The organism is Paenibacillus sp. MABNR03 (assembly GCF_050455445.1).
Classification (GTDB): Bacteria; Bacillota; Bacilli; order Paenibacillales; family Paenibacillaceae; genus Paenibacillus; species Paenibacillus xylanilyticus.
In genome coordinates this window covers 57,672-115,342 of record NZ_JBCIYR010000001.1, presented here as the reverse complement: position 1 = coordinate 115,342, position 57,671 = coordinate 57,672, and the positions used below count along the sequence as shown (strand labels likewise).

44 protein-coding genes (2 of these 44 cut by a window edge) are annotated in these 57,671 nt (G+C 47.9%); 10 read left to right on the top strand and 34 right to left on the bottom strand.

The window, feature by feature from the left end; genetic code table 11:
• Positions 1-353 carry the end of a GerAB/ArcD/ProY family transporter gene (locus AAIH57_RS00415; RefSeq protein ID WP_430020229.1) on the top strand. It extends 766 nt beyond the left edge of the window, so the window shows 353 of its 1,119 coding nt (coding positions 767-1,119); the start codon falls outside the window, past its left edge; the stop codon is at positions 351-353.
• A 9-nt stretch (positions 354-362) separates the two neighbouring features.
• Here AAIH57_RS00415 and fucU read toward each other — a convergent pair whose 3' ends face one another.
• Positions 363-836: an L-fucose mutarotase gene (gene fucU / locus AAIH57_RS00410; RefSeq protein ID WP_430020228.1), complete on the bottom strand. Its 474-nt coding sequence runs from the start codon at positions 834-836 to the stop codon at positions 363-365.
• A gap of 255 nt (positions 837-1,091) precedes the next feature.
• Here fucU and AAIH57_RS00405 point away from each other — a divergent pair, with 255 nt between their 5' ends.
• Together AAIH57_RS00405 and AAIH57_RS00400 are read left to right on the top strand one after the other, a co-directional pair.
• A complete protein-coding gene (locus AAIH57_RS00405) occupies positions 1,092-1,514 on the top strand; it encodes a MarR family winged helix-turn-helix transcriptional regulator (protein ID WP_175396144.1) in 423 nt (140 codons plus the stop codon).
• Between the two features lie 32 nt (positions 1,515-1,546).
• Entirely contained in the window at positions 1,547-2,848 is a 1,302-nt protein-coding gene (locus AAIH57_RS00400) for an MFS transporter (RefSeq protein WP_430021297.1), read from the top strand.
• 97 nt (positions 2,849-2,945) lie between these two features.
• Here the strand turns inward: AAIH57_RS00400 and AAIH57_RS00395 are convergent, their stop codons facing one another.
• The 4 genes from AAIH57_RS00395 to yicI form a co-directional block, all read right to left on the bottom strand.
• Entirely contained in the window at positions 2,946-4,244 is a 1,299-nt protein-coding gene (locus AAIH57_RS00395; RefSeq protein ID WP_430020227.1) for an MFS transporter, read from the bottom strand.
• Positions 4,245-4,433: 189 nt separating this feature from the next.
• Entirely contained in the window at positions 4,434-7,364 is a 2,931-nt protein-coding gene (locus tag AAIH57_RS00390) for a glycoside hydrolase family 3 C-terminal domain-containing protein (RefSeq protein WP_430020226.1), read from the bottom strand.
• 15 nt (positions 7,365-7,379) lie between these two features.
• Entirely contained in the window at positions 7,380-8,396 is a 1,017-nt protein-coding gene (locus tag AAIH57_RS00385) for a phosphotransferase family protein (RefSeq protein ID WP_430020225.1), read from the bottom strand.
• Positions 8,397-8,533: 137 nt separating this feature from the next.
• Positions 8,534-10,852 (bottom strand): alpha-xylosidase, encoded by a 2,319-nt coding sequence (gene yicI / locus AAIH57_RS00380; protein WP_430020224.1) that lies wholly within the window; start codon positions 10,850-10,852, stop codon positions 8,534-8,536.
• Positions 10,853-11,024: 172 nt separating this feature from the next.
• Here yicI and AAIH57_RS00375 point away from each other — a divergent pair, with 172 nt between their 5' ends.
• On the top strand, positions 11,025-11,939 hold the full coding sequence (locus AAIH57_RS00375) for an AraC family transcriptional regulator (RefSeq protein ID WP_430020223.1): 915 nt from the start codon (positions 11,025-11,027) through the stop codon (positions 11,937-11,939).
• Between the two features lie 80 nt (positions 11,940-12,019).
• Here AAIH57_RS00375 and AAIH57_RS00370 read toward each other — a convergent pair whose 3' ends face one another.
• The 20 genes from AAIH57_RS00370 to AAIH57_RS00275 form a co-directional block, all read right to left on the bottom strand.
• Entirely contained in the window at positions 12,020-12,937 is a 918-nt protein-coding gene (locus AAIH57_RS00370) for a hypothetical protein (RefSeq protein WP_430020222.1), read from the bottom strand.
• A gap of 446 nt (positions 12,938-13,383) precedes the next feature.
• Complete coding sequence (ade, locus tag AAIH57_RS00365; protein WP_430020221.1) at positions 13,384-15,225, bottom strand: adenine deaminase; 1,842 nt, start codon at positions 15,223-15,225, stop codon at positions 13,384-13,386.
• A gap of 273 nt (positions 15,226-15,498) precedes the next feature.
• Positions 15,499-17,874 carry an RNA polymerase recycling motor HelD gene (gene helD / locus AAIH57_RS00360; RefSeq protein ID WP_430020220.1) on the bottom strand — a complete coding sequence of 792 codons (2,376 nt, stop codon included), beginning with the start codon at positions 17,872-17,874 and terminating at the stop codon, positions 15,499-15,501.
• 277 nt (positions 17,875-18,151) lie between these two features.
• Positions 18,152-18,613: a pyridoxamine 5'-phosphate oxidase family protein gene (locus tag AAIH57_RS00355; RefSeq protein WP_430020219.1), complete on the bottom strand. Its 462-nt coding sequence runs from the start codon at positions 18,611-18,613 to the stop codon at positions 18,152-18,154.
• A gap of 128 nt (positions 18,614-18,741) precedes the next feature.
• Positions 18,742-19,806: an FUSC family protein gene (locus AAIH57_RS00350; RefSeq protein ID WP_175399825.1), complete on the bottom strand. Its 1,065-nt coding sequence runs from the start codon at positions 19,804-19,806 to the stop codon at positions 18,742-18,744.
• 358 nt (positions 19,807-20,164) lie between these two features.
• Positions 20,165-20,827, bottom strand: a complete 663-nt coding sequence (locus tag AAIH57_RS00345) for an HD domain-containing protein (RefSeq protein WP_376769009.1) — start codon at positions 20,825-20,827, stop codon at positions 20,165-20,167.
• 53 nt (positions 20,828-20,880) lie between these two features.
• Complete coding sequence (locus tag AAIH57_RS00340; protein ID WP_175399824.1) at positions 20,881-22,320, bottom strand: NAD-dependent malic enzyme; 1,440 nt, start codon at positions 22,318-22,320, stop codon at positions 20,881-20,883.
• Between the two features lie 177 nt (positions 22,321-22,497).
• On the bottom strand, positions 22,498-24,570 hold the full coding sequence (locus tag AAIH57_RS00335) for a beta-galactosidase (protein WP_430020218.1): 2,073 nt from the start codon (positions 24,568-24,570) through the stop codon (positions 22,498-22,500).
• Between the two features lie 37 nt (positions 24,571-24,607).
• Entirely contained in the window at positions 24,608-25,717 is a 1,110-nt protein-coding gene (locus AAIH57_RS00330; RefSeq protein ID WP_312884393.1) for a glycoside hydrolase family 53 protein, read from the bottom strand.
• A gap of 38 nt (positions 25,718-25,755) precedes the next feature.
• Positions 25,756-26,634, bottom strand: a complete 879-nt coding sequence (locus AAIH57_RS00325) for a carbohydrate ABC transporter permease (protein ID WP_095287918.1) — start codon at positions 26,632-26,634, stop codon at positions 25,756-25,758.
• Positions 26,635-26,664: 30 nt separating this feature from the next.
• Complete coding sequence (locus AAIH57_RS00320) at positions 26,665-27,555, bottom strand: ABC transporter permease (RefSeq protein WP_175399822.1); 891 nt, start codon at positions 27,553-27,555, stop codon at positions 26,665-26,667.
• Between the two features lie 247 nt (positions 27,556-27,802).
• A complete protein-coding gene (locus tag AAIH57_RS00315; protein ID WP_175399821.1) occupies positions 27,803-29,485 on the bottom strand; it encodes an extracellular solute-binding protein in 1,683 nt (560 codons plus the stop codon).
• A 129-nt stretch (positions 29,486-29,614) separates the two neighbouring features.
• The gene (locus AAIH57_RS00310; protein ID WP_175399820.1) at positions 29,615-31,237 is read right to left on the bottom strand and encodes a response regulator; all 1,623 of its coding nucleotides are present in this window, start codon (positions 31,235-31,237) and stop codon (positions 29,615-29,617) included.
• Between the two features lie 69 nt (positions 31,238-31,306).
• Positions 31,307-33,061 carry a sensor histidine kinase gene (locus tag AAIH57_RS00305; protein WP_175399819.1) on the bottom strand — a complete coding sequence of 585 codons (1,755 nt, stop codon included), beginning with the start codon at positions 33,059-33,061 and terminating at the stop codon, positions 31,307-31,309.
• A 293-nt stretch (positions 33,062-33,354) separates the two neighbouring features.
• The gene (locus tag AAIH57_RS00300) at positions 33,355-34,068 is read right to left on the bottom strand and encodes a hypothetical protein (protein ID WP_175399818.1); all 714 of its coding nucleotides are present in this window, start codon (positions 34,066-34,068) and stop codon (positions 33,355-33,357) included.
• A 131-nt stretch (positions 34,069-34,199) separates the two neighbouring features.
• Positions 34,200-35,723: an ABC transporter substrate-binding protein gene (locus AAIH57_RS00295; protein WP_430020217.1), complete on the bottom strand. Its 1,524-nt coding sequence runs from the start codon at positions 35,721-35,723 to the stop codon at positions 34,200-34,202.
• A 149-nt stretch (positions 35,724-35,872) separates the two neighbouring features.
• Positions 35,873-36,781, bottom strand: coding sequence for a carbohydrate ABC transporter permease (locus tag AAIH57_RS00290; RefSeq protein ID WP_175399816.1), 909 nt, complete (start codon positions 36,779-36,781; stop codon positions 35,873-35,875).
• A 17-nt stretch (positions 36,782-36,798) separates the two neighbouring features.
• Positions 36,799-37,785, bottom strand: a complete 987-nt coding sequence (locus tag AAIH57_RS00285; protein WP_175399815.1) for an ABC transporter permease — start codon at positions 37,783-37,785, stop codon at positions 36,799-36,801.
• A 196-nt stretch (positions 37,786-37,981) separates the two neighbouring features.
• Positions 37,982-39,595 carry a response regulator transcription factor gene (locus AAIH57_RS00280; protein ID WP_430020216.1) on the bottom strand — a complete coding sequence of 538 codons (1,614 nt, stop codon included), beginning with the start codon at positions 39,593-39,595 and terminating at the stop codon, positions 37,982-37,984.
• Positions 39,570-41,393, bottom strand: coding sequence for a histidine kinase (locus AAIH57_RS00275; protein ID WP_430020215.1), 1,824 nt, complete (start codon positions 41,391-41,393; stop codon positions 39,570-39,572). The genes AAIH57_RS00280 and AAIH57_RS00275 overlap by 26 nt, the downstream gene beginning before the upstream one ends.
• Before the next feature lie 398 nt (positions 41,394-41,791).
• On the opposite strand from AAIH57_RS00275, the gene AAIH57_RS00270 reads away from it, so the two are divergent.
• A complete protein-coding gene (locus AAIH57_RS00270) occupies positions 41,792-43,231 on the top strand; it encodes a hypothetical protein (RefSeq protein ID WP_430020214.1) in 1,440 nt (479 codons plus the stop codon).
• Between the two features lie 13 nt (positions 43,232-43,244).
• On the opposite strand, the gene AAIH57_RS00265 is transcribed toward AAIH57_RS00270, so the two are convergent.
• The 3 genes from AAIH57_RS00265 to AAIH57_RS00255 form a co-directional block, all read right to left on the bottom strand.
• The gene (locus tag AAIH57_RS00265) at positions 43,245-43,838 is read right to left on the bottom strand and encodes a DUF4269 domain-containing protein (protein ID WP_430020213.1); all 594 of its coding nucleotides are present in this window, start codon (positions 43,836-43,838) and stop codon (positions 43,245-43,247) included.
• Between the two features lie 21 nt (positions 43,839-43,859).
• A complete protein-coding gene (locus AAIH57_RS00260) occupies positions 43,860-44,066 on the bottom strand; it encodes a YwbE family protein (RefSeq protein WP_175399810.1) in 207 nt (68 codons plus the stop codon).
• Positions 44,067-44,192: 126 nt separating this feature from the next.
• Complete coding sequence (locus tag AAIH57_RS00255; protein ID WP_430020212.1) at positions 44,193-44,657, bottom strand: hypothetical protein; 465 nt, start codon at positions 44,655-44,657, stop codon at positions 44,193-44,195.
• Between the two features lie 160 nt (positions 44,658-44,817).
• Between AAIH57_RS00255 and AAIH57_RS00250 the strand changes: the two genes are divergently transcribed.
• Both AAIH57_RS00250 and AAIH57_RS00245 read left to right on the top strand, forming a co-directional pair.
• Positions 44,818-45,453: an efflux RND transporter periplasmic adaptor subunit gene (locus AAIH57_RS00250; RefSeq protein WP_175399808.1), complete on the top strand. Its 636-nt coding sequence runs from the start codon at positions 44,818-44,820 to the stop codon at positions 45,451-45,453.
• Between the two features lie 9 nt (positions 45,454-45,462).
• Entirely contained in the window at positions 45,463-47,004 is a 1,542-nt protein-coding gene (locus AAIH57_RS00245) for a DHA2 family efflux MFS transporter permease subunit (RefSeq protein WP_430020211.1), read from the top strand.
• 70 nt (positions 47,005-47,074) lie between these two features.
• On the opposite strand, the gene AAIH57_RS00240 is transcribed toward AAIH57_RS00245, so the two are convergent.
• The 3 genes from AAIH57_RS00240 to AAIH57_RS00230 all read right to left on the bottom strand — a co-directional run bounded on the left by AAIH57_RS00240 (position 47,075) and on the right by AAIH57_RS00230 (position 51,001).
• Positions 47,075-47,851 carry a polysaccharide deacetylase family protein gene (locus AAIH57_RS00240; protein ID WP_430020210.1) on the bottom strand — a complete coding sequence of 259 codons (777 nt, stop codon included), beginning with the start codon at positions 47,849-47,851 and terminating at the stop codon, positions 47,075-47,077.
• Positions 47,852-47,918: 67 nt separating this feature from the next.
• Positions 47,919-48,857 (bottom strand): aldo/keto reductase, encoded by a 939-nt coding sequence (locus AAIH57_RS00235; protein WP_430020209.1) that lies wholly within the window; start codon positions 48,855-48,857, stop codon positions 47,919-47,921.
• A gap of 119 nt (positions 48,858-48,976) precedes the next feature.
• The gene (locus AAIH57_RS00230) at positions 48,977-51,001 is read right to left on the bottom strand and encodes a Na+/H+ antiporter (RefSeq protein WP_430020208.1); all 2,025 of its coding nucleotides are present in this window, start codon (positions 50,999-51,001) and stop codon (positions 48,977-48,979) included.
• Positions 51,002-51,214: 213 nt separating this feature from the next.
• Between AAIH57_RS00230 and AAIH57_RS00225 the strand changes: the two genes are divergently transcribed.
• Entirely contained in the window at positions 51,215-51,514 is a 300-nt protein-coding gene (locus tag AAIH57_RS00225; RefSeq protein ID WP_175399803.1) for a hypothetical protein, read from the top strand.
• A gap of 92 nt (positions 51,515-51,606) precedes the next feature.
• Here AAIH57_RS00225 and AAIH57_RS00220 read toward each other — a convergent pair whose 3' ends face one another.
• Positions 51,607-52,089: a MarR family winged helix-turn-helix transcriptional regulator gene (locus AAIH57_RS00220; RefSeq protein WP_175399802.1), complete on the bottom strand. Its 483-nt coding sequence runs from the start codon at positions 52,087-52,089 to the stop codon at positions 51,607-51,609.
• 187 nt (positions 52,090-52,276) lie between these two features.
• Between AAIH57_RS00220 and AAIH57_RS00215 the strand changes: the two genes are divergently transcribed.
• Positions 52,277-52,801 (top strand): NAD(P)H-dependent oxidoreductase, encoded by a 525-nt coding sequence (locus AAIH57_RS00215; protein WP_175399801.1) that lies wholly within the window; start codon positions 52,277-52,279, stop codon positions 52,799-52,801.
• A 240-nt stretch (positions 52,802-53,041) separates the two neighbouring features.
• The gene (locus AAIH57_RS00210; RefSeq protein WP_175399800.1) at positions 53,042-54,154 is read left to right on the top strand and encodes an FAD-dependent monooxygenase; all 1,113 of its coding nucleotides are present in this window, start codon (positions 53,042-53,044) and stop codon (positions 54,152-54,154) included.
• Between the two features lie 174 nt (positions 54,155-54,328).
• Here AAIH57_RS00210 and AAIH57_RS00205 read toward each other — a convergent pair whose 3' ends face one another.
• Together AAIH57_RS00205 and AAIH57_RS00200 are read right to left on the bottom strand one after the other, a co-directional pair.
• The gene (locus AAIH57_RS00205; RefSeq protein WP_430021295.1) at positions 54,329-56,905 is read right to left on the bottom strand and encodes a beta-mannosidase; all 2,577 of its coding nucleotides are present in this window, start codon (positions 56,903-56,905) and stop codon (positions 54,329-54,331) included.
• Positions 56,906-56,985: 80 nt separating this feature from the next.
• Positions 56,986-57,671, bottom strand: partial view of a helix-turn-helix domain-containing protein gene (locus tag AAIH57_RS00200; protein ID WP_175399799.1) — the end only. The gene runs 901 nt beyond the window's last position; only the last 686 of its 1,587 coding nucleotides appear in the window; the start codon falls outside the window, past its right edge; its stop codon occupies positions 56,986-56,988.

Genomic DNA, 57,671 nt, shown 5'->3' with positions numbered 1-57,671 from the left:
CCAGATATGGCGACTTTCTGGATAACCTCGACCCTGTATTGATTGCCATCTGGTCTACGACCATGTTCACCAGAAGCTCATTTCTCTTATATGTAGCTTCCGTGTCTCTTTCCAAACTCAGCGGGATTAAACAGCAGAAATCCGTCGTTTATCTGCTTGGCGGAACAGCGGCAGCCATCGTGCTTCAATATGCAAAAGACGCTGCTTCCTATGAGCTGGCTATCCGTTCCTATGCGGTACCTGTGTATACCTTAGTTATTGAATCCATGCCGATCGTTTATGTGGTGATCCATTGGCTGCGTTTTCGAAAAAGCAAAAAGGCGAACAGAGCATCAGCTGCTCCGTCGCCATGACTTTGAATTTCACTTTAGTTCAACTTGTTGATTTTGCGGATAAGGATCAGTGTCCGGGAAAATGACCCCTTTTTTCAGAATCAGATTGGCATACTGCGCACGCTCACCGGTAGCAACGATCGCATAAGCGCGGGAGGCCCTCTCATAGAACGAGAATCGCTCTATCTGGTCAAACGCGTCCGTGATGCCTTCATGCTCAAGAATCAACCTGCGGTAATCTTCCCAGATGATCGGTACAACCTGATCTCCCTCAACAACCTGCATCACGGCTGCTGGCCGCTCTGCATAAGTATCCAGCGGGTACAAACTCAAAATGGCCTCCAGTAACTCTACAGTTCCCAGAGCGTCACAACGAATGAGATGCCGAGCATGGCTGGCTGCGGGGAAATTGCCGTCAGCCAGGACCAATTCGTCCCCATGGCCCATTTCGGACATAATTTTAAGCAGTTCTGGAGAAATTATTGCAGGAATGTTTTTCAGCATACGCAGCTCTCCTCGTTAGCTCCACATCGACTGGAGCAGAATGGTCTTCGGCATTCCCTCTAACGATATCCTTTACTTTCCAACTAATCTAGTTCATTTCCATTCTATCAGCATTTTCTAACTTTCGCACAAATCGTTATGGAAGAGCCCGATATCCAAATCTCTTTGACAAAATTGCTTGCATCACATATAGTTGTTATAACAACTAATTAAATTGAAGATGATTCATACAGGAAAGTGAGGACTTACGTTCGTATGGAATACTCGCTGGAGCAATCTGTCGGATTTATGCTGGGCTTTACACATCGCAAAGCCGCTGCTTTACTTGCGACCCGTTTTAAACCCTACGATATTACAACAGAGCAATTCTCCGTTCTATTCAATATCGGTAAGGGAGAAGGCGTGAATCAGAAAGAAGTTGCCAATCGCGTTCTCAAGGATCAACCTACAACCGCACGCATCATTGATCTGCTCGAGAAAAAGGGATGGGTTGAACGCCGGACCAGTGAACAGGATCGAAGAGCCTACCTCCTCTATCTGACGACTGAAGGTAAAGCTTTGATCGAGAAACTGGTTCCCATTGAAAGAGAAATGAATAAAGAACTTGCTGAAGGTATACCCGAAGACCAGATGGAAGCATTTAAACATACTCTTTCCCTCATCAATCGCAACTTGTAAATAAATGAACATCTCAGGGGGAATGAATGAATATGAAAGACCAATCTACACAGGTTAAACTTTGGACCACTGATTTTATTTTGCTTATGCTTTGTAACTTCCTGCTTTTCCTGCAGCTGCATATGATTGTTTCTCCACTTCCTTCCTACGTACAGGAACGTTTCCACGCCAATGCGTTTGAAGTCAGCCTATTCACTTGTCTGTTTGCACTTAGTGCAATTGCAGCACGGTTGTACTCAGCCAAGGCGCTTGAGAAGGGGCTTCGCAATGCCATGATATACATTGGCCTGTCTGTAGCCCTACTGGCTACACTCGGGTATTATTTTGCTGCTGGCATAGCTGTCCTCTTGTTGCTGCGCATGATGTTTGGTGTCGGTTTCGGGATGAGCAGCACGGCTTTCCCAACGATGGCTTCCGACATTATTCCGGTTAAGCGAATGGGAGAAGGGATGGGCTATTTCGGGTTGTCCACCAGCCTTGCCATGTCCATGGGACCCATTATCGGGGTCACGTTGCTGCAGGGTTCAGGATTCATAACACTCATGCTGTGTACAGCTGGCGTGATCGTCGTCATTTATCCACTCAGTTATTCGTTAACACGTAAGAAAACAGCACGTTCACATAATGGTTCCGTACAAACTTCAACTGGGCCCGTAGCGAATGTTTCCGGGACTCGGGAGAAAATCCCTTTTAATCGCAAATTGATCCTGCCCAGTCTGCTGAATTGTTTGTTATCCATTACCTATGGCGGCCTTGTCGGATTCATTGTGTTATATGGCAAAGAGGCCAACCTGGCCAACCCTGCTTTATTTTTCCTGTTTAATGCCCTAGCTGTACTGCTTGTAAGGCCGTTTGCCGGTAGATTGTACGACAGCAAGGGACCCAAGGCCCTGCTTATTCCTGGAGCCATTTTCGTTGCTATCGGGCTGTTTATCCTCTCTTTTGCAACGTCCATGCCGATTTTATTTGTAGCAGCATTTCTGTACGGCATTGGATATGGTTCCATGCAATCTTCACTGCAGACCTGGATGATTCAGATTGTCGCTCCAACCCAGCGCGGGATGGCGAACGGTATGTTCTTGAATACACTGGATTTGGGAATTGCTATGGGAGCTTTGCTGCTTGGTGCTATCGCCTCCATGACGAGCTACACGGATATGTACCGGTATTCTGTCATATTTATGATAGTATTCTTGCTGATCTATCTTATTCAAGGTAAACGAAGTGGAACTTTCGCAGTTTCCGTTCATCCGCTGCTTGCCCATACGCATATATCTGCTAAAGATACCGAATCAATGGAACAAACTTCAGACAATTCAGTTGAGAAGAAATAAAGCAACCGATTCATCACAATACAAAAAAACGCGTTTGCCTGTTGAGAATTTTTGTCTCATAAGCAAGCGCGTTTTTCATTATATTGTTCGCTGTCAATTAGAATGGACTCTTCTTCCTTCTGATCGGTACCCGTCTAAGTTCTCGATTGCCATCAGCATTTTTCTCCTTTTTGCCGTGAGTATTTCCTGAGGTTGGCTGATCCTCTTTACCGGGCTTAACTGCCAGCAACGTAAGCAGACCACCTACCGCTCCAGAAGCTGCAAGCACAACAAAAAGAATAAAATGCGAGGTGCCAATCAAAAGAGATACAACAGGTGGTCCCAAAGAGACTCCAATAAAACGCATGCTGCTGAATAAAGCTGTAATTGTACCACGCTGCTCTTTGTCAACGCCTTCAGTAATTAGTGCATCCAGACATGGCAGCGTGGCACCAATGCCTGCGCTTCCAAGGGTAAATAATCCTACCACCAGATAGATGTTATCCCACAGCCCCATGATGATCAGGGATGCCGTCAAAACCACAAGTCCTGCAAAACCTACCCACTTCATGCGCACCTTGTTTTTACCGATCCACTTTCCTGCCAAAAAAGACGACAAGCATAAGGCCGCCAGCGGGATTGCAAGAACAAGCCCTTTAAGAACACCTTTCAGCCTGAACTCAGACTCCAATGTCTCTGACAAATAAAACAGCACGCCAAAAATAACAAACATGCAAATTCCACCAATGGCAAACAGCGCATAAAGCCAGCGTCCTTTTTCTTTGAGCACTTTCCGAACTGAAGAAACAAACTCGGAAAATGTAGGTGGCTTTTCCTTTTTCTTAGGCGTTTTCACAAGGAAAATGACGAGGACAAGTGAAAGCAAGCAGAGCACTGGTATCGCCATGAATGGCAAGTACCAAAGCCACACAGCGAGAACTGCTCCCAAAATGGGACTTAATACTTTACCGAACGTATTCGACGTTTCGATAATACCCAAGCTCTTGCTGACCTCTTTCTCGTCATCAAACATGTCGCCTACGAGTGGAATTACGATGGGGAATGCTCCTGCCGCCCCTATCCCTTGCAGTAACCTCCCACCGAGAATGGTCCAGTATGCCGTGCTTCCGTCCAGCATTAACGCTGCTCCACCTGCAACTGCGCCCCCAGCTGCGGCGATGATAAGGCTAGGTATGATGACCACCTTTCGTCCAAATCGATCCGATAAATACCCCGCAATCGGAATAAGCAGTATGGCCACAACGGCGTAGACCGTAATAAGCATGCTTACTTTGAATGAGGAGACTTTCAGTTCTCGTTCAATCTGCGGAAGGATCGGAATTAACATGGAGTTGCCCAAGGTCATAATCACCGGGATGGAAGCGAGTGCGACGAGGTCCCACTTTTTATCTTTCATACCTTAACCACCTTTACAAGATCGGAAAACAACACTGTTATTGTGGTTTGTTCGTCAAATGATTATACGGGATATGTAAAAAAGTTCAGTTCCGCGCATGAAAAAACCGTTCCATGATGAAGGAATCAGGAACGGCCTTTTACTTAGCCACTTGTAATGTTGAAATTATGTCCTACTGCGCCTTAATGGCTAACATTTTAAACTAAATTGCTGTATGGCTGCGCCACCCTTGAACACAATATATAACTGATCCATACCCCGCTCAGGTTGTTGGAGCGAACATTCTACAGTCGTCCATTGGATGTCCGAGTCAGCTTGGTCCGAGGTGGAATCAGCGACGCCAGCAGGCACAGAACAGAGGCCAAGCAGCGGTCCATCCGGGCTTTCAGAACGAATCTGCAGTTCACCATCTTCACCGAAAGCAGCTACCCGTGCCTCAAATGTATGAGCTCCTTGTGTCCCATTGTTCAGGAAACCAATCCAGGATGACTGCCCCTCCTTATACAGCGGCTCTCCAGGAACAATGGCCCGAACTGCAGATCGTCCTTCCAGGCATTCATCCAGAAGCACACCTGCATGCTTATCGTAATTCTCTGCAAAGGTTGGCATGTCTAACTTGCGAGCAGGTATAACCTCTCCTTCAACATGAAACTCAGCTGTCTGGCGAATGTCCGCCGAGGAGCGTCCCGCCATAATGAACCAGGCTGCCGTCTCCACGCAATACCGGTCACGCGTGACGTCCCAGAAGGATAGCTTTTGTATAGGGATTTCAAAAGAAACCGTCTTAGCCGCACCGGACGCAAGATGAATGCGCTGAAAGCCAATTAATTGTTTTAGAGGCCGTTTCACTCGGGACGTTTGTGGGTGTCCGTAGAGCTGCACGACTTCATCGCTCGCATATTCTCCTGTATTTCGGACCTGTACTTCAACCTTCAACACATCATCTCCGCTTATTCCGGATATTTGCTGAACGCTAATGTTTTCATACTCAAATTCAGAATAAGTCAATCCATGACCAAAAGGATACAAAACCGAACCCTCATGGTACATATAAGTTGTACCGTTGTTGATAATATCGTAATCCATGATATCAGGAAGCTGAGACTCATCCTCATACCATGTCATGTTCAGTCTGCCTGCCGGAGCATATGCACCAAGCAGCACATCGGCAACCGCATTTCCGAGTTCTTGGCCTGCGTGGGTTAAATATACAATGGCTGGAGCTATGTCTTTTAACTCCTGCAATGCAAACGGATAACTGCCGACAATAACTACGACGGTATTTGGGTTAACCTTACATACCTCTTTTACCAGACGGACCTGCTCTTCCGGGAGTGTTAAACCTGGCCGATCTATTTCTTCCTTGCCATTAATGTAAGGACTATTACCAACGACAACAACAGACAGCTCACTTGCCCGGGCAGCATCTATTGCTCGCTCAACACCGCTGGTTACAATGTGTTTCACCAACGACACCGGCTCTTTGGGCCCAATTACTGAGCTGCTTGCTTTTGAGGAATCTGCACCTTCCCCTGATTGCTGAACAACTGGTGCCAAAACAAGTTTGCCTTGATGTTCGGCCAAGCCCAATGGAATTCCATTCCACGATCGCAATATGCTGCTGTCATCCATCTGAGGGTCAAATTGCACAACTTCCTTCACGAACCACCCACCGATCTCCGGTGCACTCGCCTGATATGTGCCTTCTTCAGTTAACGTGAGATAACGATTATTCTTCACACTTCGTAATGTATGGCTGCCCCAGCCCCAATCCTGATGTATGAATTCGGCCATCTGCGCACTGCCTTCCGGAACAGCAACAAGTGTTCCTTCAGCTTCGAGAGTTAATACCTGTCCTTCCGTAGTCTTGAAGCTGACACGATCATTCCCGTCTTCATAAAGGACCTCTGCATCAGTCAATCGACTCCGCAGACCATCCAGTGCCGTTACCCGGTATGGCAGTGTGCCGCTATACCAATCGGTATATACTGCATCTGCGAGGGGGCCAATTACACTGACTTTGCGAAGCGCATCGGATTTTAACGGAAGCAACCCTTCATTTTTTAACAATACGATGGACTCCGTCGCAGCTCGATAACTTAATTTGGCATGCTCCGGCGCGCACAGAACAGACTCCGGTATGGACGCATAGGGGTTAAGGCCTGTCCGATCCAGTTGTCCAAGACGCATGCGAACACCAAAAATATTGCGAATGGCCCGGTCCAGATCCTCCTCCTTCAGTAAATCGCGGTCAAGAGCCTCTTGTAATGCCGAGACCACCAAATCCACTTCATCTGTGAGGCAATCCACGCCTGCCTTCAAGGCACCTGCTGCAGATTCGGCATGCGTCGCATGATATCCATGATAATTTACAGTCTGGGACAGATCTCCTCCGTCACAGACGATAAAACCTGGCATAGCCCATTCACCCTTAACCACATCGTTCACATAAGGGCTCTCAATCGCTGGAGTACCGTTAATGGAGTTGTACGCTGTCATCATGGATAAGGCTCCGCCCTCAACAAAAGGTGTCTCGAATGCCTTTAGGTAATATTCACGCAAATTCCGCGGATCAATGCTGGAAGAACAGTTGAGCCGATCTTTTTCATTATTGTTGGCAAAAAAGTGCTTCAACGTAGCGACCATTTTCAGATAAAATGAATGATTGCCCTGCATGCCTTGGACGAGAGCTGCTGACATCTCCCCTGTCAGTACGGGGTCTTCACCATACCCTTCTTCGGTTCTGCCCCAACGTGGATCACGCTCCAAATCGACGGTTGGCGCCCACAAGGTTAATCCATGACGCTCAGGTTCACGATGGTGGTAGGCTCTAGCCTCATCCCCAATGACTGAACCAATCTCACGCATGAGTGCCTTATTCCAAGTACTGGAGAGTCCGAGCGGCTGCGGAAATACCGTCGCCTCTCCTTTCCAGGCCACCCCGTGAGCAGCCTCGCCTCCAACGTTGTATGCAGGAATCCCCAGCCGCGGGACTGCTGCTTCGCGTGTAGGAATCAGGCTGATCTTCTCTTCTATCGTCAACCGTGAAATTAAGTCATTCAATCTTTTTTCCAGCGGCAATGCTGCATCCCACATTGGGTATTGTTCATATTCCTTCATACTTATTCCTCCCGATTATTGGTATGGTTCAAGCATTATCTTCCATTGCTCCATAAGATCCAGCGTGCGCTGATGAAATCTCTGCCCATCCTGAGGCTGATCGACCTGATATTCGTGGACATACGCATTAAAGTAAGAGGACAAGATTCGATAGGCATGCCGGCGTGCGAGTCCCTGATCAGACATGTCCAGAGGTTGTCCATATCCCTCATGGAATGCTGGTGGTGCTGTGGACAGGATGGCTTCAAACTCCCTATCGGCAAACATGGACCGATCCCCATCGATGATGGCGGCAATGCTCAAGGTATCATTTTCCCCATGAATCAATACGTTTGCTTCCCACAGATCATTATGGACAAGTACAGGAACGGTCACTTGGTCGAATAATTCGCGATGATTCCGGAACATGTTCGTAATCTGTTCACCAACGCCTGGCATATACCCTACCCGTGCCGCTTTGGATGCCGTTTCTTGTGCAAAAGCAATTAACACCTCGGACCAGCGATCTGATCCCTTCATCGTACCGTCACCTTGCGGCCAGCCGAAGGAGGTCCCCTCAATTTGGTGCATGGCAGCGGTATACTCACCCAGTTGACGATAAAGCCTCTCTTTCTCGGACAATGAGATCGACGAATGATCCAGCTGCCTGCTCGGAATAAACTCCATAAACATGTACGTTCTCGGAATGACCGAACCACTGTCATCACATACAATGACGTTTGGAGCAGGAATTCCTGCCTTTTGATATTTCTCATAAACCACAGGCTCAGCTGCCATCATCGTCCGTTCAAAGGAGAATAATGGATCATCTGTATCCCCCATTAACGGGTCTGTCCCTTCAGGTGCCAGGCGCAAAATGACATCCGAATAATCTGCATGCTCCAGTTGAATCCGGTAAGTTGTATTAAAAAGTCCGCCTTGCAAAAGAGCATATCCTTTTACTTTGGTAGCGGTTCCAAAATTATTCTCCACCAATAGATGTACCATCTCGGTTGTAATAGCCCGGTGTAGTCCGGTAAAAAGTGTGCTCAAGTTCTTTCATTCTCCTGTCTACTTCTGTCTCTCATCAATCATACTATGATTGACTCACTGTAACTACATTTACCTGTCTGAATTGGAGACAAACAGACGGCACCTTGCGGTACCGTCCTTTGAGTCATCCAATCAAATTAAAGTTGAATTGTAAGCGAGCTTGTGCCTGCAGCTGCAGTTACAACGATGCCCTGTTCACCAGTCGCCTGGGATCCACCCTCGACACTGGATACACTTTCTACACCGCGAAGTACCACGTTCCATGGCTTGCCTGCACCCTCTGCACGTACCTCCAGAACAGATCCATTACGGGTTACGTTAACAACCAGTTCCTGCTCTGCCTGTTGGTTTACTACAACCGCTTGCGCAGTGTTGCCATCAGCGAGCTCGAACAAGTGCAGGGAAACCTCATTTGCAAAATCATAATCCGGTTTGCTGTTGGTCGCACCCACTGCAATCAAACTGTTTGGTTTGATCATCATTGGCAATGTGCGGAAGTTGTGATTCTCACGTACAAAACGACCGCCTTGTACTTTATCACCTGTCAGGAAGTTAGTCCACGTTCCTTCAGGCAAGTAGTAAGTTACATCGCCTTCCTTATTGAAGATCGGTGCAACAAGAATCGAATCACCAAACATGTATTGAGTATCCAGGCTGTATGTTGCAGGATCTTCTGGGAAGTCCAGCACCATGGCACGCATCATCGGAATGCCTTTCACAGTCGATTCCTGAGCAGAATTGTAAAGGTATGGCATCAGGCTGTTTTTAAGTTTGGTGAAGTCACGAACAACGTCCACGGATTCCTCGTCGAAGAGCCAAGGCACACGATACGAAGTACTTCCGTGTAGACGGCTGTGAGAAGACAACAGACCGAATTGTACCCAGCGTTTGTAAACGTCAGGGGTTGCTGTATTTTCAAATCCGCTGATATCATGGCTCCAGAAGCCGAAGCCCGAAAGTCCAAGTGACAGACCGCCACGAAGCGATTCAGCCATGGATTCATAAGTAGAAGAGCAGTCTCCGCCCCAGTGAACCGGGAACTGTTGACCACCTGCTGTTGCCGAGCGTGCAAACAGGGCAGCTTCGTTCTTGCCAATCTTCTCTTCAAGCAATTCAAATACAGCTTTGTTATAAAGATGTGTATAGTAGTTGTGCATTTTAACCGGATCAGAGCCGTCGAAGTATACGACATCTGTTGGAATTCTTTCGCCGAAGTCCGTTTTGAATGAATCAACGCCTTGATCAAGAAGGACTTCCAGCTTGCTCTTATACCATTTCACGGCGTCCGGATTTGTGAAATCAACCAGAGCCATACCTGCTTGCCACATATCCCATTGCCATACGCTGCCATCAGCTGTTTTCACCAGATAACCGTTCTCCATACCTTCATCAAACAAGTAGGATTTTTCTGCAATATAAGGATTGATCCAAGCACAGATTTTAAGGCCTTTGTCTTTCAAACGGCGAATCATGCCTTCCGGATCCGGGAACATCGCTTCATCCCATACGAAATCAGACCATTGGTATTCCTTCATCCAGAAGCAGTCGAAATGGAATACGGAAAGCGGAAGATCACGTTCAGCCATGCCATCTACGAAATGGTTAACTGTTGCTTCATCATAATCTGTTGTGAATGATGTTGTCAGCCACAGACCAAACGTCCATGCCGGTGGAAGTGCTGGTTTACCTGTTAATTTCGTATAATTATCAAGTACATCCTTTGGATTGTCACCGCCGATAATGAAGTATTCCAAAGTCTCTCCTTCTACGCTGAACTGCACTTTGGAAACATTCTCAGATGCAATTTCATACGATACGCGTTCAGGATGGTTTACAAATACGCCATATCCTTTGCTGGACAAATAGAAAGGAATATTCTTATATGATTGTTCGCTGCTTGTACCGCCGTCTTCATTCCAAGTGTCAACCACTTGGCCATTCTTAACAAACGGCGTGAAGCGCTCGCCGAGACCGTAAACGTATTCACCAACGCCCAGGTCAAGCTGCTCGCGGAAGTACGCTTCTTTACTCGGGCCTGTAATATATCCAGCCGCTCTTTGGCCGCTGCCTGTAATCCGTTTTCCTCCATACAGGAAGTTGACGTCCCAGCCCTTTGTTTTGTCGATTTGAACTTCCAGATTGCCGCTTTTCAAAACAGCACCTTGTTCATCTTGCGAGATGTCAACATTCACATCTTGGTGGTTGAGTTCAAATTCAGGTCCTTTTTTCACTCTTCCTTTATGGTGGTTCAAGGTTACACGAATAACGTTAGGCATAGGTGAGCTGTACGTTGCTTTAAGCAATGTACCGTTCAAAGTGTCGCCCTTGGTGCGAATATATTTAGTTGCCGCATATACGGTCAAAGAATCGCCTTTTTGCACAATATCACGAATGTCAGTCGGGTTTTGAATTTGGTATCCTTCACGAGTCATCCAGAATCCATCAGTAAATTTCATGTTTTCTTTCCCCCTTCGGTTATACTATAATAATATTGATATTAATCATGGTTTTCTTCTGATATTTTGACCAAATATATCACGATTTTGATATTTTCTCTCCGATTCTTAAATAAGATCACCATTCTATGGAAACGATTACATTAATAATGATACCAAAGGAGACACTTCTATGGAACGTGAACGATTACGCGAAGACCGAATTCACGGCAATGCGATGTATCCTGTCAGCGTTTACCCGGATATCGAACAGCTAAATGGAGACAGCATTCTGGATTGCCACTGGCATGATGAGATGGAATTCACCATGGTGACCCAGGGAAGCGCAGTGTTCCAGATTGACATGAATACGGTTGAGGTTAAAGCCGGGGAAGCGATATTTATTAACCGCGGCGAAATACATGCAGGCTATTTAAAAGGTGATGTTCCCTGCGTTTTTTCGTCCATTGTGTTCAGCCCGGAACTGCTGGGCAGCCGGACCTTTGATGCCGTGCAGGAGAAATTTATAGGTCCGCTCGTTCACAAGAAACTCATTCCTCCTTTTCATATGAAGCCCGAGGATGACTGGGGGCAGGAAATCCTATTGCACCTTAAACGGATTTTTGCGAATCACGCCGCTGGTTCAGAGACCTGTGAAATGACAACAAAAGCCTGCCTGTACCTCATCTTTGCCCGAATGTTTGATCATATGCGCCCTGCCCGGCTCAAAGGAACCGTCCCGACTGGCAGCCATGACAAGGTGGAGCGTCTCAAATCCGTGCTTGGTTACATCCATAAACGCTACCCCGAGCCCCTGAAGCTGAAGGAGCTTGCGGATGAGGCCAATATGAGTGAAGGGCACTTCTGCCGGTTTTTCAAGCAAATGGTGCAAAAAAGTCCTGTCGACTATATTAACTACTACCGTGTGCAGCAGGCCTGTTACCAGCTTGAGAACACCGATCATAAAATTGTGGATATCGCCATGGATGTCGGGTTCGAACACCTAAGCTATTTCATCACAACGTTCAAAAAACACAAAAACACTACTCCTTCACAATATCGGAAAATGTTTTATGAAAAAGTGGCGATGGAGCCGGCCCTTATATAAAGGAAAGAAGGTGCTGACAGCGGATAACTGTACAGCACCTTCTTAAATTTTACGGCATGCAGCCCTTGATTCAGTTTAGATTATCTCAACGTTTTCCATGAAGAGTATTCATGTATAGAGAAGCCGTTGAATGCAGAGTGCTCTCCGGCCAATTTCTCCACCAGCTTAAGCTGAGACTCCATATATGCCGACCCTTCTTCATAAAACGTAATGAAGTTCCCTTCCTTACTCTGTTTTGTCTCCACGGCAATGGATATCGATTTGCCCAGCAGGGATGCTTCAGCAAGCTCGTCTTTCGCCACATTATAGATCGCAGCGGCTGTATCCCGGTAAGCCATAATCGTAATGGAATCAAACTTGCGGATCATCCAGCTGCTCACAGCCATCGTTGAACCCGGGATTTTGTAGTTATCCAGCCAGAACGGCAGATCTGCAGCTACGGGCATATTCATCAGTGCTGCACGGTCAACGATATATTGAACATTCCCCTGCCACTGTGTTATTACACTTGCCTGATTGGTTTTCCACTCCGGATGAACATGTGGTTCAATATCGAGGTGAATCCCTGCAAATTTCTCGTTAGGTTCTACCTGATTCTGATAAGCTTCAATCCAGTCGAGGAAACTTGCAATTTGCTCTCTGCTTTCGGTTAGTCCCCAAGACGCCCTTCCATCCATTACATCGACAGCGATATTATAAGCTCTGGCCTTGCGAATGAAGTCCGTATAGTATGGAATCTTTACATCCCGATTGATCTGCAAATAGATCGTGTTGATGTTGTGTTCCACGGCAAATTTCAGAACCTCCTGCGGATTGCTCTCAATCTGAGTGGTATCCCATACCCAAGTGGCTCTAATTGGTCCTTCCACGTTCCCATGAATGGATTCATAACTTTCTACAGAACCCTGTGCAATGGTTTTTGATGAGAACGTAACACCTGCGATCAGGACCAAACAACTGATGATTTTAATAAAGTGCAATCCCCGCTTGCTTTGCATATTTGTACACTCCCCTTGTGTTTTACCGTTCCCTCGTCGAATTCTGGAAGAAAATCTACAGTTTTCTATTCATTTTATGAATCAGATGAACAATTCGTTTATGCATATTGCTTTCATATGCAACATCATCTTCTGGACTCACGACGAAAGGATCATATAAGATTATTTCGGGTATTCACACTTCTGTATTCATAGTTCTAAAGTCTTAATTATTAAAATGTTTTTAATCATTCCGATCTTTCCCCACGACTTCTGTCGTTATTGCCATATGGAAATAGACAACAGAAGGCCTAGGAAGCGTTTTCTCAAGGAAAAGCAAAAAAGCCGCCTCGAAGGGCGACTTTCTTTTTTTTAAACTGGTTCTATTTATTCTCTTGGGATATTTGTTGATGTTCTGTTTAGAGCCCTCATGAGAGATCAGAACAATCCATTCATGTCCCGGCAGGTCAATTGGAGGTATGCTCAACCTTTTGATCAAACAAAGATACCAGTTCAATACCGTCTGCCGAGATACGTACCAGTCCCTTGTCGGACAAACGAAGTTCAGGAATGACAACCAGAGCAAGCAGGGAAAGAGTCATAAATGCATTATTCAGCGTACAGCCTGCCGATTGCAGCGCATCGCTGATGGCAGCAGATTGCACGGCGACCTCTTCAAATGATTCTGTGGACATCAAGCCCGCGATCCGAAGCGGAAACTCGGTTGCTTTATCACCTGTAATCACAGCGACTCCACCTTGCATGCGAATCACCCGGTTACCGGCCTCAGCCATTAGTGCATCATCATTACCGATAATCAGAAGGTTGTGACTATCATGCGCAACGGTCATCGCTATCGCTGCCGGACGCGTAAAGCCAATACCGCCCACAAGGGCAACCGCCTTGTTCCCGGTTTGTTTGTGACGTTCCAGCACAGCGATTTTGCAGATATCTCCTGTCGTGGAGACAACGACTTTACCATTCTGTACCGCAACAGGAACATGCTTCTCCTTCGTATCTACATGGTTCTCCGTCACATGAATGATTTTGGCCCCAATGGACCCCTCCATAATTGGCGCAGCTAGTTCCATATCCTTGGGCTGAATGTTGGCTTCCAGTTTCACCGTATTCAGCGCCTCTTCCGGATAGGTGAAGCTGTCCCAGACGGCAGTCATCTTCCCCTTCTCCGCAACGACATGCCCTGCAGCAATGGTCATGCCTACACGCACATCTGCAAGTCGGCCATCGAGCAAAATAATGTCGGCTATATTTCCCGGAATGACCGCACCAATATCACGTGCCACACCGAAACGTTCAGCTGTGTTAATCGTTGCCATTTGGAAAGCTGTCACCGGTTTGACGCCCTGTGAAATGGCCAGACGGACAACAAAGTCCATATGTCCTTCTTTGAGTAGCGATTCGGAGCTTCGATCATCGGTCACCAGCATCATCCGGCGGGTATCCAGCCCCAGCTCTGTACAGGCTTTAATGGTTTCCGCAACGTCATGCCAAGCCGAGCCCTGACGCATTTTGGCATACATGCCGAGCCGCAGACGCTCCACTACATCTTCCTTGGTTACACATTCATGATCTCCGGTGACACCACTTGCCGCATAAGCAGGTAAACGCCAGTCGTCTGCAGCCCAGGTAAAGTGGCCGTCTGCCACCTTGCCGGCTCGCAGTGTGGCCTGGATTTCTCCGATCATCGTTTCATCGCCGTATACGACACCCGGGAAGTTCATAACTTCTCCAAGTCCAATCATGTCCGGCCCCCAGGAGAGGGCTTCAGCCACTTCCTCTGGTCCTATGTAAGCCCCTGTCGTTTCCAGTCCAGGATGTGTGGAAGGAACGCAGGAAGCCACCTGCATATAGGCAGCCATCGGTGTGGTCCGCGCTTCGTCCAGCATCAGTCGCAGACCTTTAAGTCCGAGTACGTTGGAAATCTCATGTGGGTCAAAAAAACCACCTGTTGTACCCGAAGGCAGTACTGCTCTCGCAAACTCTGTCACCTTCATCTGGGTGCTTTCGATATGACAGTGTCCATCCAGCAGTCCCGGAGCAATGTACTTGCCTTCCGCTTCGATGATCCGTGTATGTTCTCCAATCGTGTGGCTTACATCCTTGCCAACATAGGCAATCCGTGCACCCTGTACTGCAACAGACATATCAGGCAAAATTTCTCCCGAGATGACGTTAACCAGCGTCCCGCCCCGAATGACCAACGTCGCCTTCAAATCCCCACGTGCTGTTGCCACCAGATCTGGTACGCAATCTGCCATTAATGGCCGTTCAAAAGATGGTTTGTTCATGCCGCTGCCTCCTTCATTCAATAAACGATCCCAAAAAAATATATTGTTACGATTATATGAGTACACACTGCTTGTGTAAAGAAAATTTACACCAATTGTATCTACACACAAATTGATGCTCAAAATTTATCCATTGAACCTAACCCAACCAAACAGGTGTCAGGAATGGTTATCCAGTGCTCTCATACGGTTCATTCAAGTCCAAACTATTCACATATAGAAAGACCCCCGTCCAAGGGAACGGAGGTCTTCTCCTATACAAGTATCACCCTGTTAATCCGCTTGAGCCGCAGAGACATTGCCCATGGCATATAGTTCTTGTGGCTGTGTTGTAATAAACGGACTTGGTTCTCCGAGGCTGTACACGTGCAGTAAATGCATCGCTCGCGTACACGCCGTATAGAACAGCTTGCGTTCGTGCTCCTGCGCATATTGTCCGGCAGAACCATCATAGATCAGTACCGCATCAAACTCTACGCCTTTTGCAAGATAGGCCGGTATGACGTGCACACCCCGCTCGAAGGCAAGCGTTGTTTTTTTGATCAGCTTTGGTGCTGCAGGCAGAACCTGACTGAGCGCTTCATGCACTTCCTTGCTCTCTTCTGCTGTTTTACAGATGACTGCAACCGATTCATACCCTTCCTTAATCAGGTGACTCAGATCCGCTGTAATCCTATTCATATGCTCCTGAACATCAGATGTCACAATAACACTTGGCTTTTCGCCGCTGCGGTTGAATGGAATGATTTCTTCCCCACCAGGGACCATTCCCCGCGTGAATTCCACAATTTCCTGCGTCGAACGATAGCTCCGCGTGAGTTCAATCACTTCGGTATTTTCCGGTCCATACAGATTCGTCAGCGGTCCAGTACCACTGAGCACCGAAGAATGGGCATAGATCGCCTGATTAAAATCACCCAAAGCGGTTATTTTTGCCCGTGGAAACAGTCTCTTCATGAAGGCCAGTTGAAATGCGGAATAATCCTGCGCCTCATCAATGATCACATGACGAATATTCGAGTTGATATGGAATCCAAGCAGCAGCTCCCGCAAATACAGATAAGGTGTAATATCCTCATAAGCGAGTTCCTGCACTTTCATTCGGCGAAGGGTCATGCGGCAGATTTCTTCCCAGTGGGCAGGCAGTGCCTCATCTTCCAAAAGACGAATCACCTGTGCCTGGTCTTGGAACAAATGCGCGTATAACTGACGAATATCGACGAATCGCAGGGACTTGATCCATTTGCGCAAAGGCTTCAGCCGATCACTGACCACCATCCGGGCCAGGATCTCCCTTTCCTGCTGAAAATCATCAAACGTATCCGACTTCCCTTTTTGTTTGCGCTTCAGGCGCTGGTAGGCTCGCTGCAGGTCTTCCGGTTCCATCAGATCCAACTGCTGATCTACCCAAGGGGCCTCCAATTCACTTTTGCCAAAGGCGGACAATTCTTTCAGCATCCAGTCCCGCAGCATCTCCAGTCGATTCACCAGCTTGACAGACGACCCGAAACTGTAGAATTTCTCAGCCATGGCCTCTGCTGTTACAACCGCTTGCCCCTGAAAGCGTACCGGTTTGAACTTCATGCCTTCCGACATCAAGCTATCCTTGAATCGCGTAATCACTTTGAGGAACGACTCGGATGATTTGAAGCGAATGCCTGACATGCGTGCGGTGTATCCGGGATCTTCCGTATTGGAAAGAACATATTCAAGCTGAATGAATGGATCTTCCAACTGGTATTCGCGGCCAAGACGACGTTCCAGGTATTCCTGGAACGTCGTTTGCAGCATGTTTTCCTCCCCAAGCTCAGGCAGAACAGTGGATACGTAACTGTTAAACATCGGGTTTGGTGAAAAGAGCACCATCTGATCCGCCTGCAAATGCTCGCGGTACTTGTATAAAAGATAGGCTACCCGTTGAAGTGCAGCTGATGTTTTGCCACTGCCGGCCGCGCCCTGCACAATCAGCATACGGGTACGATCATTGCGAATGATTCGGTTCTGCTCTTTCTGAATCGTCGCCACGATGCTTTTCATCTGGGCATCCGATGTCCGGCTCAGCACCGCCTGTAGCAGCTCATCCCCAATTGTAACCCCGGTATCAAACATAAATCGGATGCGTCCGTCCCGAATGACAAACTGCCGTTTCATTTCGATATCGCCGCTGATTTCACCGCTCGGTGTATGATAAGTTATCGGACCTGGTGCACCATCGTAATACAAATTGGATATCGGTGCCCGCCAGTCGTAGACAAGAAAGGATTCTTCCTTCTCATCCAGCAGGGAGGCAATTCCCAGATAAATGCGCTCCGCTTGCGGATAACCGTCTTCCTTAAAATCAATGCGTCCAAAGTAGGGCGAGTGATGCAATCGTTTCATTTTGTCGAGAGCCGCTGCTGTATTTAAATGACTGCGTTCACGATCGGACAGGACCTGCGATTGCTGCCGCATGCTGGTGGATGTTTCCCCCACGTCATCCGCTTCACTGAAGTTCATGGTGACCTCATCCCAGAAGTCTTTTCTCATCTCCACAACTTCATCCCGGAAGGAACCCACCTCTTCTTCCAACTCGGTTATTTTCCGCTCGATCTGATCGGTTACTGCATTGACCCGCTGCTGCTCCTCACTCCATTGCTGGTCTGAACTCATATGTTAATACGCCCCTCTTTCCCCGGATTGTGTCCTCAAAAGCCCATTTGACAAGCCCGAAAAGGCTATGGTATAATTAATTAGAAAGTAAACATTTTAATTTTATGTTAATTAGTTCTAATTTTCTGAAAACCATTTTTTATTGTACCAGTGACAGCGTCCCGATGCAAGCGGAGGCGTTTTTTGTTGTTTCTAATTTAAATATTGCTGTAATCCACCAAACAGACCTCTTTATTATTACCCTCCAACTGGATGAATATAGGTATAGTTGGTTTTTCTACTGACGCAATTCTGCAATCGTCTCTTTCCACCGGGTTATGGATGCCTTCTCGTCTTTTAATTGAAATGTGATTCCTGTCGTAATATCTGCATACGGAGCGCGATCCACACGCATGCTTACCACGCGTGCCTCATACCGATCTCTTGGATGAACGGATTCCTTTAACTGGGGAAGTGCACCAATCTCCAAGCGTACATACAACAACCTATGCTCATGTACGGCAATCAAGGTAGCCTTGCCTGTTCTGTTCATATTCATACTAGTCTGCGTCCCTGGCCAAAGAGCGAGTCTGAGCTTATCCGGACTGATGGCAATGATCTCACCCATGCTAATCATGGCCTGATGCGGCCATCCATCTTCTGACACGGTCAATAGCTGCATTGCATCATGCTGTTTCCCCTCCAATTGATTACCACTCAGCCATTCAACAAGTTCTGGATCAAGCTGCTTTACATTCATATCATTCTACCTCGGTTCATTAAAATGGTCATTATTCGTTATGTATACAAAACAACCCGGACACAGTTGTCCGGGCTGCACGTTGTTATTCTATTGTATATGATGGAGAAGCCTGCATGCAATTGGCGTTACGGCCATTTGAGCCAATTCAGAATTTTATCCTGTGACTCATGGTCTTCACTTGAACTATGCACATGTTCGGCAAGCCTGTTGAGTCGTTCCAATTGATAGCCGTAATCATAAATCGCTGCAGCAACAATCGACAGTCTCAGCATACCTTCCTGATCGACATCAAACTGGGATATGGCCTGTTCCATGAATCGATCATTATCCAATATAAACTGCGCCGCTTCTTCACCGTTCGGCTTCAATTTGTCTTCAAACTTGAGCAGTGCATGCTCATGGAATTTAATGACCAGTTCCAGATGCGTATCGAAAAATTGGTCCATTTCCGGTGTCCGCTGTGCCTGGAAATAATGTCGTTCCACGGAATCAAGCACATCATACCCTTTTTGCAGACTCAGCAGCATTTGTTTATATACGACCATCTGCCGGGTCTCGCTGAATTTGGAACGTTTCATCTTCTTCTGTTCTTCTTCGAACAGATTGTATTTATCCGACAGCGATTTAATGGAACCCCCCAGATTGCCCTTCTCATCCCTGAAAACAACTTCCTTGATTTCATCCGAGATGGACGTGCGTAACAGCAGCGACATGCTGTTGAACACATTCTGGATCTGCTTCACGAACTGTACCTTGGGCTTGGGCGGAAACACCGTGATATTGATGAGAAACGCAGATACAATACCGACAAGTGTCAGCAGAAACCGATTTAATGCAAAGTGCCAGTCACCTGAAGCTTCCATAATGGAAACAACCGTGACCAGGGTCAGCCCAACCGTCTCACCCATGTTCAATTTAAGACAAATCATGATAACAAGTACGATAATCAATCCAACAGCGATCGGCTCATTGGACAGTACCATCCCGCCCAACAGGGCGACAATAGCTCCAAGGGTAGTCGTTTGCAGCTGATCCAGGAAGTATTTCCATGAGCGATAAATAGATGGCTGCATCGCAAAGATGGCAGCAATGGCAGCCGGTACCGGTGACTGCGGATTCAAAAACATGCTCAGGTACAGAGCAAGCGTTACCGCAATCCCTGTCTTAAGCACGCGTGCTCCAAACGACACGGTAACCCCTCCTTACCTGTACTTTCAATTCGGTATAACTTATTAATAATCATTATTACCCCGTATTTCTTTTTTTGTTAAATTATTTTGAACCAATATTCCACTTTTTCATCCATTAACGATAACAGCAGCCCCTTTGTATGTTCCACAGCCATGTAACTTCATCATAAATTTTATCAGAACGACTTATTTTACCACGGACGCTCAGTGGTTTCCATGTGATTCCTCATAATGTCCGGTTCACACGAGTACATCACCTGTTTTCTCGCAAAAGAAAAAAAGCAAACCATTGGAATGTGGTATTCACCACGCCAAAAGTTTGCTCATTTATGTTGGTCATGTTTCAAAATAATCCAGCCTAACGATCTGTTCCTTCCCACTCCCGTTTGAACTGTTCCACGAATTCCACCATAAACGCATGGCGCTGCTCTGCCAGTTCTCTGCCATAGGAAGTGTTCATGAGATCCTTGAGCTTAAACAGCTTCTCATAAAAATGATTAATTGTGGTGCTCCGTCCATTCCGATATTCCTCCCGGGTCATCTGCTCCCGTGGCGGAAGAGCCGGGTCATACATTTCACGTCCTCGCGCCCCCGCAAAAGCAAACGTGCGTGCGATACCTATGGCACCAAGCGCATCCAGTCTGTCTGCATCCTGGACGACTTGCGCTTCCAGCGAAGATACGGCCGGACGCTGTCCTCCTGCATAGGAGATCGTGCTGATGATGTTGACGACAGCTTCACGGGTGCCTGGCTCAAGCTGCTGCTGATCCAGCCACCCGTTCAGCTTCTCCATCCCGGCTTCCAGACTTTCGTTCAGCTTCTCATCCGGCACATCATGAAGCAGTGCAGCGAGCTCACAGACAAAAGGATCTGCTCCCATTCGATGGGCAAGCTCAACAGCAAGTGCAGTCACCCGTTCGATATGCGGCCAGTCGTGTCCGTCTGTATGCTTTGATACATCTCCCTGTACAAAGGCTCGGGCGGCACGAAGGACAGCCTCTCCAACAGATGTACCATCTATTTGTTCAAGAGTTCCAGATGCTTTCGTTGCTCGATTGGAGTTGTCGTCCACGATTACACTTCCCCGCTTTCCCTGGCCTGTTCACGCGGGACACGCCGAGCTACACCTGTTCTCACCGCTGCTTCAACCACACGCTTACGGATCGATTTGACCACTTTATCATTGAATACACTCGGAATAATATAATAGCGCGTGCGTTCCTCATCCGAGACGGCAGAAGCAATCGCCTTGGCCGCAGCCAGTTTCATCTCTTCATTAATTTCAGTCGCACGGCAATCCAGAACAGCTCTGAAGATCCCTGGGAAACAGAGCACGTTATTGATCTGATTCGGATAATCCGAACGGCCGGTAGCCATGACAGCCACGATGTCCTCTACCACGGCAGGCATAATTTCGGGTACCGGATTAGCCATGGCGAAGACAATTGGATCGGCGGCCATGGACTGTACATCTTCCCGGGTTAACAGATTACCACGCGATAAACCGATAAATACATCCGCTCCGCGAATGACATCCCGCAGTGAACCTGACTCCAGTTCCGGATTGGTACGAGCGGCATAGTCGCTCCATACCTCATTTTCATAGGTCTGTGTCCGTACAAGCGCTCCCTCGCGGTCAACACCAATCAACCGACTGGCTCCGGCCGAGAGGAGAATGTTGCTGCAAGCCACCCCGGCTGCGCCAATACCGCAGACGACTATTTTCACATCCGTAATGGATTTGCCAACAAGTTTAAGTGCATTGATCAGACCCGCATATAAAACAACGGCCGTACCATGCTGGTCATCATGGAACACCGGAATATCCAGCTCCTCATTCAGGCGGCGTTCGATTTCAAAGCAGCGCGGAGATGAAATATCCTCCAGGTTGATGCCGCCAAAGGCTGGTGATATCGCTTTCACCGTACGAATGATCTCTTCGGTATCCTGTGTATCCAGACAGATGGGGAACGCATCCACACCTGCAAACTGTTTAAACAGCATCGCTTTTCCTTCCATCACTGGCATGGCTGCTCGAGGCCCAATGTTCCCCAGTCCAAGCACTGCACTGCCATCGGATACGACGGCTACTGTGTTCCGCTTGATGGTTAGCGAAAATGCCTTTCCGGGCTCATCCGCAATCGCTGAACATACCCGAGCCACATCTGGTGTATACACACGTGACAGATCTTCCCGGTTATGAATCGGCGTTTTGGGAGTGACTTCGATTTTGCCGCCAAGGTGCAGCAGGAACGTACGGTCAGATACGTTAACAATGGATACCCCTCTAAGCTGGCGTACCGCTTCTACAATTTTGCTGTTATCCTGTGCATCCGTTACCGCAACCGTCAAGTCGCGCACACTCACATCCTGATTGGTCGAAATCACGTCGATGGCAATGATGTCTCCCCCAGCTTCCGAGATGGCCGAAGCCACTTCGCCGAACTTGATATCTTTCGTTGTCATTTCCAGCCGAATAATAATGCTGTTGCCGTCCAGATTTCTCTGATTCATTCCAATTCCTCCCAGACTGAAAGTCTTGAGTTGCACGTTACCTGTTTCTCTTCGCTGCACATGCACTCTTTTCCTTTATCTTGTCCAGAAAAAGTGACAATCGTTACGATACTCTGCACAAAAAAGGCCACCCCGCACGTCAGATCATGACGTTTAGGATAGCCTTTTTCAGCTCTGTTATTTTCGATCAGCGGTTCTTCTCAAGACACGGATGTCATAAGGCTGCAAATCCAAATGGGCATTTACTTCATCGCCATGAAGCAAATCCGTGTAAGACTGGTTGTCCAGCTCCACTTGCTTGGTTTCCGGCGTGTAGTTCTGAACAAACACATAATCCGATGTACCATCTGTACGCAGATGCGCAGTAACTCCTGCAGGCAGTTTGGTTTCCAGCGCACGTTCAATCCCAAGGTCCGCAATGAGCTGGCCGTAGAAATCGTCATAAAACGGTGCTGTAAAACGTGTTGCGATATAATACGCTTTGCCCGCTCCCAATCGGTTAACGGTTAACGCAGGTCGTCCGGCATAGAAGTCGGAACGATAGGTTGCCAGGGCTTTCGCACCTTCCAGATGAATCAGGTCACATAATTCGATGGCATCGTACTCAGCTTGAAGTTTCAGCTCATTCCCACTTACAGGGATTGCCCCGTTTTGGTCCCGATCGTGCAACCCGTCGATTTCTTCAGACCAGATCCCAAGCGTTTTGCGCAGTGGACCAGGGAAGCCTCCAAGGAAGCATAGATCATTCTCATTGACAATGCCTGACCAATAGGTAGCTACAAATGTACCGCCGTTCTCGACAAATCGTTCAATCCGTTCGCCTACACCCTCCCGCACAAGATAGAGCATCGGTGCGATCAGCAATTTATATTTGGAGAGATCGGCATCCATGTCGATGACGTCCACAGGTACTCCTTTTTTCCAAAACGCATCATAATGCCATTCCACGGTTTGCTCATATTTCACACCGATGTTGCGTGGACCCTGAGAATCCTTCACCGCCCAGCGGTTCTCCCAATCGAAGATGATAGCCACTTCTGCCGGAACAGATGTGCCAACCACAGCTTCCATTCCTTCGAGAGCTGTACCCACGTCCGTCACATCCTTGAACACACGGGTGTGTTCATGTCCAACATGATCCACTACAGCGCCGTGCAGCTTCTCACTGGAGCCCCTGCTCTTTCTCCATTGGAAGTACTGCACACTGTCCGAACCATGCGCTACCGCTTGAAGCGAAGATAACAGATGCATGCCTGGACGTTTCAGTTTGCTGGTCTCCTGCCAGTTCGTGGAGCTTGGCGTGCTCTCCATCAACAGGAACGGCTGCCCGCCTTTGATCGAACGGACAATATCATGCATCATCGCTATTCTGGAAGCCAGTCTGTCTTCTTCATCTGCATCATGCCAAGTCGGGTAACTATCCCAGGACAGGAAATCCAGAATATCGGCAAACTTCCAATAGTTCAACCCTTCATAAAATTCCATCAGGTTTGTTGTCACCGGCAGATCAGGATTTTTGGCCTTGAGCGGCTTGGTTTCATGCACGATAAAATCAGCGGTCTGATCGGTAACAAACCGGCGCCAGTCCAGATTCATTGCATGCACTTGTGTTTCTCCGTGCGGTGCAGGAGACTCTACCTGACTCCAGTCTGTTACCGTATGGCTCCAGAACGTGGTCCACCATGCATGATTCAACTCATCGAGTGTGCCATATTTATTTTTCACCCAGCCGAGAAAAGCGTCCTGACAATAGTCACAGTGGCAATCTCCGCCAAATTCGTTGGAAATATGCCAGCCAATCACCGCAGGATGCTGCGAATAACGTTCTGCAAGTTTCGTATTGATGGCTGTAACCTTTTCCCGATACACAGGAGAAGTATAACAATGGTTATGACGGAACCCATGCAGGTTGCGCACCCGATTGGCCCCTACACGCAGTACTTCCGGATACTTGGCCGACATCCACGCAGGTCTTGCACCGCTTGGCGTAGCGAGAAATGCGTATATTCCATTGGCAGCAAACCTATCCAAGACACGATCCAGCCATTCAAAGGTGTATACACCTTCCTCCGGTTCAAGGGATACCCAAGAAAAGATACCGATGGACATCACATTACACTTGGCAAGTTTCATCAAGCGGATATCTTCTTCCAGCACTTCAGGATATTTGAGCCATTGCTCCGGGTTATAATCTGCACCATGCAGCATGCGTGGCACCTTCGTACTTACGGGTGGATATTTATATGTCATGTTTGCATCTCCTCTGCCTATTGCATTTTGTAGCACTCTATTTGATCAATGCTGAACCCTTCAGCGTACCCGTTTCGGTTTCCGAATGTTTACTGGCAGTCAACGCTGTAAACGATTCCAATTTACGACCTTTAAAATCAAACATCGTCAGATTGCCCCAGTTGTTCGGGTGTCCAACAGACCATTCCGGTTTGCTTGGTATCCAGGCAGGTTCCCAATAATAAAAGCCTTGGCCCAGTCCACCCGGAACTTCGCGAATAATCTGCAGCAAATCCTGGAGATAACGCTTCTGGCCCTCCACACTTGCCGGATAACCGGGCAGCAGCAGATCTTCCTGATTCAGAATCCACTCATGTTCTTCAGGTTGCTCCAGCGTCCATGGATAAGCGGTTTCAACCACATTGATGGGCTTGCCGTATCTGGCTGCCAGGTCGTGCAGATTGTCACGCAGCGCGTCCAATGTTCCATGCCACCAAGGGTAATACGAGAGCCCAATGGTATCAAACTCCACGCCCAGTGCTTCAAACCGGTCATAAAACTTTCTGCTCTCCACGTTATCGCCGCCACGATCAATATGGATCATGATGTTGATATTCGAGTCAACGGATTTAACTGCGGCAATGCCGTACTTCACCAGTCCTGCAAAACGTTCCCACTGCTCGTCGGTGTCGTGCTCCTCACCACTTACTCGCCCTTCATCCCACAACATGCCGGGTGTAATTTCGTTGCCCACCTGTACCATATCAGGCAGAGCGTTATTCTCTTTCAAAGTGCTGAGCACATCTGCCGTGTATGTACAAACGGCCCGCTGGAGCTCTTCATAGGACAGATTCTCCCATGCTTTGGGCTTCCACTGGTTGGCCGGATCAGCCCAGCGATCGGAGTAGTGGAAGTCTAGCAGAAACTGCATTCCCTGTTCTTTGATCCGTTTGGCGACAGCCACGGTGCGCTCCAGGTTGCAGAACCCTCCTGCTGGATCGTTCCAGATCCGCAGCCGAATGGCGTTCGTTCCGTTCAGCTTCAGGATGGACAGAAGGTCCTGCTGCTTGCCGTCTACGTCGCTGTAGCTCCCTCCATGCTGTTCAATTTCATCCATAAAAGACACATCCATCCCAAGAATGAATGGCTTATTCTCCAAGTTGTTCACTTGTTCAACCTCCATTGGATTAGATTTGGTAGCCGGGCTCAGCCTTTAACTGAACCCAGTGTCATGCCTTTAACAAAGAAACGCTGCAGGAATGGATAGACAATCAGAATCGGTGCACTTCCAATGAAAATTTGAGCTGCTCTTACCGTGGTTTGCGAGAGAGCCTCCATTTCTTTGGGATTCATGCTCATACTGCTCATATCCCGTCCGATAATGACCGTTTGCATAAATGTAGCCAGTGGATAATCCTTGGCGTTATTCATATATAACAACCCGTCAAACCAAGAGTTCCAGTGGAACACCATGCTGAACAAGGCAATTGTTGCAATAGACGGCATGGAAATGGGCAGGAAGATCGTGAACAGTGTTCTGAAATGGTTGGCTCCATCCATCAATGCCGCTTCTTCCAGCTCTTTTGGAATACCACGGAAGAAGTTCAGCATCAGAATGACCAGGAAGGTGTTGACTGCACCCGGGAGTACCAGCACCCAGAAGGAATCCATCAGGCCGATCTTCTGAATAACCATATAGAATGGAACCAGTCCTCCATTAAAGATCATACTAAAAACGAATATCCATGAATATATCGTTCTTCCTTTAAATTCACTATTTTCCTTGGACAATGGGTACGCCGCCAAAAAGGTAATCAGCAGGGTAATCGCCGTACCAATTACGGTACGAAGCAGGGAAATCCAAAGCGAGTTCAGAAAGATTGGATTATTCATCGTTTTTTTGTAGGCCTCAAGCGAGAAGCCGACAGGCCAGAGATTAACCAGATTGGCATCGGCGGCTGCCTTCGAGCTGAAGGACACCGCCAGAACATGAATCATGGGTACGATACACATGATGGCAACCAGAATTAGAAAGCAGGTGTTGATTATGTTAAACACGCGATAAGGCATTGATTTGTGATACATCGTGGTCCCTTCTTTCTTTTGTTCATTCGATTAGAATATGCGGTATCCGGCGTATTTTTTGGCCAAGCTGTAGGATACAAGAATCAAAATCATGCTGATCACCGACTTGAACAATCCGATCGCAGTGGCGAAGCCCATCTCGCCATTTTGCATGGCTGAACGATATACGAATGTATCAATGATGTCACCCGTTTGATAAACAAGTGGATTGTACAAGTTGAAAATCTGGTCAAATCCGGCATTGAGTACATTTCCGAGAGCCAGTGTTCCGACCACCATTAGCATCGGCACAAGTGAAGGAACTGTGATGTGCAGCGTTTGTTTCCATCTTCCAGCTCCGTCAATCTCCGCTGCTTCGTAAAGCGCGGGATTAATCCCGGCAAGGGCAGCCAGAAACACAATCATGTTATAGCCAAATTCCTTCCACACATCCGTCACAATGACCGTCGTACGGAACCAGCTGTTATCACCAAGGAAAAAGTATGGCCCGAGTCCGAAGCTTCCCAGCACCCGGTTAACCAAACCACCTGTTGACAGCAGATCGATCAAAATCCCGCCCAGGATAACCCAGGACAAGAAGTGAGGCAGGTATACCAGGGTCTGGATGGTCCGTTGTATAGCCATCTTGCGAATCTCATTCAACAAAATGGCAAAAACGAAAGGTACAAATAGATTAAATATGAGTTTGAGTACAGCAATGATCAATGTATTCCAAATGACCTGCAGGCTGTCCTGACGTTCAAACAAGAATCGGAAATTATCCAGCCCGACCCATTCCGAGCCGCTTATGCCAAGCCAAGGCTTATAGTTTTGAAAAGCCATGACAATACCGCCCATGGGAATATAACTGAATATGATCAGAAAGATGATGGCTGGCAGCAGCATTACGTGGAATGGCCAAGTTCGTTTCAAAGTTCTCATGATTGCTCCCCCTGTAATTCTTCCTACTCAAGTACTCCCTGAGTGGCTTATACTGCGATTATATCAACCGTTTGCATAGGTCAAACAGCACATAAAAGCAATATAAATGGCACAAAAGCAACCACTTTGGACTTGCTGTATTTCCTGACCCTCATCCCCTATGAACTAACATTTATATCAAGCAAAACCTCAGCCAAACCGGCAAAAAAGGCGCACAGACTTATACCGTCTGTGCGCCAACAATAGATTATTTTTTCACGCTGTCATACCAATCGTTGACTTCTTGCGTGATCTGATCACCACCGCCTGATTTCCACGTTTGAACAAAGGTATCAAACGCATCTACAGGATTTTTGCCATAAATGATTTCATTAAATGCCTGATTCTCGATTTTGTTCAGGTAGTCCAGCTTGGATTTCATCGTTGCTGTTGTTGGGCCTGTGAACATGTTCTTGAATGAAATATCTTCCTGAGCCAAAAGCACTTTCGCGGCAGCAGGCGTTTCCTTACCATAGTTAACGGCAACGTCTTTCTCCAACTTCGTTTCAGGCTCTTTGCCGTCTGCCAGGTTCAGCAGAGCTTTCATCTGTGCATCCGGAATACGGGCACCATCACGAACGAGCAGGTAACGGACAACGTTGACATATCCGCCTTCAATTTGATCAATCGGCATTTGCTTGCCGTTTGCATCCAATTGATAGTCATATTTTTCAAACAGACCGTTATCATACGGGCTTCCTGGTGCAGGATCTGCATAGTTGTCAAACAGGTAATTCTCATAAGTAAAGAATGCTTCAGGATGCTCCATATCTTTCTTGATCAGGATTACACCATTAACAAACTGTGTACCGTGACGCATCGCTTTTCCTTCGGGTCCAACTGGAATTTCAATCGGTTTCCAAACGGCACTTGGCACGTTTTTCACCGTATCCAGCAGCGGCCATCCGCTCATCCAGTAAGGGCCTGGAATAATACCGGCTGTACCGGCCACTGCGGGCTCGGCTGTTTTGTTTTCATCCCACAAAGCTGCTTCCTGCGGAATATATCCCTTTTTGAGCCATTCGCTCAATTTCGTCAAACCCTGTTTCATGCCAGGATTGATGGAGCCATATTCCAGCTTGCCATCTGCACCTAGATTCCATTGGAACGGCAGCGTTCCGTAAGCTCCGAAGATCCAGGATGGATCCCCCATCCATGTATTCATGGACGTTTTGAAACCAATGCTCAGTGGAATGACCTTGTCTGGAGCCAAGCCGTCCGGATTCTGATTTTTGAATGCCTCCATGACTGTTTCGAGCTCGTCGATCGTTTTCGGTGCTTTCAAGTTCAGCTTGTCCAGCCAGTCCTGACGAATCCAGAGCAGATAATCATTGTTGTATGCATAATCCAATACCGGAATACCCATTCTTTTGCCATCACGGCTGTATTGGTTCCATACGTTCGGATCCTGCTCCATGGCTTTTTTCCATGTATCCGATGCGTATTTATCAAAGAGTGGACCAACTTCCTGGTACATGCCGGAATCGATCAGATCCTGAGCAAGCAGGTTGTCTCCCACCGTTACCACATCAGGCATCTCTTGACCAGAAGACATGGCCAGACGAAGCTTGGTTGCAAATGCTCCATTCGTATCCGTAACGGACCACAGGGACTTGATGTTAATACCAAACTTCTCTTTGGCCCACTTGGTTGCCACGTTATTTTCCATCGATTCGCCATTTTTGAATTTCAGCTCAGGATCGATTCCCCACGCTGTCGTAATAGTGACTTCCGGATCATATTTCTCTTTGTATTCGTTTTCAATGGCAGACGGGCTCGAGCCCGCACTCTCACCGCCACTGCCTCCTCCACATGCAGCAAGAATGACAGCCAAACACGTTGTCGTAGCCAGGAGCGGCAGCCATCTCTTTTTTGTAGATTTCGCTCTCATTGTTGTTCCCCCTTCAATCAATCGTTTTGGTTACCCTTTCATTATAGGCCTGCCGGGCCTTTCAGCCTATGTCACGAAAACAAGATTTCTGCACCTTTGGCAACCTATATATCGGAATGAAGGTTAAATTTATGCCTGGTCACGGAATTCATTCGGGGTCATGCCGTAATGTTTTTTGAACATTTTGCTGAAATATTGCGGATTCTGATACCCCAGTTCACTCGTTATCTCGTAGATCTTTTTATTGCTGTTCTTGAGTAGATATAACGCACGCTCCATTCGCATGCGAATCATGTAGTCTCCAAGTCCTTCGCCGGTTTCGGCTTTGTAAATCTTCGACAAATACACGGGGTGCAGGTAGACCTTGTCGGCAATCATTTTTACGGACAGATCCTGCCCGGTGTCTCGGGTGACCATTTCCTGAACCTGTTTGATGACATGCCTGCGGCTTTGTGTTCCCGCCTGATCGGACAATTCTTCCTGAAGCTTCGCAAGCATCTCCGTTGCCCAGCGCCGCAACCGTTCAGGCGATTGGATCAACTGATGCGCAAGCAGCAGGTCGAAGCCTGCATGATCGATCTCGTGCACCAGATGGCCCTGCTTGTGTGCGATATACATAAACGCATTGGTTACAGACAAATACATCTCATACACATGCTCCCTGGATAGGCATACGCGATCTGCTGCGTCAAAAACAGCATTAAGCTTGCTCGCTGCAGCTTCCCACTGCTTCGTTTCGAGTAACTGGGGCAGAACGGGAGGCTTATAGAGCTCTTCCAGGGCTTGCGCTGCATCGTTCTCCATCCGCTGCGTCATATCCTTGTCCATGAATATAATCTTGTTTTCTTCCGGACCGGAAAGGACAAGCGATCCCAGGCTTCTGCGATAGGCTGCTGTCATTTCATTAAAAGGAAATGGAGGTGTAACCACCATCGACAGATCTCCCTGCAGATAGCGAATGACATGCTCCCGGAAGGTATCCATCGGTCCTCTCAATGTTTCCTGATTGAAGGGCACTCCATCCAAAGGCCCCTGATTTTGTAGGAACATAACCAGACACTCATGCGGCCCATGTGCAAACCAAACTTTAAATCGTTCCCCGAGAACTTCCTCTGCAATATTGCCTACCGCAAAGTCCATCAAATCCAGTGACTGCTGATCCATGGAGGAGAATCGGCCAGTAAGACGGATGAGTATCATGACGATCGGTTGTTCCGGTTCAAGTCCGATCTCATATTGCTGTAACTGTTCACGAAGTGCACGTGTCGTGATTTCCCGGCCAAGAAGCAGGTCATGCATCAGATTTTCACGCAAAATTTTATAATCCGACTTCCGGCTGTACAGGAGCCGGTGATATTTATCAAACTCATCCCACTCCCCTCGGAGAGAGGTGATGGCTGCCGATACGGATGCCATAAACTCCTCATCATTCACGGGTTTAAGGATATAATCGGATGCCTGCAGCTGGATCGCCTTCTTGGCATAATCAAAATCACTGTGCCCGGTCAGCAAAATGCAGCGAATATGAGACCATCTGCTGCTTACCTCTGCGATCAGGTCCAGTCCCGTCATCCCAGGCATGCGAATATCGGTAACCACAATATCAACTGCATTTTCCTCCATGATCTCCAACGCTTCCTTGCCGGACGCTGCACGCAGCACCGTCGTTACCCCAAGCTCGCCCCAGGGAATGGTCATCTCCAGACTTTCCGTTACATATGTTTCATCATCAACCAGCAGTATATCGATCAAAGCGCGTCACTCCCTGTCTGTTACATTCGCAATATATTTTTCACTCTCGAAATTCCTGTCAATCGTTCGCTATGGGCACTGATCCACACATATCTCATCTTCTGCAGGCCAAGATAGGGTCACACAGAGCCCACCCAGTGAGGATTCTGTAATGTCAATGCCTGCCTGCTCTCCATATCGCAGCTGCAACCGCTGATTCACATTCCACAATCCGCAGCCCATTTCCTGATCCATCGTGCCCCGAAGCTTATCAAGAAGCCTCTCCCGCTCCTCATCGGTCATCCCATGTCCGTCATCTTCCACCATAAGAATCATCACACCATCACGTTTTTTCCCAGATATTCTGATCTCTCCGGCTTCCGCATCCGCCTCAATACCGTGAATTACCGCATTCTCCACCAAAGGCTGCACAATAAGCGGCGGGACCTCCTGCCGCATCATATACTCTGGCAGATCAATACAATAACGAATCCGGTCCATGCGCATCTGCTGAATTTCCAGATAACAGGTAACAAACTCGATTTCTTCTGTAAGCGGCACAACATCACGTTCCTGCCTTGTTGTGTAACGATAGTACCTGGATAAATTGTGTGACATGGCTACCACAGCATCCACGCGTTTCAACTTTGCCATGCTTGTGATGAAAGAAAAACAATTATAGAAAAAGTGCGGGTTAATCTGGGATTGCAGCTGCTTCAAACGGGCTTCGCGTACATGGATCTGTTCCAGATACACATGTTCAAACAACTGCTGAATCTGATCCACCATGGAATTGAATCGCTCCGACAAAAAGCTGAATTCATTTCGCCCCTTCGGTTCAATTCGTACCGAGTAATCCTCCTGCTTCAGTCGCTGGAAGCCACGAATAAGCTGCTTCACGGGCACCTGTACCTGAACGTACAACAGATAAGCAGCAAGAAAACTCATACCAAGCAAACAAATCATTGAAGAATAGAACAGGACATTCGATTGATGAATGGGTTTCAAAATATCGGATAAAGGCATATAATCCACCAGATACCAGCCTGTCGTGCTGGATTTAACCGTGTTCACCATGTAAGGTTCGTTGTCGATCACCACGGTACGGTTGTCCACATCCTGAAGTTTATGAATGGCCAGCTGGTCCATCAGCTGATTCGTCAGGGTACGATCCGAAGTCCGGTTATAGATGACTCCGGATTCTTCCCGGTAATAGAACGGATCATGCCTTCCGTCATCCTTGAACTTGTCCAGCATATCCCGAATGTTATCGCTATCAAACTCCAGCTTGATAATGGTCTCTGCATTCACGGCTGGATCCTTGATCCCATAAGGGGAAGCGGTAATCCAGCTGAACATGAATTTTTCGTCTTCTCCATCCTCAACCTTGCGCACATCCCAACCGGAAACCATACTTTCCCTGAGTGCCTGCTTATCATAAAAACGCGCATCCCGTTCGGAAACAACTCTGCCCATGGAAGGGGAATACAAATATAATTTTGTTGTCCAGTTCGATGAACTTTCCTGAATACTCAGCTTGTTTTGAATACGTTTAACCAGATTGATTGCATCGAGGTCAAAATACCGGCTATCCGCATAAATCCGCCGGAAGCTCGCAATATCCGGGTCATGGATAAGCAGATTGGGCCAAGATGATAACAACTCAATGTGTGTATTCACTTGATTCTGGAAAAATTCGAGCTGGTTACTATTGGAGCGATTCAATTCATCCCTGAGCACGGCCGTCGTTTTGTGATTCGAGTACCAATACAGCAATACGACCGGAATCAGCATAATCAGGATTAAGATCATCATTTTGGAAAACAGATTGGTCCGGTATGACATTTTTCATCTCACCTTGTCTAAAATTGTCGTGACATTAATTGTAATGATGTAAGCGGTAAAAACAATCTATTTTTTTCTCATGCGTCTCTCCGCCTTCGTCGTTTCATCGCTCCTCGTCAAACCGGCATATTAATAGCGTAAGCGTTACCATTAAGGGGATAAAGGTCACAAATCCAATATTTCTGCACTAATTGCAACTTCACATCACAAAAAAAAGCCAGCCAATACCGGCCAGCTCCTCGCGGATAACTACTATGACACCATTCTAAAATTTCTATCATGCTGCTATGTATTTACTTCTGTATTCTTATGGCATTGGCATAATCAAACACAATGTTCTGACCCTCTACTTCCACATCCAGCACAATATCGGCGAGTTTGCCCTTTACCTGGAGCGGAGACTGAGCAATACCTGAAAATGCAATTTTGCCTGAGAACGTTCCGTGAGGCTTGATCTCGAGATGTGCTGGTGTAAGTTCGACGGATTTCAATGCGTCATATAAGGGATCATCCTGTTGTCTGTAGCTTCTGGCCAAGTCGGGTAGAAGCACCGCTGCGACGGGTTGTCTGCTATAATTTTTAAGTGTAAGGTCACAGCTTACGATTGTACTGCCATCACGGGATACGTGGTACATACAGGAGCTGTCATTCTGAAGATAAGATACACCATGGATGCCTGTGGAGCCCCATTTGGCAACATACATCACCTTGTCTGTTATGTAAGAATAGCTAAGAATAATGACCACGACGATCAGCCAGAGGCGCTTCGCCAATCGCGGATGCGATGGCATGATCACTTTGCGTGTTAGATAAAAACTGCATCCCAATAAACCCAGTCCTATAAAAATAGTAACATGTACACCGCTTACGTAAGCTGTGGTATAGGGGGATAACCCCATCTTGGATAACATCCTATCTCCCACCGAATAACCCAGGTGGTGATTAAACGTAAAAATGATGGCAAAGAGCAGCAAAATCGCAGAGAACGCTAATTTCGTCCTCGACACAGGAACACCCCCTATTAAGCTACCTGATTATATCATAAATTTCCTAATTATGATGTACAATCCATATCAAAAAAATCAAGGCATCTTCGACTTTCGCCGAAAACACCTTGATTATTTGGGAAAAGATCATTTTATTTGGACAGAAATGCGTCGAGCTGCTCCTGTTTGGCTGCAATAATCTTGTCAATGCCTGCGGCTTTCAGCTTCTCCAGATACTTCGGTATCATCTCGTTTGGATCTACCGCACCAGAGGTCATACCCGGTTTAAACTGTTTGTTTACGTTATTGACCGCTGCAATTTCGTTTTTGACAGATTGACTGTTGAAGGTAAAGCCGAGTGCAGGTGACTTGACTCCCTTGGCATTAAACTCCTTGAATTTCTCCCATTTCTGAGGATCTTCATTATCCCAGAGGAAGTTCAGGAACTGGTTGCCAAGCTGCCACTGTGCACCGGGATTATACGTGCGGCTGTTGGCATCCACGCCTGCAGGCAAAGTGATAATATTGTCCTCGCCGTCTTTTTTGACATAATGTTTGCCTTCAATACCGAAATTCAGCAAGTTGTTGATCTCCTTGTCAGAGTGGAGCAGGTTGATAACCTGCATCGCTTTCTCCGGCTGCTCGGAAGAACGTGAGATCGCCAGCATGGCTCCTGAAGCATCTCCGGTAGTAATGGTTGGCTGCGTCATCTCAATCTGAGTCAGTGGATATCCGACGTACCCTTCTTCTTCTTTGTCCTTCCCCGGTTTCATGCCATCGGTCCACATAAAGACCTTGCCTGCCTTCGCTTGATCCTTAGGAAATACATTGGAAGTTGCTGCATCACTATTGATATATCCTGCCTGATACCATTTGCGCGCCAGTGCAGCAGCCTCCTGAAATTCAGGTGTCTCCACTTCATTCAGCACGGTTGTTGTTCCTGCAGTTTTGGAAATGACTCCGGGTACGGATGCATCACCAAGATAATCCCAATCGAGGTTTTCGAGCAGCCCGTTACCGTTGGTGTTCGAGATGTAGAACGGAGTAACCGCTGGTTCGTTTTCCTTGATCGTTTTCAGCAGAGGTTCCAGATCGGACCACGTTTTTACCGTAGTCAGGTCGAGTTTGTATTTATCTGCCAGATCCTGGCGCACCAGGACACCGCGCGTAGCTGCCAATTCCTTGTTTGTCGGAACGCCATAGTTCACGCCATCAACCTGGGAACCTTCCAGAAAGGCAGGGTCCAGATTTTTCTTGATATCCTGCCCATACTGGTCAAGCAGATCATTCAGAGGCAGGAATGCCCCTTTTGCCACATTGACGGTGTAGTTCTGCCATGCCGCCGTAAAAATAATGTCCGACTTTTCTCCGGAAGAGATCATCAGATTGAGCTTGTTATCCCACTGCCCCCAGTCGATTGCATTGATCTTGAGGGTAGCTCCGATCTTGGGCTCCATTTTTTTGTTGATCTCGGCTTCTACCAATGCTACGTCTTTCTGTGGTGTCCCTGGATAATACAAGGTTACTTCATAGGATTTGGTGCTGCTTTCTCCATTCCCACCGCTTTCTGCACCTGGCGTCGTTCCACTTTTGTCTGATGAACATCCTGCAAGTACCAAACTTAATGCCATAGCCGCTGCCGCGAGTCGCGGCCATACCTTCAAAGACTTAACCAACTGAACCCCTCCCAATAAAATGTTAGACTTTGCGAGCGTTTTCCCCAATTCGCATGTTACCCGAGTCTGACCTGATGTTTCATTGCACTGTATATTAGCCCTTTCAGTCTATCTTGGGATCATCCATTTTTCCGCTAACCGGGCCGGAGTTATCCTTTCACAGCACCCACCGTAAGCCCTTTAATGAAGTACCTTTGGAAGAACGGATAGGCCAGCACAATCGGACCGATGCCCACGACAGCCATCGCCATTTGCAGCGTTTTGTTGGGTAGATTCAGCAATCCGCCCTGCGACGAAATCTGTGAAGAGACATTGGAGTTGGATGTTAAATATTGAATATCGAGCAGCGTTCGGTACATGAGGTACTGAAGACTGATCGTCCGGTTATCGGAAATAAAAATCATGCTGAGATACCAGTCATTCCAATAATTCAGCGTACTGAACAGCGCCACGGTAGCCATAACCGGCAAGGAGAGCGGCAGTACGATCCGTGTAAACGTTCGGAGCTCTCCTGCTCCATCGATCCGTGCCGATTCAAGAATCGATACCGGAATGGAATTAGCGAAGAACGTACGCATGACCAGAACGAAGAACGGCGATAACAGCAGGGGCAAAATCAAGGCCAGAATGGAATTTTTGAGATCCAGCACATTGACGTATACGAGATACCAAGGAACCAGCCCCCCGTTGAACAGCATCGTGAAGAAAATAAAGAATGCAAACCATCCCCGGTAAGGCAGATCCCTTCTGGAAAGAGGATAGGCATATAGTGCAGTCAGCGCCACACTGGTAATGGTACCTATCACCGTTACGATTATGGAAATGCCGTAAGAGTGGATAATTTGATCCATATCCTTGAACAAAAACTCATAGGCGGTCAGGCTAAATTTTTCGGGAATCAGCTTATACCCGTTCGCAATAACCGTTGTCTCGTCCGAGAAGGAGATGGCGAAGACAAGCAGGATGGGCACGATGCAGGCAATGGCATAAAAGATGAACATGCCGTGGATGATGGACGCGGAACGTCGCGACACGGCTAATGGATCACGTGATTTCACAGCTGACTTGCCTCCTCTCAAAATAGTGCATTATCTTTATCCATTCTTCGGACGATTGTATTGGATACAAGGACAAGTACAAAACCGACAACTGCCTGATACAACCCTGCCGCAGAAGACATCCCAATGTCGCCACCAATGAGGAATGTGCGATATACGTAGGTATCCAGTACGTTCGTTACCGGGAACAAAGCCCCCGATTCCAGTGGAACCTGATAGAACAGACTGAAGTCCGCGTAGAAAATCCGGCCAATCTGGAGCAGTGTCATAATGACAATTAGGGGGACCAGAAACGGAACCGTGATGAACCGGATCTGATGCCACTTGCTTGCTCCGTCCAGCACAGCGGCTTCATAGTATTCTTCATCAATGCCCACGACAGCTGCCAAATAAATGACGGCATAATATCCAATGTTTTTCCACGTGTTCACAATCGGTAGAATGTAAGGCCAATACTTTGGCTCCGAGTACCAATCAATCGGCTGCCCGCCAAAGAGCTGCAGAATCGTCGAGTTCATGAAACCCGAATCCTTGCCGAGAAAGGCCAGAACCAGGTAGCTGACCACGATCATGGACAGGAAGTAAGGGAGCAGCATAAGTGATTGATACAGTTTGGACATTGCCTTGTTCTTCACTTCATTAAGCAGGATTGCGAGTCCTACTCCTACGACCAAATTCAGCGCAATGAACACGGTGTTATAAGCGATGGTATTACGGGTGATCTCCCAAGCATCACTTGTCGAGAACAGGTACTTGAAGTTATCCCAGCCGCTCCAGGGACTGCCCCAAATACCGTCGGCGTAATTCACATTTTTAAACGCAATCAGGACCCCAAACATCGGCATATAATTGTTCACCAGCAGAAACAAAATTCCTGGCAAAAACATGAGATACAGCACTTTAAATTTCCCAAGATTGTACCATACAGACTTCCGCTTGCGGACCGATCGTTCCGGTATATCCGATATCCGTACGCCCTTACCCGCCTGGGGTTGTGTATTCATAACCTCTTCTCCCTCACTCCTCTTGATTTCCTTCCTCAGGATGAAAGCACCGCTGTGTATCCTGTGGTTCAAGTATACGGCTGGGAGTTCCGGCCCACTATCTGCTGTGGTGACCTCTTCACTTATCAAATGATGACTTTTACATGAAACAAAACAAAACAAAACAAAACAAAAGACGCAGCATGCTGCGTCAGCGCTAGACGGTGCGGGACTGTTTGCGAAACTCCTGTGGGGTAATGCCCGTGCACTTTTTGAACATTTTCGTAAAATGGGAGTAATTATAGTAGCCCACCTTGCCCGCAATATCGGTTACCTTGACGGTTGATTCGGACAATAACATTTTTGCTTTGGCTACCCGGTGCTGCAAAATAAACTCAGAGAGCGACATCCCCTTCTCCTTCCGAAACAGGCGGGACAGATATGCAGGGTTGAAGCCGGCAAAAGATGCCAACTCCTCCCGCATCAGATCCTCCCCAATATGGTTCTCGATATATATGCACAGTTGATCAACCACCGTCATGGGGCCGTGATCGTCTGGATACAGTATCGGAATGGCACGGCTAATGAGATCCAATGTCCATTGCTTCAATTGCGGCAGGGAACGGGTGACCATGCTCTCTTCCGGCTCCCGCTCACCCGGATACAGACTGCGTACGGATACGCTTTTCTGATGAAGCAGGGGATAGACCACATGCAGCATGGCGTGATAGAACAGGCGCAGAATCTCAGGAGATAACTGTTCCTGGGCAGCCAGCAGCTCGAATATTTCTTCCACGCGCTCCCGAAGATCGTCAACTTTGCCAGTCTCGAACAAAATGGACAACTCGGAGAACCAAGGGATCGGCAAGAAGCGATCCTCCGGTTCCCTGCCCTGCTCGTCATACACGAAGACTCCTTCAAGCTCCCTGATATTACGGCGCTCCATATCCATCAGTTCGGTCAAAAGGCCCTGCAGTTCGGTCACGGCAACAGGAACGCCCACATAACAGGACAAGCGGCAGTAGAAGTACGTCCCGCACTCCTGAATGTACACGTGGCAGTCCTTTGCAACTTGGCTTGCAATTGGTACGACGCCACCCTGTTCATACGCGAGTACAATATTCAGACCGCTATGGTCCTGAAATACTTCCCCCGGCTGTTCACCAAGTATCATCTCCTTGGCTGCATTGCGAAGGGCATATTCCAGCACTTCCTCATCACGCAGATCAAACTCCCTCACCCATTCCTCCACCGATATGACAATCGGCAAAACGCGTGCGTCGGGATCAATTTCCGCTCCATATACTTCGGCCAGCTCCTGCAGTCGCGGCTTGGTCAGATTAACACGTTGAGAGATGGCATCTTTCCAGAATCGCTCCGTCAGGAGCGGTTTATGGGTTTGCCAGCGTTTATACACGGATTCATATATCTTATTGGTACGTGAACGCTGCTCTCCGGCTTTGATTTTGTCCACAGCCTTTGTGACGATTTTGAGCAGTTGATCCGCCTGAGCAGGTTTTAACACATAATCAAAGCTGTTTAACTTGATCGCTGTCTGGGCGTAGTCAAACAGAGCATGACCTGTCAGAAAAATGGTCAGTATGCCGGGATCATGCTTCAATACCCAGCTCTGCAAATCCAGACCTGTTTCCCCCGGCATTTCAATATCAGAGATCAGGATATCAATGGAGTGACTTTGAAGCACCATTCTTGCTTCTTCGGCATCACCAGCACTGAATACCTGATCGATTCCTGCCAAGCTCCAATCAATCCCTTCCACCATGGCTTGAAGGGCATAGACCTCATCATCCACGATTAACAGGTTCCGCATAAGTTCCCCCTTCTTCGGCTTCCGTCTGGGCGGGCAAATATAGGATGACCGCTGCTCCACCAGCATCCTGATTTCGGAACTCCAGTCTCGCTGTGTCGCTGTATTTCACAAGCAAACGGTGGGCAACGTTCCAGATCCCGATGTGCAGTCCGCTGGGGTCCTCCGCATATAACCCCTGCTGCAGCCGTGTAAGCATTTCCTGCTCAAACCCTACGCCGTTATCCTCTACTGAAAGCCTCAAATTGGTGGCGCAATCCCCCTCCCCCATTCGTTCGGATTCACCATCGGATAACGTTTTCGTTTCTTTGGCTGTAATACGAATGACAAATGGTTCGGTACGCCGTTTAAATCCGTGAATGATTGCATTTTCCACAAAGGGCTGAAGTGTTAAAGGTGGCAACATATACTGGCCAAGTCCCTCATCCACGTCCAGGGAAAAATTCAGTTTGTTCGGAAATCTAAGCTTCTGAATCTCCAAATAGTGACGAATGTGTTCCAGTTCTTCATCCAGCCGGATGACACGTTTGCCTGCCCGGAGGCTGAACCGGAAATAATCGGCCAAATGTCCGGCCATCTGCTGGACCAGCTCATGCTTTTGCAGTGAAGCTAGGCTGTGGATAATATTCAGGGAATTCAGGTAAAAGTGAGGATTAATCTGCATCTGGAGCTGCTTGAATTCGGCTTCTCTGGTGCGCAGCTGTTCTTCATAGACATCAATCTTCAGATGCTGAATCTCACTTGTCATTTGATTGAAACTACGGGTTACGAACTCCAGCTCCGATGAAGCCGGCGGTTCCAGCCTCACATCAAGTTCGCCCCGGCTAACACGTCTCATCCCCCGAATCAGTGTATTCATGGGTCGAAACAGCAGCTGTCGCAAGAACACAAGTGCTGTGATCAAAATGACCGCTGCCCCAATAGGCAGCAGACGAATAATCTGCTGAAAAAAGGGCAGGTTACGCAGCATATCCTCTTCCGGCAACAGGACAATATAATTCATCTTGGACATCGCAGAGGGCATACCCAGCATCAGGTATTGACGTGCATCCCCCCTGGACGTAACCTCCGAAATGACCTGGTACGGATTCTCCAGACCGGAGAGATGTGCTGCAGCAAGCTTGATCTGCGCCGGGTCCAGGGAAGAACCCGACAGTGCACCCCCATTGCTATCCACGATGACTGCGCCTCCACGTTCACCGGATTCCGTGAATTGTTCGGGATGATTCAGCGCGTTCATATCCACAAGTGCACCAGCGTAGAACTGCTGGTTGATTCGTACTGTTTTGACCAGTGCATTCCACGCCCCGCCGCGAACGATGCTCCATTCCGGCTGCTGGATTTCATCGTCCAATTGCGTCATCTGAACAGGCATGCTCTCCCGCACAAGTGACATTTTGACATCATAACTGCCCGAAGTCGCCAGCAGCAGGTCATCATTCACCGCATCATACAGGAAAAAGGAATCAATCAGATTGTAAAATCCGATATCTGTCATAAATTTGTTCATGATTCGCTGTTTGGCGATGATGTAATCCCCGCTGCCGTATTTCAGGAAAAAAAGCGAAATAATATCCGGGTCACGCTCGCCCAGACTGTATAAGTACCGATTGGTTTCCTGCAGTACTCGCTCATTCTGCTCTACACTTTTCGCAAGATGATTCATGTTGGTGAGAGATACTTTATCGCGCACAACTCTTATCGCATAGACATTGTTATAGTACAGCAGCAGGAACAACGGCAGCATAATAAGTGTCAAGCCAATCATGAATTTGAAACGCAATGAACGGATAAAGTTCATGGATTCCCGCCCTCTTGTTCTCGTTGAATTGGATTGCTCTCAAACCTGTAAACGTTATCAAAAATAAATAGTTCATTTATTTGATACTTCCTCAAGGCTGGAATTTTTCCATATTTCTTCCTTTATGGTGGCATGTTCATTGTAATCATGCGGATTACGCATTGTCTATATGTTTAAGTGACCTAACTCTGTCATCTATGGTGACCTGATTCAGCAAACACTTCCATTCTGTATGGTCTACCCATTCTCCATTTTGTAAAAAAAATCCTGCTTCTGTCACACTTGGGCTGTTCCCCAAAAATAAAGCTTCCCTGCTCTCCTCTTCTCCACGAACGCCCGGTTCTGACATGCATACGATATAGCACGCCTTAGGACTAAGGTGGAAGGAGGCATGTGATGTGAATATTCAATTGGTACCGCTGCATTATGTATATTTGGCTTTTATCGTGCTCATCGTTGCCGTCATGATCCGGCGCCGGGATACCACGATCATCTGTGTTGCCGGTGTTTTGACGATCGGATTACTGGCAACAGAGACGTTAAGTGGTGCGGTGTCAGGAATCTTTAATAGTTTTGTCTATGCCGCAAAAGAACTGCTCAGCACGATCTTTATTATCTCGATCATTGTAGCCATGAGTCGGGTGCTGATTCGCACAGGTATTAATGAAGTGATGGTCGCACCGTTAACCCGATTTATTCGTTCACCACAGGTGGCTTATTGGGGAATTGGGCTCATCATGATGACTGTCTCCCTGTTTTTTTGGCCTTCGCCTGCGGTGGCTCTGGTTGGGGCCGTCTTGCTTCCGGTAGCGGTTCGTGTAGGACTTCCGCCCATCGGGGCTGCCATTGCGATGAACCTCTTCGGGCACGGTATCGCACTCTCGGGGGACTATATCATTCAAGGGGCTCCCAAATTGACTGCTGATGCAGCCGGTCTTCCGGTTACCTCCGTTATGACGGCCAGTATTCCTCTCGTACTCGTCATGGGTGTGGTATCCACAGTGACGGCCTTCTGGATGCTGCGAAACGAGATGAAGACTGGAGTGTCAGCTCCGGTTCGCCATCCAGTTCCAGGTGATTCGTTAAACGGTCTTACTTCTCCAAGTGAAGCTCTGCCAGGAGCCGGAATTGCACCAATTGAACAACGTCAAGCCATACCGATACGATTACAAAAGGCATTTGCTTTAATTATACCGTTGCTATTCGCAGTGGATGTCATTTTGATGTTTGTTCTCCAGCTTCAGGGCGGGGATGCTACAGCCCTGATCGGTGGCACGGCGGTATTGATTCTGATCGCGGTCACCCTCGCTGCACATCGGCATGATGGGCCTGAAGAAACAACGAATTATTTAATCGAGGGGTTTCAGTTCGGATTCAAAGTGTTTGGTCCGGTGATACCAATTGCAGCCTTCTTTTACCTGGGGGACGCAGCCATTACCGAATTATTCAGTCATCCTCTGCCTGATGGTTCACACGGCATAGTTAACGACCTGGGCGTTGCCCTTGCGGGATTAGTCCCTTTGAATGACACGGTTGGTGCGATAACGATGACCTTGACCGGAGCGGTCACAGGAATGGATGGTTCGGGGTTTTCGGGTATATCGCTGGTTGGCTCCATCGCCTCGATGTTTGCTGGAACAGCTGATTCTGCGCCCGTATTAACAGCACTCGGTCAGGTGGCTGCCATCTGGGTTGGTGGAGGTACCTTAATCCCTTGGGCTCTGATTCCGGCAGCTGCCATCTGCGGGGTCAGTCCATTTGAACTGGCACGCCGCAACCTGAAGCCGGTACTGCTGGGATTGACGGTCACAACCATTGTAGCGATCTTTCTAATTTGATAAGTGCATTCCTTTAACTGTTTTTTTGGAAAGAAGTTTGCTGCCGGGCCCAGTTCCACAGCTTATTCCGACTCCACCCCGCCAAACGCAGCAGCTCCATATAAGGATCTCCATGCAATCCCAGCACTGCGGCAAAGGCCGGCTCTGTCTTCAATCCTTCCTGTTTCAGTCTGCGGATCTGAGCATGCCCTTCAGCACCCCAGAGCTGCAACAACTCCCACTCTACGAGCATATGAAGGTAAGCATTCTGACTGATGACCTGTATCGATTGGGCGAAAACCTCCACAGGCCAATCCTCAACTTGAAAGGAACAGGTCACATAAGCATGTCCATCAGCCAGCCCTGCTCCGCGTTGGCAGGAGAAATGCGACATCCCGCTATACTGCTGCGTCACCAATCTTTCAAATGCGTCCAGGTCTGCAGCTTCACACAATATATCGAGATCACTGCCCGGAATGTCCACATCTATGGGAACAGTTCCGGCCGGATAAGGTGTGTATTCATTCAAAATGGAGAACAATTCACTCTGCAGGAGCACCCGGTGGGCTTCCCGCTGGCGTTTGTTTCCCGATTCCAGATGTGCCATAACCTCTGCTGCCGTCTTCATGTCACAGCCTCGGGCATCGAATCACTCTGCCGCTCCTGTAATGACGTGTTTTACACGTCCAACCTGTCCACTTGTCAAGCGAACTTTAATGCCATGGGGATGTGTAGGGGATTTGGTCAGCAAATCCTTAACGATACCCCTTGTCAGCTTGCCTGTAGGCTGATCCTGCTTCAGTACAATATCTACCTCCAGGCCAGGTTTAATGTTTACTCGTTGTTGTCCGTTCATAAACAGTCCTTCTCCTTCCTCTTGCAACGTCATCCATTCAGCTAAAGGTTCAACAAAGCTTCATCTATTGTAGACCTTTTGGATTCAAAACGAAAGCCATGTCCGCTGCTTGAAAACGTGCAAACCTTATTTCGGGTCTGCATCAGGGTCGGATGACTTGTTCTTCATCTCTCTCAATGCAGATCGATAAACCTCATCTGCACTTTTTTCAACATCATTCGATTCCGTTACGGCTGGTTCCTCTTCAGATTCAGATTGTGTGCGGAAATGAAGCAAAGCCTGGCGGTATGCATTATCGTTGCCTTTCGTTTCATTTCCCTGATCCCGGACTGGATGGCTCGCCTCCATCCTGGATTCTTGCAGTGCAGGCTCTGTCTCTTCCGGATCGCCATGTTCCGAATAATCCACCGAATGGAGTGACTCTACAGTTTCTACGTCTTGCTGCTCTTCTTCCTGTAGAAGGACAGGCTCTTGATCTGCCGCAGCAGTTTGGGCAGCCCTTGCTTCTGCTGCTCTGCGGGTCGATTTCGAGTTAAAGATCATCAGAAAAATAACCCCGATTACAACAATTACTGCCAATATAATCAACATGTAAGCATCCTCCTTGTCATCGCCTGTGGGCAACATATCAATATATTGGTTCCCCAATCTGCGAATTATATTTCATGTTGTTTCGTATAGAGCAGCCGAGTACCGGGAATGCTCCAAACAGGATTGTCAGCAGAAGAACATTTTAGGAGGAATGATCCACATGAACTCACGTGCCATATTGATCAATATCATTGTCATTCTGGTGATATTGGGGGCAGGCGCCGCAGGCATTTACTATTACAACCAGTCCACCAGCTATGTCAAAACGGATAATGCCTCCGTCACTGGTCAGCCCGTATCCGTCGCTTCCACCGTTAGCGGTGAACTTCAAACCTGGAAAGGCAAAGTAGGCACTTCGTTTAATGAAGGGGATACAGTCGGAACTGTCTCCGCAGGCGGAAAATCCACTCCGATTACAATGCCTGTTGGCGGTACCATTGTACAGGCCACCGCTGTGGAGAATTCACTGGTTTCCGCCGGGAATCCACTGGCTAGAGCATATGACTTTGATAACTTGTATGTTACCGCGAACGTGGAAGAAACCGTCATCGACAAAATCAAAAGCGGACAGATTGTTGACGTGTACATTGATGCTTTTCCAGATACCACACTAACAGGCAAGGTCGATACGATTGGACTCGCTACGGCTTCATCCTTTTCCCTGTTGCCGTCCTCCAATACCAACGCCAATTACACCAAGGTTACACAGGTCATTCCGATCACCATTACGATTGAGGGTTACAAAGGTCTGGGCGTGGTACCAGGCATGAGCGCCACTGTGCGCGTTCATATATAAGGTCAGCCGATGGATAATCAATTGCCGCTCGGAAGAACCATTGCCGTCCTGCTGCTCGGCGCCTTTATTGCCATTCTGAATCAAACCTTGCTCAATGTGGCGATCCCCCATCTGATGAATGACTTCAACGTCTCGGCAACAACCGTACAATGGCTGTCAACGGCCTATCTGCTTGTCAATGGTGTGCTCATCCCCATTACGGCCTATCTGATTGAGTCATTCGGGACCCGCAAACTGTTCATCATAGCAATGCTGCTGTTCACCGTGGGTTCTGCCATCTGCGCGATCAGTCCTGGATTTACGGTCATGCTGATTGGACGTATTGTACAGGCCAGCGGTGCGGGAATTATTATGCCGCTCGTGATGAACGTATTTCTAACGGTCTTCCCTCCAGAGAAAAGAGGGACAGCCATGGGGACGATGGGAATCGCCATGATGTTTGCTCCAGCGATTGGTCCTACCTTGTCCGGCTGGATCGTGGAGCACTACACATGGCGCATTCTGTTCTATATGGTCATACCGCTGGCCTTGCTCGATATCCTGTTTGCCTTTCTTTGGCTAAGAAATGTATCCAAGCTCAGTTCTCCCAAATTCGATGCGTATGGTGCTCTCTTTTCAACAATCGGATTCGGATTTCTTCTCTATGGATTCAGCTCTGCAGGAGACAAGGGGTGGAGCAGCGCAATTGTACTGCTGACCTTGATCATCGGTATTCTCTTCATTACGTTCTTCGTACTCCGTGAAACCGCAATGAAGTATCCCCTGCTGGAGTTTCGTGTGTTTAAATACGATATTTTTACCATTTCCACGCTGGTCAGTGCCACCATCAACATGGCACTTTTTGGAGGCATGTTGTTACTCCCGATCTATTTGCAAAATATAAGGGGATTCTCCCCCCTGCAATCCGGGCTGTTGCTGCTGCCAGGTGCATTGCTCATGGGTGTCATGTCCCCGATCTCGGGAGCTCTGTTCGACCGGATCGGCTCTCGACCCCTGGCCATTGTGGGCTTGCTGATTACAGCATTCTCCACCTTTGAATTCAGTAAATTAACCGGGGAAACGCCCTATGGTCACATTATGATACTGTATACACTCCGCAGCTTCGGCATGTCCATGCTGATGATGTCCGTGCAGACCGAGGGGTTAAACCAGCTTCCCCCTCATCTGACCAGTCATGGTACTGCGATGTCCAACACCATCAGGCAGGTAGCTGGCTCAATTGGAACAGCCTTGCTGATTACCGTTATGGCTACTCGGTCGGGCATTCATCTGGCTGACTACGGGAACACGGTAACTACAACCAATGTACCCCTGACTGAACAAGTCGGTCTGCTGGGTACGGAAATGGCAGCCATCGCAGGCATGCCACCTGAACAAGGTTCAAGTCTGGCATTGCAGCAGCTCTACGGCATCGCTGTCCAGACCTCGACGATTGAAGGCATTAATGATGCCTTTATTGTCGCCACCTGGATTTCCATTATTGGTTTGATCCTGTCACTGTTTCTGCGCCGGGCACGCTCCCGTCCCCGTCCGGTGAAGACAGAACAGTAAACGGCCCGGCCCTTGAACATAACTAAAAACCGCAGGTTTCTCATTTGAGAACCTGCGGTTTTTAATTAGCCTACTGCTGTTGTTTCAAGGATGACACGCCGTCCTTGGCAGCTTCTTTGGCCTTTACTGCAAGCAGATCGGATACCGTTACGAAGCGGTATCCCTCTTGCTGGAGTTTGGGCAAAATTATTTTTAGTGCATCCGCCGTCTGGGATTTTCCTTCCACCTTGTCATGAAACAGAACAATATCCCCGTTGCGGGCATTTTTCAGCACTTTGCTCGTGATGGCTGTCACTCCAGGAGAAGCCCAATCACGTGTATCCTGATGCCAGGACCACAGTACAATGGTATAGCCTTTTCGTTTCGCGGCCTCAATGACCATATCATTGTAAAATCCTCCGGGTGGCCTGAACAACAGCGGGCGTTGTACACCTGCATCAATAATAGACTGCTCTGCGGCCGTCATATCCTGCGTATACTTGTCCTGCACTGTAGATCTGACAGCATAAGTATGGGCATAGGTATGATTCGCTACTTCGTGCCCTTCCTGCTGTTCCTGCACGATCAGTTCAGGGTATTTCTCTGCCCATTTACCCAATACGAAAAAAGTGCCTTTGGCTTGATACTGCTTAAGCAGAGCCAGAATCTGCGGGGTCTGCACCGGGTCCGGACCATCGTCAAAGGTTAACGCAATGAGCTTGTCATGTGTAGGTACCTCCCATACAATCTCTCCCCGTTCCTCGTAGTATTGACGGTTCTTCTGAACAGGCTTCGCATAGGCGGAACTGGTGCCGAGCATGAGAATCAGGGTAAATAATCCGATCGTTCGGGCTGCCTTCAGGTTCATGTTTATGTCCTCTCTTTGTCGTTAAACGTAAACTCCCTGTTAGCATTTCCCGAATTGCCGGAACTATTTAACGGAAAATCTGGTCAATCACTGCGATCTCCTCAGCAGACAGCTTCACATCCAAGGTTTTCAGATTATTGATGACCTGTTCCGGTTTCTTCGCTCCCGGAATGAGCGCATCAATCGAAGGCTGAGTCAGGTACCAGGCCAGAACCAAATGTGCAACCTCCGCATTTTTGGACTCGGCAATGCTGCGAAGCTGCTCCACTTTGTCCAGGTTGCGGATAAAGTTTTCTCCCGTGAACAGCGGGTTTTTCGCCCGTCCATCCTGGAATGTCGTATCCCGATTATATTTGCCACCCAGCAGCCCGGCTGCCAGAGGGAAGTATGGAACAAAAGAAATTTCATGTTCTGCCGTGTACGGAAGCAGTTCTTTCTCGGCCTCTCGTTTGAACAGATTGTATTCGGATTGCAGCACATCCACGTATCCATCCCGATTCGCTTCGCGCAGCTGTTCAAGAGAAAAGTTGGAAACCCCAATGGCGCGGATTTTTCCTTCGTCCTTCAACCGCTTCAGCGCGCCTACTGCTTCATCTTTCGGTGTGTGTTCATCCGGAAAATGAATGTAGAACAAGTCAATGTAATCGGTCTGCAAACGTTTCAAGGCTTCATCGACAGATGCTTTCAGGAAAGCAGGCGAATTATCGTGTACTACGCTGCCATCCACGAATTTGTGGGATGCTTTCGTTGCAATGATGGTCTGCTCCCGCTGCCCTGTTTCTTTCAGCACTTCGCCAATTAATCGCTCTGAATGTTCAGGTCCATAGATGAAGGCTGTATCCACAAAGTTAATGCCTTGCTTCAGCGACGCACGAACCACTTCCTTGCCTGTTTCATCATTCAGCATATCAGGATAGATATTATGTCCTCCTACTGCATTTGCACCCAATCCGATCGGGTTAACGATCAATTCGGTTTTCCCCAAGCGAGTCTGTTGTTCTGCCATGTCTCATCCATCTCCTTTTCCCGAGCTGTAAATAAGTACAACCATAAAAAGTAGTGTATCTGACGATCAACATATTATATCAAAACCATATACACATTTAAAATATCGGATTTATCGGCTTAGCTGTTTTTCAACACAGTCGCTTCAACATCATTGATAAACCGCCGTAGTTTCGCAGCCACATCACGATTAATCTCCCCATTCTCATACAACTGCTGCACCGTGTTGCGCTGCTCCTGAATGGCGACCATCTGCAACTCGAGCTTCTCCTGATTGAACGGATCTTCAGTCTTGCCCTGATTCCAACTCCTAAGTCTGGCGATGACCCGCTCATACTTCGCAATAACTGACAGTGCCACGGGCCGGTTACCATCATTCATATGAGCACGAATTGCTTTGATTGCCGCTTCAGAGGTACGCAGTTTAACCTGACGGAACAGATCCGCATTCTCAATCATAAAAGGCTGGTCCGGTTTCTCGGTACGATTCGTAAATAGATGTCCAAGCACACGTCCAATTTCACTGATCGAGAACATCATTTGGGTATTGGTGCGATTTGCCAGCATCATTTCCTTGCGGTCCAACCAGCTGTTACATTTGAACGCGGCTTCAGAAGCTATTACGTTCTCATCCAGCATATTTTCAATTTCCCTGCGTTCCGCTCGTGTACCAATCAGGTTAATGGCAGTTTCCTGCTTCAAAATGTCTTTGCGTTTACCCGCAGTCAGCTGCCCTGCAGCCTGCCTGATGTATTTGGACAAATCGGAAACTACAGCGAGCGCAGCGGCTTTGTTCTCGTCGGTCATCTCGGACTTGACTGCCCGGATGGCAGCATTCAGCATAATGTCCTGTGCTTTACGTTCTGTCGTTTGCTGCGATCCATCCGTTGTCTTCTCATCATTCTTGGCCAGCACAGGTAGAAACACGCTTGCAGCAATTAAGGTAAACAGGATGACTCCGGCTGCCAGGAAAATAATCAAATCCCGTTCGGGAAAAGGAGATCCGTCCTGAAGCACATAAGGAATGGAGAAAGCACCCGCAAGGGTTACGGCTCCTCTTACACCTGACAGGGAGATAATCGATATTTCTTGCAGTCTCGGCTTACCTATCGGTGACTTTTTGCGGAACCATTCATTCCCTTGCCAGAACAGATATATCCAGACAAAACGAAGCAATAGCAACAACAAGGAAATCAGTCCGACATAACCCAAAACCTGCAGATTATTAAACGATACATTCACAAAGATTGTGCTCAACACATCCGGAATCTGTACCCCCAGAATGACAAAAACCAATCCATTCAGAATAAATAAAATAACCGACCACGTGCTTGCAGAAACCACCTGCATCTTCAGCTGAACCGATTCAGTGCGGTCACGTTCAATGGCATGGATGATACCTCCTGCCACAACAGCCAAAATGCCTGAAACCCCAATCTCTTCACTCACCAGATAAATAACGAATGGTGTCAAAATTTGCAGCAGCATATGAATGGTCACATCTTCCATACCAAGACGCCGGATCCAGACACCCAGCCGAATGAGCAGAAAGGATAATACTGCACCAACCAGCAATCCCCCAATCGCAATAATCAGAAAGCTGAATGATGCCTCCGCCAGAGAAAACACGCCTGTTACGGTTGCAGCAATCGCAAATTTGAATGCAACCAGACCGGATGCATCATTCATCAATGCTTCTCCCTCAAGAAGTCTATGTATGCTTTTGGGCAGATGTACACGCCCTGCCATGGCACCAACCGCTACCGCATCTGTCGGAGACAGGATGGCTGCAAGGGCAAAAGCAGCAGGCAGCGGAATAGTCGGTATGAGCCAGTGAATGGCGTAGCCTGCCACGACCACCGTAACAAAGACAAGTCCCAGCGCCAGCAGTAGAATGGGAGCCCTCAGGTTCCACAATTCATGCCTTGGCGTTCGTTTGCCATCGTTATATAACAAAGGAGCTATAAAGAGCACAAAAAACAGTTCCGGGTTCAGCGGCAGATGTACCCCTGCAGGAAGAAGCGCAATCGCAACCCCCAGGGCAATCTGAATAAGCGGAACCGGAATGAAAGGTACAAATCGGTTCAGGATGTTCGACAACCCGATAAGCACCAGCAATACAAGTACCGCTATAAACAGTTCCATGATGATAATCCCTTTCGCTATTGATGTGATAAAGCCAATCGGAGTAGTCTTATTTTAACATATATCCGGTTTTGTTATAAAAATGTTGTCATATTCATTACCCTGCAAGTGAAGTCAAGAATAGCGCAGATTGAAGAAATTCGGTTTGAATCTGTTTATAAGATGTTACAATATGCTCATGACAATACCCGATTGGAAAGGAACTTGGTATCTATGGCGTTTGGCATTAATCGGCAGGAGTTGTCAGAATGGAAAGATCGCGTATCAAACGGCGAGCTTGCCTATCTTACTCATTTCTGGATAGATCCGCGTTTTCCCGGCATTACTAGTGTGACCAAAGTAGGCTGCTCGAATCTGGAACGTCTTGAACAATGGTGTTTTGAACACGGACTTGATCCTCGCTACATTCATCGGCGCGAACCTTTCCCTCATTTCGACTTGCTTGGGCAAAAGCAAAAAGTAATACTGATGGAGGCCGGATTGACTGAACATATTCAGCGTTTCCATCTGTGACAACCCTGCTTGAAAAGAAAAACGTCAGTCGTCAATGTTCCGTCCCATTAATGGGAAGAACCTTGACTTCTGACGCTTCAAACCGATTATATTCAACGATGTGTTTGTTCCAATGCTTTCATTTTCTCCAGCAGCTTCAGTTCAATTTTCTTAAGCATCCCTACCATCTGCTGCTGCTCTTCTTCCGTAAGCGCTTGTAGTAATTCCCACGTCATGCGTCCACGGTTGGCATTCAAGGTTCGGGCGAGCTGCTCTCCATCCTCTGTCAGGGACAGCCAGACAATTCTCCGATCCTCTTCACTGCGTACCCGCTGGATCAACCCTTCACTCTCCAGTTGGTTTAAGACAATCGTGGTAGCTCCAGATGATAAACTGAGCTGTCTTGCCACATCGACAGCCATACAGCGCTGTTCCCTTAAAATCATGCCCAATATATGACTCTTAGTCGGATTCAGTTTGCAGTTTGTCTCCGTCTTCTGCTGCTGATCCAATACTTTATTCTTATATCTGAAGAAGGCCTCCAACAATTGATCAACGTTTGCCAATTGTGAGTTTTGCTCCGTATCCGGACTCATAACGTTCCTCCTGCCTTTCATCATAACCTACCTTACATTGTAACATATTTGCACTTTTTTGTTTGTGAAAAATGCGCTTGCTTCATATTCTTGTACCTGTTTGTAAAATTCATGCTTATTTTCACGTTTCATGTGACAAGCTACCTTATAGCATGATGATTGAACCATTAGAAGGAGGTCATGAAGCTTGAACATTTATATTGTTTTCGACAGCGAGGGCGGACATACACAAGCGCTGGCTGAGGCGATTGCAGCTGGAGCAGCCAGTGTGCACGGAGCAACCGTACATCTCCACTCCACTGAAGAAGCCGATGTATACAAACTGGTGGAGATGGATGCCATCATATGGGGTTGTCCGGGTCATTTTGGTTCGATTAGCTCTGGACTGAAGAAGTGGATTGATAAACTGGGATACCTCTGGGCTGAAGGTAAACTGGTGGATAAGGTAGGTGCCGTTTTCTGTACGATTGCCACCGAACATGGGGGTCTTGAATCGGCACTGCTGCATCTGCTGACCCCCATGCTGCATCAGGGAATGATTATAACCGGACTGCCAGGGAACTTTGCCGACAACGCCTTGTATGGTTCATATTATGGTGTCGGTGTTACCTGTCCGGTAGATAGTGACGTTCTGCTAAGTGATCAGGGTATAGCTCTTGGCAGAGCACTGGGTGAGCGTGTCGCCCGGATCACCAATCGCCTGATTACCTGACAACCGTTTCATTTGACTGAAGTATCTCATTTTCTCAAGCCTGCATTCCTTCTCCACCAATCATGGCCTAGAGCAGCAGGCTTGAGTTTTCTCTCCTCTTCAAAGTGATATTGCAACTGCCTATTGCATAATCGCAGCAGGTTTGTTTATAATAACTTAAAGTTACTTTTAGTTACTTAATAATTTTTATAAATCTGTTGTTAGAAAGTAATATAATAACATTGCAAGGGAATTTTACGTATGAATGACAATAATCCATTAAATGTAGATGTCTGTATTGTTGGAGCAGGACCAGGCGGGGCCCTTCTCTCTTACTTGTTGAACCGCCAAGGAATATCAACCGCATTGATCGAACGACAGCCTCATCTGCACAAATCATTCCGCGGCGAATTGCTCAATCAAGATGGTGAAGCTGTGCTGAGCAAGCATGGTTTGTTTTCAGGCGTAGTCCAGCTTGGAGCCTTGCCTCTGGAGCAAATTCAATACTGGGAGAACGGACAGATTATTCATACGTTCCACCCCGCTGAGGGAGAATCGCATGTGGGCATTCATATACCTCAGAACCATTTGCTGGATTTTATCGTTTCAGAGTCGCAAAACCTGCCGCACAGCCACGAACATGTACTGTTTAATACCGTGATGACCGGCCTGCTGAGGGATAAGACAGGAAAAACGATTGGTATCCATATTCGGCAAAATGGTGTTCCCTCTTCCATACAAGCATCTGTCATTGTTGGTGCGGATGGACGATATTCAGCTGTGCGCAAACACTCGGGCCTCACCCCGGATGTCCGTAAACATGGCTACGATCTGTTATGGGCACGAATTCCTGCACCTGTGGGCTGGGAACCAGCCGTGCGCATGGCGAGCATGGATGGTCAGCAGCTGGCGCTTTTCTCCCAATATGGCGGCTATGTGCAGATTGGCTGGAACATTCCGCAAGGTTCATTCTCCAGTCTGCGCGAGCAGCCGTTTGCCCCTTTTGTGGAGAAACTTGTGGCTGCATTCCCATGTCTCTCCGATTCGGTTGCAGCACATATCCAGACATGGAGTGATTTTGTACTGTTGTCCGTAGAAAGCTGTTACAGCGAATCGTGGACACAGGATAATGTGGTTCTGCTCGGTGATGCTGCACATACCATGACGCCTACGGGAGCTTTTGGCCTGAATGCAGCGCTTGAAGACGCTGATGCCCTTTCGGAGATCCTTACCCGGATGGCATCTGATCACTTCAAATTTACGGAGCCGTTGCAGCAGCTGCAAATCCTTCGCGGCGACAAGGTGAAACAGCAGCTTGCACGTCAGGTCGAGATGGAGTCTTCCTTTCAGCAGCGTTACGAATCCCTGCGCTAAAAACGTACCGAAATCTTACGCATTCAATCAAACAAGCCGACGGCTCCTATATAGAGAAGCCATCGGCTGTTTTGATCTGTAACTATAGCCAAGCGAAGAATCCAAAGAATGCTGATAAGTTCAACGAATGCAACTAAGATTTTCTGTTACTTGGAGCTTCAGGACTCCAGTCGATCAAACTTCGCTGCCATTCATTGCACTTACCCGAAGTTCCGTCAGCGGCAGTGACTTCTTCTCCGGATGACGCAGATGAACCGTCCGGCTCTCGCCTGGCAGCAAGTCGAAATAGTTGTCGCTGAAACGGACACGTCCCAGAGGAAGCTCCAGCTTGACCAATCTTGCGATTGCGCCACTGGCCGTAACGGTTACAGACTGTTCCTCTTCATTTACATGCACACTCAGTTGAGACTGCGGCAGCAACACGTCCTTTGGATCACGCAAAAAGTAGCGGTTAAACGGTGCAGCAAATCCTTCGGCGATCAATTCAATCATCACTTCTTCAGCACGTCTCCCCTGCAAAACTTCTGCTTCGACTAATGCTCCAATCTTTGCAGCGGATTGGGGTTGAGCTTCAACAGGCAGTGCACCGGAATAGACTTTCTCGCCATTCAGTTGGTATACATTGATACGGAGATGTCCCCGTAAGGACTCCAATGTATCGTTGACGACCCATAATGTAAGAGGTTCGCCTGGCTCATGTTCCAAGGATAGCAAGATCGGATGGAAGAACGTCTTACCATAATAAAAGGATGCCTTGGGCAGCAGCTCGTAATCAATCATGGACCAGCTTGTTCCCGGCCAGCTGTCATTCAGCTGCCATACAAGTGCCCCGCTATTCCTGTGATTGATCCGCCGGAAATGTTCAATACCGTACCGTAAACCTTCCGCTTGAGTCAGCATAGAAAAGTTCATATACTCCTCTATATTTTGCGGAATCCCGGTATATCCTTCCATCAGAAGAATGCCCTTTTGATGATTGGTATCCTTGTTGCGGTAAGCCATCTCGGGACTTCCCCAGTAAAACTGCCCTTCAGGCATGTTTTTCTCCAGCGTGTAACGGTTTGCCGACGCATGCATGCCGAATTCACTGCTGAACAAGGCATAATCCTTTTTGTAATTTTTGAACGTTACACCTTCGATGCTGTAATCCAGCAGCGGTGGTTCGCCGTATTTCCTTGGATACACAGAACCATGCCATACCTGCCAGTTGTGGCGGTCCCCGACATCCGGGTCATTGGCGTCATTGCCGCCCTTGTCTCCATACGGGGAAGATGGCCAATACGGACGTGACAGATCCAGCCGCTCCAGCGCCTCAGGAATCAGTTCATGATAGATCAATTCCCCATAGAATGGGCTAGTAATATCTCCACTGGCGGATTTCATATCATACAGCCAGTCAATCTCGTTATTGCCGCACCAAAGTGCAAGTGATGCCCGGTTTCGCAGCCTGATCACATTATTTTCAACTTCGCATCTGACATTTTCCATGAAATCATGATTGAAATCAGGAAATAATGCGTTCGCAAAGGCAAAATCCTGCCATACCAGTACTCCTTGCCGATCACACTCATCGTAAAAGACTTCCTTCTCATAAATGCCGCCTGCCCAGACCCGCAGCATATTCATGTTTCCTTCGACGGTTAACTCGATGAGCTCACGATACCTTGAATCGGGGATCGCACCGATCAGATGGTCAGCCGGTATCCAGTTCGCTCCCTTGGCGTACACCTTGATCCCATTCAAAATAAAAGCAAACGCATCCTCTCCTCGCTCATTGTGGAGGGCAAGCTCAATGGTTCGTATTCCGTAAGGCTCACTATAACGGTCCACTTCAATTCCATCCGCATATAGAATAACCTCCAGGGAATACAAATAGGGTTCACCCAGATCATGCGTCCACCACAATTGCGGTGACGACACCACCAGCGTTGTATCTGCCTTTCCACCTTCCACAGCCAATCCATCAGCTCGTACCACCTCAATACCACCAGCATCCATCAACCGAACATTACATGTCGTGACCACAGGTTGCTCACGTTGCTGTCTGCTGCGGAATGACATCACCGATTTCACATCTGCCGTGACGTAGATAACCGCCTGCTCCTTGCTGACAGATTCGGTTCTGGCATATACACTCTCCAGCTTCGCCATCACCCGTCTCTCCAATCGAACCGTGCCCCAGATGCCTACGGTAACCATGCGCGGCCCCCAGTCCCAGCCGAAATTCATCGCCGCCTTGCGGAGCCATGGCCGTTCCTTGGTATAAGATGACCAGTCGAATGTCTCCTTGTCCAAGTTGTGCAGTGTTAAAGGGTCAAACCGGACTGCAATGGCGTTCCAGCCATTACGGACCAGTGAGGTTACATTGAATGCGTGGGACATGAGCATATTGGATGTTTTCCCTACTTCATGTCCGTTCACATACACCGTAGCGAATGTATCCAAACCTTCGAAGACAAGCTCGAAATGTTCCTGCTCCTCTTCACCCTTGACCAGATTAAAGTTGGTACGATACCACCATTCCTTTTGCTCGATCCAGCGACTCTTGGCATCGTTATGCCCAAAATACGGAGGATCAATAATGCTGCGCTGGATCAGTGCTGAATGAACATCACCTGGCACTTCCGCCCCAATCCAGAAGCGGTCGTCCAGTGCAGCTGCAGCAATGTCCATGGCCCGCTTTTCCCCGACTTCAAAGTGCTGTATCTTCCATTGACCCGACAAATCCTGACTTGAATATTCTCTCTTCATCATTTGCCTCGCTCCCCAGATCCCTGAGTCATGATGCACCGAAAACGTTTGCAGAAACATGTCAAAGCATGCGTTGTCTGCTAGCTTCCCGAAGGCTTGAATGAATATGCCTCTTCGCGAAATTCACTCGGGGTCTTTCCCGTATGTTTTTTAAACAGCCTGCTAAAGTATTTTACGTCTTCATATCCACTAATGGCAGCCACTTCACTGACTTTTGCAGGAGAGACTGCCAGCATCTCCATTGCCCGCCGGATACGCATATTCGTAACAAAATCCCCAAAAGTGATGCCTGTTTCTTTCTTAAATAGCTCGCTCAGATGCCCGGGATGCAAATGAACCTGACCCGCCACCTGCTGCAGACTGATGTCTTGTGCCAATCCGGATTCAATGTAGGCAATGGCTTTTTGCACATGTGAAGCCTGCCCTTGGCCCATTTGGCTGTAATATGTATGCATCAGACCATATAAATGGTGAAACAGCATATCCCGGAGATCCGCAGCATCTGCATCCGGTTCCGGTTGCCATGGTTCATATCGTGCAGGCTCCTCTCTTCCAATGGCACGCATCGTACGAACCAGCCAGCGATGTCCGGCGATCACCGCAGATTGCAAGCAGGCATGGAACGATTCAGGCGTCACTTCGGGGTCCATCATGAGTTCTCTTACAAGCTCTTGTGTCCATGTGGTCAGCACTACAGGATCGTTGTCGAGCAGCAGTGTCCCCAATGCAGTTTCCTCTTCATGCGTAAGTAACGTTTTGCCGCCTT

Excerpts from the sequence above, each read along its gene's own strand:
- fucU (WP_430020228.1), bottom strand. The coding sequence starts at position 836 with ATGCTGAAAAACATTCCTGCAATAATTTCTCCAGAACTGCTTAAAATT.
- AAIH57_RS00405 (WP_175396144.1), top strand. The coding sequence starts at position 1,092 with ATGGAATACTCGCTGGAGCAATCTGTCGGATTTATGCTGGGCTTTACA.
- AAIH57_RS00400 (WP_430021297.1), top strand. The coding sequence starts at position 1,547 with ATGAAAGACCAATCTACACAGGTTAAACTTTGGACCACTGATTTTATT.
- AAIH57_RS00395 (WP_430020227.1), bottom strand. The coding sequence starts at position 4,244 with ATGAAAGATAAAAAGTGGGACCTCGTCGCACTCGCTTCCATCCCGGTG.
- AAIH57_RS00390 (WP_430020226.1), bottom strand. The coding sequence starts at position 7,364 with ATGAAGGAATATGAACAATACCCAATGTGGGATGCAGCATTGCCGCTG.
- yicI (WP_430020224.1), bottom strand. The coding sequence starts at position 10,852 with ATGAAATTTACTGATGGATTCTGGATGACTCGTGAAGGATACCAAATT.
- AAIH57_RS00375 (WP_430020223.1), top strand. The coding sequence starts at position 11,025 with ATGGAACGTGAACGATTACGCGAAGACCGAATTCACGGCAATGCGATG.
- AAIH57_RS00370 (WP_430020222.1), bottom strand. The coding sequence starts at position 12,937 with ATGCAAAGCAAGCGGGGATTGCACTTTATTAAAATCATCAGTTGTTTG.
- ade (WP_430020221.1), bottom strand. The coding sequence starts at position 15,225 with ATGAACAAACCATCTTTTGAACGGCCATTAATGGCAGATTGCGTACCA.
- helD (WP_430020220.1), bottom strand. The coding sequence starts at position 17,874 with ATGAGTTCAGACCAGCAATGGAGTGAGGAGCAGCAGCGGGTCAATGCA.
- AAIH57_RS00355 (WP_430020219.1), bottom strand. The coding sequence starts at position 18,613 with ATGAATGTAAAGCAGCTTGATCCAGAACTTGTTGAATGGCTGAGTGGT.
- AAIH57_RS00340 (WP_175399824.1), bottom strand. The coding sequence starts at position 22,320 with ATGAATCAGAGAAATCTGGACGGCAACAGCATTATTATTCGGCTGGAA.
- AAIH57_RS00335 (WP_430020218.1), bottom strand. The coding sequence starts at position 24,570 with ATGACATATAAATATCCACCCGTAAGTACGAAGGTGCCACGCATGCTG.
- AAIH57_RS00325 (WP_095287918.1), bottom strand. The coding sequence starts at position 26,634 with ATGTATCACAAATCAATGCCTTATCGCGTGTTTAACATAATCAACACC.
- AAIH57_RS00320 (WP_175399822.1), bottom strand. The coding sequence starts at position 27,555 with ATGAGAACTTTGAAACGAACTTGGCCATTCCACGTAATGCTGCTGCCA.
- AAIH57_RS00315 (WP_175399821.1), bottom strand. The coding sequence starts at position 29,485 with ATGAGAGCGAAATCTACAAAAAAGAGATGGCTGCCGCTCCTGGCTACG.
- AAIH57_RS00305 (WP_175399819.1), bottom strand. The coding sequence starts at position 33,061 with ATGTCATACCGGACCAATCTGTTTTCCAAAATGATGATCTTAATCCTG.
- AAIH57_RS00285 (WP_175399815.1), bottom strand. The coding sequence starts at position 37,785 with ATGAATACACAACCCCAGGCGGGTAAGGGCGTACGGATATCGGATATA.
- AAIH57_RS00280 (WP_430020216.1), bottom strand. The coding sequence starts at position 39,595 with ATGCGGAACCTGTTAATCGTGGATGATGAGGTCTATGCCCTTCAAGCC.
- AAIH57_RS00275 (WP_430020215.1), bottom strand. The coding sequence starts at position 41,393 with ATGAACTTTATCCGTTCATTGCGTTTCAAATTCATGATTGGCTTGACA.
- AAIH57_RS00265 (WP_430020213.1), bottom strand. The coding sequence starts at position 43,838 with ATGAAGACGGCAGCAGAGGTTATGGCACATCTGGAATCGGGAAACAAA.
- AAIH57_RS00260 (WP_175399810.1), bottom strand. The coding sequence starts at position 44,066 with ATGAACGGACAACAACGAGTAAACATTAAACCTGGCCTGGAGGTAGAT.
- AAIH57_RS00255 (WP_430020212.1), bottom strand. The coding sequence starts at position 44,657 with ATGTTGATTATATTGGCAGTAATTGTTGTAATCGGGGTTATTTTTCTG.
- AAIH57_RS00250 (WP_175399808.1), top strand. The coding sequence starts at position 44,818 with ATGAACTCACGTGCCATATTGATCAATATCATTGTCATTCTGGTGATA.
- AAIH57_RS00245 (WP_430020211.1), top strand. The coding sequence starts at position 45,463 with ATGGATAATCAATTGCCGCTCGGAAGAACCATTGCCGTCCTGCTGCTC.
- AAIH57_RS00240 (WP_430020210.1), bottom strand. The coding sequence starts at position 47,851 with ATGAACCTGAAGGCAGCCCGAACGATCGGATTATTTACCCTGATTCTC.
- AAIH57_RS00235 (WP_430020209.1), bottom strand. The coding sequence starts at position 48,857 with ATGGCAGAACAACAGACTCGCTTGGGGAAAACCGAATTGATCGTTAAC.
- AAIH57_RS00230 (WP_430020208.1), bottom strand. The coding sequence starts at position 51,001 with ATGGAACTGTTTATAGCGGTACTTGTATTGCTGGTGCTTATCGGGTTG.
- AAIH57_RS00225 (WP_175399803.1), top strand. The coding sequence starts at position 51,215 with ATGGCGTTTGGCATTAATCGGCAGGAGTTGTCAGAATGGAAAGATCGC.
- AAIH57_RS00220 (WP_175399802.1), bottom strand. The coding sequence starts at position 52,089 with ATGAGTCCGGATACGGAGCAAAACTCACAATTGGCAAACGTTGATCAA.
- AAIH57_RS00210 (WP_175399800.1), top strand. The coding sequence starts at position 53,042 with ATGAATGACAATAATCCATTAAATGTAGATGTCTGTATTGTTGGAGCA.
- AAIH57_RS00205 (WP_430021295.1), bottom strand. The coding sequence starts at position 56,905 with ATGAAGAGAGAATATTCAAGTCAGGATTTGTCGGGTCAATGGAAGATA.